We start from the raw sequence: 57,671 nt of genomic DNA, 5'->3' as shown, positions 1-57,671 counted from the left end.
AAAAATTACCGATATCAACGACAACGTTACAACTGCAGAAAAAGCGGTTCCTCAATTTGATCTTGGACAAGAAAAAGGTTTTATGGGACTCAATGTGCATGGCAATATGCATATGTCCGGAAACTTAAAAATCTTTAGCTATAACTGCTCAGGTGGGGCACAAAGCCGTTGCTAGAACCTTAAGTGAAGGATAAGGATATCAATATGAAAACAAAAAAAATGCAATTAAAACTCCTCACTGTATGTGTATTTTTGGCACAACAAACCTATGCTTTAGAGGTTATTCAAGATCAGGATCTAGGACAGGTTACAGGTCAAGACGGGCTGAGCCTTACTCACGAAGTTTCAAAAGTGTACATTGAACAAGCCAACTGGCTTGATCCTACCGGTGATCAGAATGTGCAAAGAGGTTTGGGGCTGCATCAAGTAAATGTATTAGGTGTTGATAACAATCCTATCGTGAGCCAATTACATCTTGATGTGGGTGCAACAGAGGTCGGCACAGGGATCAGGCTGGCATTTAGTGTGGATCCATTTAATGCTGAAGCCAACTTAAATATTGTTGAAAAAGCCTGTAGTGGACCAACATGTCATGCCATCAATCGGAATACGGCAAATATAAGTAGCCTGGGTAAGTTGGGTATACAAACTAACTCTCCAATAAAAATGCTCTTACAAACACAAGCAGGCTTATTTAACAGTAAAGAGCTCGCTTATCTAGATTTTCAATTGCAAAATGCAAATATAAGTCATGCCTTAGGAAATAATAAAACCCTATTAAAAGACTTTAATTTTAACTTCTCTGGTTTTGGCTATATGTCTGTTAACCAGCATGAAGGCATTGTCTTAAGTACATACAATACTGCAGAAAAACCAGGTATTGATAGTGAAACTAATATTGTGCATTTAGGACGTGTTGCTGATAGCACTGATGTCGCAGCAGGGCGTATTAATGCTACTAATCCTGGTATAAACCTGGATTTACGCTATGTGACACAACAAGATGCAACTTCCCCAGCAGTAGTCAAAAATATTATGCGTATGGGTGCATCAGGCGATATCACCAACGCAAAAATATTTATGAATGGCAATCAGTCGAATATTACTAAATTTGGAGTCAATACCAATGGTCAGGCATACAATGCTTTAACAGGTTATGAAAGTATCACCAATACTGGTGGCCTGCATTTGGGTATCTCCACTGATTTCACCAATGCGTCCAATAGCCAAAATGCACCAACCAAATTAGAAATAGGCCATACGGGGCAAGGAAGTTATGCAATTGAATTTTCTAATTTAAGGGCACTTACAAAGCAGCAAAATGCTTATATTGATTTTGGTGACATTTATGTCAACACAATTTCAGGTAAAAGCTTAGATTTTCTGATAAATGAAAATTTAAAAAATACCTTAATGCAAAATGATCATATTCGTAAGCAAAATCTAAATGCTACTGAAAATTATGCCTTTATTGCAGTGCGTGGCATGGACTTTCAGTCAATCGCCAGTAAAGCACGCTTTATTTCAGACAATTCGATTGCCGCCCTTACAGGCGATGGCGGTTCTTGGGGCATAGGTATTCCGATCTATAACCTGAATGCCAATGTAGCGTTGACCGGTACAACTTATGACGGTAAACAGGGGATAGCTTACAATGTCCTTGCATCAACCGAGGGTTATGGTATTGATGCCAAAACGGGTTTGCCAAGTACGACCTCTATTCTTTTAATTGATGGTCAGGATGGAGTGCATGGCGAGGCTGTGAACTACTATGCTGGTCTACGTAATATTGATGCACTGATTCAAGCTGAAGGTGTGATTGGCTATGAAGACAGTGGATTATATATTCGTGCAGATGATTTATTAATTGCAGCTCAAGCCGAATTAGCAATTGGCCAATTGCCTGGGTCAAAATATAACTGTACTTCAGGATCTGCACTATGTGGTGCTGTAGTTGCTAACGATAGCTTCTCAAAACCTGATGATGTTTTAACCACGATTGCTTTAAAATTAGACGGTTCAGGTGAACTACGCATTATTCCAGGGGTCGATCCGACTCCTGCTGATCCTGACAGTAACTACCTTGGACTGAAAGGTAATTTCAAATTTAAAGATTTAACTGCTGCACAACGTGACGATGAGAATTATGTAGGTAGTTATTTTAGCTTAATCAACAAGGATATTGGTGAAAATGGTCAGGTTGTACAAAGTTCAGCATTAACTTTGAATAGTCTGGAAGGAAATTTAGGTTTTGATACAAAAGTTAAACTAAGCGCAGATACGGTGACTTTGGATAGTCAGATTGACTTGAATCATACCAAGGATCTGGCAAACCCATTTAGAACCAATTTTGCAATGACTACGAATAATACGATGCAAAATATGGCATCAATTGCGTTAACAGGTGGAACGATGCGTAGCACTTTAGGAATAACGCCACGTTAAGGGATCTCTTCTTAAAGAAGTGTGCTGTGTCGCACGCTGATAAGTAAAATAGATAATAAAACTTTACTGAATTATTGTTCTAAATTAAGTAATACATATTTCATGGGATTATAAGATGAAAAAAATAATAATGAGTAGTCTTGCATTTGCAATGCTAGCAACATCACAGCAAGGGATTGCTCTAACTGCTTTGGCGGATCAGGAACTGGCAGCAGTAGAGGGCCAGGCTCTTTTAAATATGCAAACAAATTATGATTCAGGACAAGGCATTAGATTCCATAAATTAGGCCTAGAAGCATTAATGGAACTGAATGTGAATATTAAGAGTTTACAACTGGGCTGTGGTGGCAGTAATGGTACAGGTGCCTGCGATATCGATATTTCCAATATATCATTAAGTGGACCTGCAACAGGGGAAAATACCAATGGCTCTCCAAGTTTTACCGGTGAGCGTGCTGCAACCAGTGCTAAAATCACCAATCCATTTATTGAGTTTGCAATTAGTGGTAATCAGTCAGCTACGCGTGAAGTAGTCGGTTTTCGTTTAGGTGCGGAAGAAATTTTGGGTTTACTCACCTTAGGTACGGACAATATTCCAGATCCGCAAGACGGAATTAAAAGCTTTAGCGGTTATATGAAAATGGCTCAAACTGAAGGTCACTCATACACTAAGGCCGCAACTTTTGGTAATGCATCAGATCAGAAAATTAGTGGTACATTAACTGCCTTAGGACAAAACCGTACTTATACCAGTAAACCTGGTGCTGAAGGTCATACTGGCATTACGGTACCTTCGATGCGTGCAGAATTTGTAATGCCAGAAACAGTCGTTACAGGGAAACGCCTTGAATCCGCAGTCGTTTCTGGAATTCGTTCTACTTTAGATTCTATTCCACTTGCTACATCAGAAAGTGGTTCTTATGGGGCTGACGTAAATGGTACACCGGACTTTTCTAATGATCAGTTATATGTCACGTTCCCTGCTTTAATTTCATTAGGCAGTATTGAGGTCGGAGATCACTCATTCTTCAAAATGGCAAAAGGATCAACCTTAGAAAACTTGAATATGGATATTACCTTCGTTCAAGCGTTAAATATGATTCATAACATTCCATTATCCGGTACAGGTGGATATCTGTCTTTACAAAGCCGAGATGTGCACTGGTTGGGTGCTGACGATAAAGATATAGCAAAAGCAGGGTGGTGGATGTCGTTTAAAGATCCAATTGACTTAGGATATTTAGCAACAGAAGATCTGGTAGATGTGTCTGCTGTATTGCCACAGGTTGCTAAAGCACTGACTACTGAGCTGATGGCAAGTTATCATAATGTAGATGTATCTGTTGGTGAAGCTCTGGGTTCTTTAGCCGGTACCCCAATTGAACGAAAAATGAACATCAATGTTGGTGACTACACAGGATATTATACCGGACAGCCTGCGCGATTAACTCTGCAAAATCAAGTGTTGCAGAACCAGTCAGTTACACCTAACTGTTTTGGTGGGCACAAATTCTGTTAATTTGAGATATAAAAAATCCCGCATCAAGCGGGATTTTTTTATTTAAAAGAGATTATTTAGTAATTTTAGCCAATAATTCTTCTTTAGAAAGATTAACTGATTCTGCATCACGGCGACCTTTGTATTCAAAAGTGCCTGCATCCAGACCTTTTTCACCAATCACAATACGGTGCGGAATACCAGTAAGTTCAAGATCAGAGAATTTTACACCTGGACGTTCGTTACGGTCATCAAGTAAAACATCATAACCAGCGGCTTGTAATTCTGCATATAACGCTTCAGCAGCTTCTAGAGTACGTGGTGATTTATGTGCATTCATTGGCACAATTGCCACTTCAAAAGGTGCAATCGCAGATGGCCAGATGATACCTTTTTCATCATAGTTCTGCTCAATTGCAGAAGCAACCACACGTGTTACACCGATACCGTAACAACCCATGGTTACAGTGAATGGCTTACCATCTTCACCAAGAACTTTACAGCCGAGCGCTTCTGAGTATTTTTTGCCTAACTGGAAAATATGACCCACTTCAATACCGCGTTTGATTTGAAGTGTACCTTTACCATCTGGAGAAGGGTCACCTTCAACCACGTTACGTAGGTCATAAACTTCAGTAAACTTCGCATCACGGTCCCAGTTTACGCCAGTCGCATGCTTGTCAGCTTCATTTGCGCCTGCAACGAAGTCAGAAAGTACAGAAGCAGCACGGTCAACAATGACCGTAATCCCTTTTTCTACCAGACCTTGTGGACCTACAAAACCAGCAGTTAAACCAAGTTCAGCAAGTTGAGCTTCAGTCGCAAATGCTAAAGGAGCAGCAATTTGTGGATGCTTTTCAGCTTTAATTTCATTCAGTTCATGGTCACCGCGAAGGAACAAAGCAACGACTGGAGCAGGTTGACCAGCTTCTTTTGCGACGCCTTGAACAAGGAGAGCTTTCACTGAATGTGCAGGGTCAGTACCTAGGAAGTGAGATACATCAGCAATCGTTTTTTGATTTGGGGTATCAACAACTTTTAATTCTTGAGCAGGTGCAGTGCGTTCGCCAACCAGAACTGCTTCAGCCATTTCGATGTTGGCTGCGTAATCTGATTCAGTCGAGAATGCGATATCGTCTTCACCGCTTGAAGCCAAAACGTGGAATTCGTGAGAACCTGAACCACCGATTGAACCGGTATCAGCCTGTACTGGACGGAAATTTAAACCTAAACGGGTAAAGATTTTGCAGTACGCGTCATACATCTTGTCGTAGGTTTCTTGCAGTGATTCTTGATCCGCATGGAAAGAATATGCATCTTTCATGATGAATTCACGTGAACGCATTACGCCAAAACGTGGGCGAATTTCGTCACGGAATTTAGTCTGTACTTGATAGAAATTTGCAGGCAATTGCTTGTAGCTTTTTAATTCATTACGCGCAAGATCAGTAATAACTTCTTCGTGTGTAGGACCAAGCACGAAATCATTCGTATGACGGTCTTTGAAACGAAGCAGTTCAGGACCATATTGAACATAACGGCCAGATTCTTCCCAGAGTGAAGCAGGCTGAGTTACAGGCATTAACACCTGCAATGAACCAGCACGATCCATTTCTTCGCGAACGATCGCTTCAACTTTATTTAATACGCGCACGCCCATCGGCAGCCAGGTGTATAAACCTGAAGCCAACTTACGAATCATACCGGCACGAAGCATGAGCTGATGTGAGATAACTTCAGCATCGTTCGGGGTTTCTCTCAACGTTGCAAATAAAAAGCGACTCGCGCGCATGGAAACTGTCCTAAAAAATTAAGCGTTAAAGCAGAGATTATACAATAAAAAATGAGGTGAACATTTCAGAATGTCACCTCATTGTCATGCAATAAATTATGACATGATTTTACGCGCGTGGCGCAGCATAAAATTCTTAAAGTCATCCAGATAAGTAAAGATGACCGGAACAACGACTAAGGTGAGCAGGGTAGAGGTGATCACCCCACCAATCACGGCATGTGCCATGGGTGCACTTTGTTCACCGCCTTCACCGAGTCCAAGCGCCAGCGGAACCATACCCATCACCATGGCACTCGTCGTCATCAGGATTGGACGTAAACGGGTTTTCCCGGAAGCAATAATGGCTTCGTAACGATCTTCGCCACGGTCCATGGCTTTCTTGATGAAGTCAATCAGCAGAATTGCATTTTTGGTTACTAGACCCATCAACATGATGATCCCGATGATCGAGAACAGGTTCATGGTCGAATTAAACAAGAATAATGCTAAGAACACCCCAATGAGCGATAAGGGTAATGAAGCCATAATCGCCGCAGGGTGAATAAAACTGTTGAACTGCGAACCTAGTACGATATAAATAAATACAATCGACAAGGTAATCGCAGTCAGGGCATAACCTGCAGATTCGGCCATATCCGCATTTGCACCTTGGGTATCAAAGCTATAGCCCGGTGGCAGGTCAAAATCAGCTTGTACTTTGCTAATGTCTGTACCGATATCACCCGCAGGACGGCCCGCTGTATTGGCTTCTACTAGTACTTCACGTGCCAGATCACGACGGTTAATCTGGGATGCTCCAAGTTTTTCCTCAAATTTCGCCACACTTGAGAGAGGAATCATGATGGGTTGCCCATTGGCATCGGTCTTGTTTGAAGTCAGATACATATTCTGTAAGTCACTTGGTAGCGTGCGTTTATCTTCAGTCAGACGCAGATTAACGTCATAGCTTTCACCTTTTTCATCTTGCCAGGATGTGACATTATCGCCAGCAATCAGTGGACGGATGACATTGGCAATCTGATTGACTGAAAGACCAAGATCACTTGCCAGTACTCGATTGACCTGCACGGCCAGGGTAGGCTTCGGTTCTTTTAATGAACTCTCCAGATCGACCACGCCCTCTACTTTGCCAATCTCTGCCATAAAGCGGTCAGAAATCTTTTGTAATTCATCCAGATCTGGTCCCTTAATAGAGATCATGATTGGCTTTTGCCCACCAGAAACAGTTTCATCTGCAGAGGCAACTGAAGTAATGGTAATCCCACCTACAGACTGCAAGCGCTCACGGAATTCATTGTTAAGATCGTTCAGGGTTTTTTCACGTTCAGTCCGTGGTGTCACGGTGACGCGCAGACTGACATGGTTTTTACCCCGATCAGTAACACCATTGATGACGCCATAAGTCGCACGTACATCCGGATGTTTACGGATGATCTGATCAACCTGCTGCAGTTTGGCCTGAGAATACTCTAGGGATGAATCAACAGGAGTTTCAAATTTAATCCGGATCTCACCTTTGTCTGGCACGGGTACAAACTCGGTGCCAATCAATTTGGAAAGTCCAAGAGCGCCAAATAGAGAGGCAACCGCAATCAGAATCGTGATCAATCGAAAACGCAGTGCCAGTTTGAGTAATTTCTCGTAGACATCGCTTAAGCCATCGAGCTTATTGGAAATCCAGGTAAAAAAGCGTTTTACTGCATTGGGTTTTTTATTTGGGTCCTTTTTACGCTCTGCCCAATGCGCAGACAGCATTGGATCTAAGGTAAAGCTGACAAACATGGAAATCAGCACAGCGGTACTCACTGCAACGCCAAATTGGAAGAAGAAACGGCCAATAATACCGCCCATAAAAGCAACGGGTAAGAATACCGCGACAATGGTCAGTGTAGTGGCGAGAACAGCCAGACCAATTTCTTTGGTGCCATCCAGAGCTGCAGTGACATGGTCTTTGCCCATCGCACTATGCCGCACAATATTTTCCCGAACCACGATGGCATCATCAATCAACAGACCAATACTGAGCGAAAGTGCCAGCAGCGTCATCATGTTGATGGTGAAACCAAATGCCCAGATAAAGGTTAAGGTACCAAGCAGAGCAATCGGTAAGGTGAGGCCAGTAATGACGGTAGAACGGAAAGAACCTAAAAATAACAATACGATCAGTACTGCAAGCACAGCACCTTCAATGATGGTCCGTGCCACATCGCCAATAGTCCCACGAATGCTCTTGGAAGAATCAACCACGACTTGCAAGGTCGTACCTTGCGGGAGTTGGACTTTAATGCTTTCTAAAGTTTTATACGTTTCATCGACAACTTCAATGACATTAGAGTCAGAACTACGCAGAATGTCGACAGCCACTGCTGCCTTGCCATCCAGGAAAGCCCCTGTTTCCAGTTCGGCCTGACTGTCCTCAATTGTAGCAACCTGTTTCAGAAAAATAGGTGCGCCATTTTTATTGGCAATGACCAGATCCCCAAAGGCTTGTGGATGCAGCACTTTGGAATTGATTTCAATCACCAGCTCGGAGTTGCCAGATTTCAGTGTGCCGCCTGGAACTTCGACATTTTCAGATTTCAGTGTATTGATGACACTGTCTACCCCAATGCCAAAGGCTTGTAATTTTTGTGGTTCAATCTGAATACGGATCTGACGCTGGGCATCACCGAGAAGATTGACGGTACCCACACCAGCAACAGTCCGTAGCTGCGGTACAATGCGTTGATCCAGATAAGAGCTTAATGATTTGAGATCCATCTTGTCAGATTCAAATACGATCGACATGATGGCATTGGCAGACGGGTCATAACGCTCAACCACGGGTTCCTGAATTTCATCACGAAAATTAGCAGTAACAGACGCAATTTTATCTCGTACATCCTGTGCAGCAGTGGTTGACGGAATATCCAGATTAAATTCTGCAGTAATCATTGACAGGCCTTCACTGGATTGTGAAATCACCTGTTTAAGGCCAGAAATGGTATTGATCTGATCTTCCAGCTTTTTGGTGATCTCGGATTCAACCGTTTCAGGAGAAGCACCCGGATAGTTGGTGTAGATCACGACAAAGGGAAAATCGACATCAGGAAACTCTTCCACACCCATACGTTGCCAGGAAGCAAGACCTAGTACCATCAGGCAGAACATCATCATGATGGTAAATACAGGAAACTTCACACTAATACGCGTCAACCACATCTTGATAATCCTTTTATGATTTTAGTTTTGGCTAAGGGTGACGGTTTTATTTATATCGGTATCCGTAAAGTTGATCCGGCTGATCCGATCGCTACTTTCAAGTCCGCGAACGACGGCAAGATTATCGTTATAACGTTGTTCCAGTACTTCGATATTTACTTTGATAATTTTATTCTGGCGAACAACCCAAACATAAGGCTTGTTCTGTATATCCTGGATCGTATCCAAAGGAATCAGCTGTCCAGAAATCTGGCGCGCACTGAGAATTTCGCCATCCACAAAGGAACCAATACTTGAAGAGGTAATGGTTTCATTTGGACGAGCAAAGAATTCAATCTGACGACTGGCTTGATCTGCAATAGGCGAGATCCGGCTGATATTGGCAGTCAGCAGGTTTGGATTGCCCTGAATACGGTATTCAATTTTACTGCCAGTTTTCAGGTCAGTCTGCATATCGCTCGGTACTTTAGCCTGAATCTCCAGTTGATCTGGATCGACAATTTCAAAAATGGTTTGGCCTGGAGCGACAGTCTGACCCGGCTCAACCTGACGTTGGGTAATTACCCCACTAATCGGGCTAGTAATGATGCCATCGCGATCTGCCTTTTGTGCGATATCGACATTGGCCTGTTGTGCGCGAACATTTTCTAGTTGTGTTTGATAGTCGACACGGCTTTGTTCATATTCGGCTTTAGAAATAAAACCCTGATTGAGTAGACGCTGCTTACGTTCCATCATTAGGCGTGCCTGATTCGCCTGTGCTTGAGCGGAAGCACGATTGGCCTGAGCCTGTGCAAGACGTGCCGCATTGTCCTGATTATTCAGGCGAACCAGAACCTGACCTTTCTGAACTCGTTGCCCGACTTGGGCATTGACACTGGTCGCTGTAGCGGTCACCTGGGCTTGAATGCTGCTTTGATTTACCGCACGGATGGTGCCGGTAAATGCAGTTTTCTGTACAGCAGTGCCTGTCTTCACTGCAATCAGGTCTTGAGCAATCAGTTCTACAGTGTTTTGATTTTGTGGTGGCGCTGGATCAGCAGTTTCCTGTTTATTGCATGCGCTTAAGAGCAGGCTTATACAGAGCAGGCTCATGGCAAAAGTAGAACGATGGGTATTATTTTTCAAAAAATAAGTATGCTGTGCAGGGTGCATAGGAGTCCTTTTTGTAGCGCTGACCACAGAAGCAGCATCAGTAATACAAGATTATTCAAGCGCTTTTAAACGCTGGATAATTCTGTCGTATTCTGCTTCCTTATTTCGATAGCGACTTTGTAAAGATTGAATATTTTCTTTTTGTGCAGTCAGGTTTTTTTCATTGGTAAGTAAGGTGTTTTTGAGGTGCTCAGGTACATTTTTACCCTTACGCAGGAATTCACGCTCCTGACGCACGAACATAATCCGATCCTTTTGTAACTGCTTCAGTTGCTCTTGTTGAAAAGCCATTTGCTTTTTTAACTGAGAGAGTACTTCATTCTTTTTTTGTAATGCGACCTGGCTATTATTATAGGCGCGTTTTAACTTCTGGTCTTCTGCCTGCTGTCTGGCATGTGCTGCGCGTTGAGGTGCCTGACGAATATCAGTTTCAACATTATAAGGCTTGGCGCGCTGAATCACCTGCATATTCTGATCAAGAGCTTCATAGCCATAACGAATATGGTTAGGGGTCACGTTGCTGCTAATATTGGCTACACCTTTATGATCATAATAACGATACCATTTTGCCTTTTGGATCGCTGCATTTGTTACGGACGCATTGCTAATAGTCAACAGGGTTTGCAGCACGAGTGCCACTAAAACTGCAGTCTTCCCGATTATGGATTTTTTCTGACCCATATAATCAGGTTTTTCCCCAAGCTGACGCATGATCGGCTCCGCAAATAAAAGTTTACTAATAAAGTTATTTTAAAGTTGACTAAATTACTTATTTAAAAGTAATTATATTGCTATATTATTCCTAATTCTGACAATAAAAAACTATTACCACTCAAAAAAAAATCATTGAAACAGGGAAAGTGTGAAGTCGTTATTGAAATTATAGTTTTTTGACTACTTGTTTAGAAAATGCTCGTTGATAATCTCTGGACAGGTATGTTAAAAATAATCGGCACTTATATAATATTCCACTATAAGCCTGTGGTCGCTTATGGTTTTTAAATGGGAAGGGTTAAGAAATGGACGATAAATTCCAAAATCTAAAAGTGATGGTCATTGATGATTCAAAAACCATTCGTCGTACAGCGGAAACTCTTCTTCAGCGTGAAGGTTGTGAAGTCATTACTGCGGTAGACGGTTTTGAAGCATTATCAAAAATTGCAGAAGCGAATCCCGACATCGTTTTTGTGGACATCATGATGCCTCGTCTCGATGGTTATCAGACTTGTGCCTTAATTAAAAACTCGCAAAGTTATCAGAACATTCCTGTTATTATGCTATCGAGTAAAGATGGTTTGTTCGACCAGGCCAAAGGCCGTGTGGTAGGTTCAGATGAATATCTCACCAAGCCATTTAGCAAAGATGAGTTGCTTACCGCAATCCGCAACCATATCAGTGCTTAATTTATTTGATTTTTCTTGGGGAAATAGGCATGCCACGTATTCTAATCGTAGATGATTCACCGACAGAAACTTTTCGTTTCCGCGAAATTCTATCCAAGCATGGCTTTGAGGTAATTGAAGCAGCAAATGGGGCGGATGGAGTGACCATGGCGCAGGCAGAATTGCCTGATCTGGTGTTAATGGATGTCGTGATGCCAGGGGTAAACGGTTTTCAGGCGACACGTCAGATCGCTCGTGGGGCTACAACAAAACATATTCCAATTGTCATTGTAAGTACCAAGGATCAGGCAACTGACCGTGTATGGGGTAAGCGTCAGGGTGCAGTAGATTATCTGACCAAGCCTGTAGATGAAAATCAGTTAATTGATGTGATTAAGCAACACCTCAATGCAGGATAAGCGCTATGGCAGCGAATGGATTTATCGAACTGCTTCGGATTGCGAAACGAGGTAATAAAAACTACGTTTCCAGTGAGAAAGAAGTCAACCGATGGTCAGGCATTGCTTTTGAAATGATGGGGCAATATTTTGTTGCACCGCTTGGGGAAGTATCGGAAGTTATTTATCCGCCAAAATATACACCTGTCCCGAACACTCAGCCGTGGGTGGTGGGACTGGCCAATATTCGGGGCAGGCTGCTTTCAGTCTCAGATCTGGCTCAATACATGTCCGGACACAGAAGCCAGTATTCACCTACTCAAAAAGTATTATGCATTAACCATAATGATCAGTATGTCGGCCTGGTTGTAGATCAGGTTTTGGGGATTCAACACTTTAACAAGAAAAGTTTCTTTTCTAAAACAACTGAATTAGACAAAGATTTACAGGAATATTGTCAGGGGTATTTCCACCAGCATAATCAGCAGTGGCATGTCTTCTTATTCAGTCGTTTGTTGCAAAATCCAAAATACATGAATGCATCTATAAAATTTATAAATTAATTGTCGCACGAAAGTAAAAAGGGCGTAAATTCGGGGAGAAGCTTTATGGGCTTTAAGCTTAAGAAGAAAAAAACAGGCGAAAGTAGCAGCCGCACCGGTGGTAATGCTTTTTTTGCCAAGATTCAATCACAAGCAGATCAGTTATCACGTGTATTTGGTGATAGTGAAAAGTCTAAGCCACTCATTTACGGAGCAGTTGGCTGTCTCTTTGCTGCCACTATCACGTTGTTATACCTTTTCTATAGCGTTCCTCGTGCCAACGAACTTACACAAAGTTTGGGTGAATTACGTCTACTTTCGCAAACTATTTCACGTCAAGCGACCGAAGCGACAGCATCAGGCACACCTGAAGCGATGAAAAGCTTGACCGAATCACAGAAGTCATTTGCTGAAAACCTAGAAACAGTAAAAAGCATCCATTCGAATAATGAAGCCTTGCAAGCTGTAGACAAGCAATGGACAGAAGTATCTTCAAGTATTGACTTGATTTCTTCACAACAAAAAATCATTAACCAGCTTTACGATACTAACATTGCGATTGGTGAAGCGATTCCAGGCATTCAGGCAGAATATAACCTCATGGTTGACCAGATGGCACGTCAAGATATGCCATCTAACCAGGTGGTGATTGCGAAAAACCAGGTGTTCATTGCGGAACGTATCTTACGTTCGATCAGCTTGGTATTGACCGGTACAGATGGTTCTCGTGAATCAGCGGATGACTTTAGTGCCGATACTGAAACTTTCGGTTCTTATCTGAATGCCCAGCTCAACGGTTCAGCACAACTGGGTGTACAACGTATTGACGCACCAGATTTACGCGAATCTTTAGAAGGCATTAAAGCCGAGTATGAAGAGGTACTACTCGCTGCATCAGCAACAATCTTGCAAAACTCAGCACAAATTGTAAAAGTACGTCAAGCATCTGCTTCAATTTTCTCTCAATCTGACCAACTACTTGAAAACTTGAACAAGCTTTCAGGGAATACAGGGATTAAAACTGCAATTCCTGCGATCCTTTTACTTCTCTTGCTAACAGGTTTCTTGTTCTGTGTATTTAAATTGCTTGGCTTGCGTGGTGTTGCAGATAAACAGCGTGTATCTCGCTTGCAAGAAGAATATGACCGTAACCAGAATGCGATTCTTCGTTTACTTGACGAAATTGCCGACCTTGCAGATGGTGACTTACGTTCATATGCAACGGTATCTGAAGACTTTACAGGTGCGATTGCTGACTCGATTAACTTCGCGATCGATCAATTACGTGACCTGGTATCGCGTATTACAGAAACTTCTCAGGAAGTTGCACAATATACTGCAACAACTCAGAGCATTACCAACCAGTTAGCAGAAGCATCTGAACATCAGGCACAAGAGATTGCCGGGGCATCTGCAGCAATTAACGAAATGGCCCTGTCTATTGACCAGGTATCTGCCAACGCTGAAGAATCTGCTGTCGTTGCGGAACGTTCAGTACAGATCGCCGCAAATGGTGCAGACGTTGTACACCGTTCTATTGAGGGTATGGATACGATTCGTGAACAGATCCAGGAAACATCTAAACGTATTAAACGTCTGGGTGAGTCTTCACAAGAGATTGGTAACATTGTCGCACTGATTAACGATATTGCCGACCAAACGAACATCCTGGCATTAAACGCTGCAATTCAGGCGTCGATGGCAGGTGAAGCAGGTCGTGGTTTTGCCGTGGTTGCCGATGAAGTACAGCGTCTGGCAGAACGTTCTGCATCTGCGACCAAGCAGATTGAAGGCTTGGTAAAAACCATTCAAACGGATACCAACGAAGCTGTAATTTCGATGGAACAAACGACTGCCGAGGTTGTACGTGGTGCGAACCTGTCTAAAGATGCCGGTGTGGCACTAGATGAGATTCAAACAGTATCAAATAATCTTGCAAAACTGATTGCGAACATTTCCGATGCAGCAAAACTTCAGGCTGCATCTGCTGGTCATATTGCAACGACGATGAATGTTGTACAGGAAATTACTTCACAAACAACGACTGCAACCTTCGATACGGCACGTTCGGTATCTGAACTTGCCAACATGGCCGATGCATTACGTGAATCTGTATCTGACTTTAAACTTCCAGAATAAGTCAGACAAATTTGAGGGAAGGAGTGTGTCTTAATCCCGGTTAAGACACCTCCACATACAGATAAAGCCTCGACAAGATGTACTTAACTTCAAACGTTAGGTCTCGCGCGACGGTCACAATTAAGTTTGAGCGCCCTTCTTGGCGGCAGAACGTAAGAAGCCTTAGCTATGAAAGAAATATTAAAAGATCTAGTTGAAACGACAGCGCTTCCTGAAGATAGTTATCTTGATCAAGATGCTGAAATTTTAGAGATATTTGTCGAAGAGATTGAAGAAATCTTTGTCGAGTTGAATGCTTTATTGCCACAGTGGTTTGTCACACCGGATCATCAAGAAACATTAACTACTATTCGCCGTCATTTTCATACCCTGAAAGGTTCGGGGCGTATGGTCGGTGCGAAGCAGGCTGGTGAAATCGCCTGGGCGGTTGAGGATACTTTAAACCGTGTACTTTCCGGTTCAATCAAATTAACGCCAGTCATTCAGAAGTTCGCGCAGGCAACTCTAAATATTTATCAATATGTATTGTATCCATGCTTTAAGCAGGTACAGCCATTGACCGTTGATTTACGTCCTGTGGTACTTTTAGGACAACAATTACAACAGCAATTGAGTCCAGAACCAGCACTTGAAGAATTATTGCAACTTGCAGACAATCTGACTGCTGAAGATCAGCTAACAGGTCTAGAATTTGCTGATATTGCAGCAGAAGACTCATCAATTGCAGAAACTGCTACCACAGAACAAGTCAATGTAGTTGAAGAACGTACCGATCTTGAAGAAACAGTGGCAATCTTTGTTGAAGAAGCCGAAGAACATCTTGCGACGATCTATAATTTCCTGAAACACGAAAATAGTGCCAAGCAAGACTATAATGGCCTGATTCGTGCGCTGCATACTTTACGTGGCAGCTCATCTATGGCTCAGATTGATGATATTTGTGATGCCAGTGTCAAAGTAGAGAATTTATTTAAAACTCTGGTTCAGGATGAAATTGCTTCAACTTCAAGAGAAACAGCACTTTTACAGCAATATTCAGAATTTATCGGTGATTATTTACATCTATTGAAACAAGGTAAGGCTGAAAAGCTGGTAGGGATTACTACCACTTTTAAAGATGCCTGGGATGCCTATGGTTTTACTGCGACTGAGGAGCAGGATGCTGATCAATCTCAAGGTATGGTTACACGTCTGGTTGAACTGAATATTGATCAGTTACTGGATGCCGAATTTGAGTTTGATAAGCGGGTACTTGAAGAATATCCAGACTATATTGAAGCTTTAAGCCAGCAGGCCGCAGAGCTGATGGCACATACTGATAATCGTGCATCGATCGGTATTCATGAATTCGCATCCCAGTTAAAAGCAGCTTATGATGCTTTGCTGGCGAGACCAGTATTGCTTGAAAGCGATTATGCCTTTGAACTGTTTGCACAGGCACATCAGGAATTCATTCACCTGTTCGATACACTCGCTGCAGGACAGCGCGTGATTTTGAATGCCGAAGTTGAAAAACTCCTCGAAGATCTGTCTGCCTTTATACAGCAAGACATCGAAGTATTCGCTACAGACAAAGTCGCTGAAACTGCGGTATCTGCGCTAGTGGATTCACATGTATCTATAGCAGTTGATTTTACTGGACTCAGCCAGCGTATTGCAGCTGATCGTCAGCAGCAGGACGCTGATGATGCCAATCGTGATTTCGATGAAGACTTGCTGGATATCTTCCTGGAAGAAGCAGATGAGTTGCTGGTAGGTATTGATGATGACCTGAATACCTGGTCCAAAGAACCTGAAAATACCAATTCATTGAACAATCTGATGCGTTATCTGCATACCCTGAAGGGTGGTGCAAACATGATTGCTGCCACTCATATTGGTTCGATTGCGCATGAGTTGGAAAGTATTTATGAACGCGTGATCCGTCAGCAGATTAGCGTAACCCCAGCATTGATCCAGATTATCCGGTTGGTACAGGATAACGTATCAGACCGTATCCAAAGCATTCGTGATGACAAGATTGACTATCCGGCACCTGAAGCCATTCATATTCTGCAAAATATCCAGGCACTTATTGCTGGCACAGCTACTGCAACTCCGGTGGTTGCTGTTGAAACGGTAGCAGAAGCAGCGGCTTCTGTAGAACAAGACGTTGTTGAAGATGCCATAGAATCTGCTGAGATCGTTGCGGAATCGCAAGAGCTTGAGCTGGTAGACAGCTTTGAAACCGAATCTGTTCCTGCATCAGATGAGCAAAATCAAGAAGATCAAGCGGATGAAACACCTGCTGAGTCAGCAAAATCTGCGCTTTCTGAAGAAGATGATCTGCAATCGATTGTTGAAGAAACCTTCCTGGAAGAATCGCAAGAGATTCTGGAAAATGCAGAAAAATTACTGAACCAATGGTTTGACCAGCGTAGTGACCGTAGCTTATTGCTCCAACTTCAGCGTGCTGCCCACAGTATCAAGGGTGGTGCCCGCATGATCAGCAATGAAAGCATCGGAAGCATTGCATATGGTCTGGAAAGCGCATTTGAACAGTTTGCAGTTCATCACTTTAACTCCAATGCCTATGACAGCCTGTTGCAAAAGACACTGAAATGGCTGGCACAAGCCATATTTGATCGTGACTACAGCGGCTTTGAGCAAATCAAAGTAGCCCTAGATGCGATTGAATTTGTGGATGTCACGGCTCAGCTACCTGAACGTCTGACCAAAACTGAAAGTCTGGAAGTTAGCACTGGCTTCGAGTTTGTACAGGGTGATGGTACTGAACCACCGAATATGCTGGGTGAGTGGGCTGAGAACAGTTCAAGCGATAGCAGTAACGAGATGATCCGTATCTCAGCCGAACTGGTTGAGAAAATGATTGACCTGTCAGGCGAAAATGCGATTAACCGTTCACGTATCGAGATGGATCTGGGTCAGCTCGGCAATACCCTGAACGAGATGGAACTGGCAATCAAACGTCTAGCTGATCAGTTGCGCCGTATGGAAGGCGAGTTGGAATCCCAGATTATTGCCAAACATGGCTCTGAAAACTCACGTTATGCTGACTTTGATCCCTTGGAGATGGATCAATATTCATCTTTAAACCAGTTGTCTAAATCTCTTGCCGAATCCGCATCGGACTTGGTTGACTTTAAGACGACACTGGCGGAAAAAATCCGTGATACCGAAGGTTTGTTATTGCAACAGTCTCGTATTCAGGCAGAAATTCAGGAAAGCCTGATGCGTACCCGTCTGGTACCGTTTGACCGTATGTTGCCACGTTTACAACGTATTGTGCGTCAGACTTCGACTACGCTAAACCGTCCGGCAGAGCTGATTGTTCAGAATACCGAAGGTGAACTCGACCGTACCATTCTGGAACGCTTGGTCAATCCATTTGAGCATATGCTGCGTAACGCGATTGACCATGGTCTGGAAGATACTGCAGAACGACTTGCGTTAAATAAGCCAGAAGTAGGTTCGATTGTCCTCAATATTAGCCGTCAGGGTACTGATGTCATTATCTCCTTCAGTGATGACGGTAAAGGGATTGATGCGGAGAATATTCGTGCTAAGGCTATCAGTCTGGACCTGATCAAAGCGGAACAGCAGATGGATCAGGAGGAACTGCTTCAATTTATCTTCCATCCAGGTTTTAGTACGGCTAAAGCAGTCACCCAGATTTCTGGTCGTGGTGTCGGTCTGGATGTGGTACAAAGTGAAATCAAAACGCTGGGCGGTCACGTTTCGGTAAGTTCTGAACTTGGCAAAGGCACGACCTTTACTATTCGTGTGCCGACCACTGTGGCAGTCAGTGATGCCTTGATGGTGAAAGCGGGTGACCAGCAATTTGCGGTTTCCTTGGCGCAGATTGACCGTATTGTACGTATTGCACCAGCAACACTGGAAACTTACTTCAACAGTAAAGATGACTATTTCAAGATTGATGGTGTGAACTACAAGTTGCGTTATCTGTCTGAGTTCGTTTCGAATCAGCCAATTCCACGTTTGAACAACGTCGCGCATTCATTGCCAGTACTCCTCATCAAGGGAAATGGTGGCCAAAGTATTGCATTGCTGGTGGATCAATTAGTCGGTTCGCGTGCACAAATCGTAGTAAAACCAATTGGACAGCAGTTTGCCAATGTCGGTGTGATTGCAGGTGCAACCATCCTTGGTGATGGTCAGGTCTGTCTGATTCTGGACGGTCAGAATATTGCCCGTCAGGTTCAGGCGACTCAGCGTATCAAACAGTTATCGGATCAGCAGGATCTGTCGCGTCGTGGTAATGCACGTCGTCTGGTGATGATTGTGGATGACTCGGTAACTGTACGTAAGGTGACATCGCGTCTGTTAGAGCGTCAGGGCTATGATATTGTCACTGCCAAAGATGGTGTCGATGCGATTGAACAGCTGGAAAATGTCCGTCCAGACCTGATGTTGCTGGATATCGAAATGCCACGCATGGATGGTTTCGAAGTGACTAACCTGGTTCGTCACCATGATATCCACCGCAACTTGCCGATCATCATGATCACATCACGTACCGGTGAGAAGCATCGTGAACGTGCCTTCAGTCTTGGCGTAACGCACTATATGGGTAAACCGTTCCAGGAAGCGGAGCTGCTTGCTAATGTTCAAGAATTAATTGCTGCTCAACAGGGGTAATGAATGAATAGTCAGACTAATGTGAACGCAGTGTCGGCTGACAAGATCAGCCAGCAGGAGCTACAGCATCTCATTACCGTGTCTACGGGATTTATTGATGCGTATATCATCGACTGTTACGGCAAGGATCCGATGTTGCTGCCGCAGAACATCGTTCTGTCAGCACTGGATAGTGCTACACAGGTAAAAACCGTAGAGTGGCATGATGCACAGCTCCCGGTGTATGCAGTGAATGATCCAGATCGTAAGAATGGGGTGGCATTAGTCATTGAAGGGGATGAGGCGAATCAGCGTTTTGCCCTGATGTGCAACGAAATGCCAAAGACCATCCGTTTACGCATTTCGGAAATTGTCGATGATGAACGCGAAGTGAAAGATCCGACAATTTTCCAGTATGTGCGTATGGGCGAGGCGATGTACCATATTCCGCAGATGGCATATATTCAGTCCTTGGTCGGCCATTAAACTATATAAATAAAAAGGAACTCTACGGAGTTCCTTTTTATTTTGGGTCTTTTTAGTTTGGTTTAGTTTGCTAACAGATTGATCAGGATTTTTTCGTAAATTTCAGCCAGTGGTTCCAGATCTGCAATATCAACATGCTCATTGATCTGGTGGATCGTCGCATTCAATACGCCTAATTCAAGGACTTGAGCACCTGTAGGGGCAATGAAACGGCCATCTGAAGTACCACCAGAAGTTGAAAGTTCGGTTTCAGTACCCGTGACATCACGAATCGCATCTTTAGCTGCATTCACCAGTTCACCGACTGGTGTCAGGAATGGCAGCCCAGATAAAGTCCATTGAATGTCATATTCCACACCATGACGATCTAGGATTTCTAAGGTACGTGCTTTTAATTCCTCAGCAGTCACTTCAGTTGAATAACGCCAGTTGCACAGCAAATTCATTGTGCCTGGAACAACGTTGGTTGCACCTGTACCTGCATTGATATTCGAAATCTGGAAAGAAGTTGCCGGGAAGTATTCATTGCCATTATCCCAAACGGTTTCACAGAGTTCAGCGATGGCTTTAGATGCGGTATGAATCGGATTCACTGCAAGATGCGGATAGGCCACATGCCCTTGTTTACCTTTGACCGTCAGATTGGCATTTAGTGAGCCACGACGGCCATTTTTAACAATATCACCAAGTTTGCTGGTACTAGAGGGTTCACCTACCAGACACCAGGTAATTTTCTCATTACGCGCTTCAAGAGCCTCAATAACTTTTACCGTACCATTGATTGATGGACCTTCTTCATCAGAGGTGATCAGGTAAGCAATTGAACCTTTATGATCTGGATATTTTTCTACAAAGCGCTCAGTAGCAACGACCATGGCTGCCAAGGCAGTTTTCATGTCCGCACTACCACGACCATAAAGCTTGCCATCACGAATTTCTGGCAGGAATGGATCGGAATTCCAGGCATCCAGGTTGCCGGTTGGTACTACGTCAGTATGACCTGCGAAGCAGAATACCGGGCCTTCAGTACCTTTACGTGCCCAGATATTGTCGACATCTTCAAAACGCATGTTTTCGATGTTGAAGCCTACCTTTTTCAGGCGTTCTGCCATGATGTTCTGGCAATCATGATCGACTGGAGTAACGGAGGGCTGACGTAACAGTTGCAGGCTTAAATCGAGAGTTGCGGAAGATGTCATATGAGATTCATTCATAAAGCAAGAATATTGTGTGCATTATGATAGGCGAAGAAATAGTAATTTGGGAATCTCAGGCATAAAAAAACCCTGACAATGACAGGGTTTTCTTACTGAAGCAGTCGAATTAATTGCGACGGATTTCTTCAGAAGTTTTTTCTGCTGTACCTGTTACTGCATCACCAGCTTTAGATACATCTTTACCGAAACCTTTAAAGGTGTTACAGCCTGTTAATACAAATGCCATCACTAAAGTCGTAGCTAAAATTTTTTTCATCATCATCTCCGTATTATCAATAATAAAATTATTATGATGTGGAACTTAGATTAGAAAATATACGAAAGAAAAAATATGTGGTTTTCATAGTGCTTGAGTAAATTAATGTAATATTTATCAAATTTTCCAGTAATCAGTTAGAGCAAGGTAGGGATCCGAAACATATAAAATTCTTCGCTCAGTGCCGATTTATATAAACCATTGGTCCACCACTGTGGATAGTCACTACTCATATGCAGGTTCGGATAGATCCATTCATGTCGTTGCAGGCGATAAAAGTATTTTTCCTGGTCTGGAATCTGATAACCCCAGCAACCCAAACGCCGTCCGGTATTTACCCAATTGGGAATAGGAGCGCTATGGTGAATCGGTAAATACAGTTGACCTTTCAATACACAGAAGCGCTGATCAATCGGGTAATCCAGCGCATCCTGAAACTGGAACTGCTTTTGGGTGAAATGCTTCAGCTTACGATTCAAGGTATCGCTTCGGTTTAATCCATACCAATGCGGCAAACTAAAATCTGCTTCAGCCAGATAGTATTTTAAAGCAATTTCCCAGTGTTCGATTTTTCCGGTGATTTTATTGAGCAACAGAAAATCGAGTTCACCCAAGGTTCTGGGTCCATCAATCTTTTGAATACTATGTCCAAGCAAGGTGTAAGGATGATAGTCATCATCCAGCAGCCAGAACCAGATCAGCATTTCAAAACGCAGCCCAAGACGGGTGCTTTTCAGTTGTGCAATAAAGTCCTGCAAAGCCTGTGGATTTTGATCCAGTTCTAAAAGTCGTGGATGATAATTTTCCAGATGCTGCTGCCACATCTGATCTGGATGCAAGTCAAAGGCGTGCTCCAATTTAAGCTCTGCAGGAACTTGAGACAGGATATTCGGACTGCCAATAGCGAATGCCAGCTGACGTACCAGTGGATGCTGATACTGTTGCCAAGGTTCAATAAAATCCTGAGTCAGGCAGGGTACAAGCATGAAGAGTCCTAGCTAAATATGCAGAAATACAACGGATAACCATCAAAAACACCTTATACTACCCCAATTCCGTGGTTAGGGTTGCTGTATGAAAGTGTTGTTTTGGCGAAGTCTGGTGGTCATTTTTGTGACATTGGGCTTTATAGGTGCAGTTTTGCCTGGCATGCCAACAACGGTTTTCTTGATTCTGGCTGCATGGGCTGCCTCTAAAGGCTGGCCGCAGATGGATGAATGGCTACTGAATCACCCTAAATACGGATCAACTTTACGCGACTGGCGTGCGAATCGGACTGTACCACGTAAAGCGAAATGGTTTGCCACTATCATGATGCTGGTGAGCGGGATTATCATGTTATTTACCAATGCACCGCTGGCTGTCAAAATCTTTACTGATCTGACCATGCTGATTGTGGCAATCTGGTTATGGTGCCGCCCGGAACCCAAGCCAATATCTGGAAAGCATATACCGTCTGAAAGGGAATAAATGTATGCAGCAATGGAATATAGAACAAGCCGATATTCAGATAGATCTGGCTGCACAAAAACTTTATTTACCTCGCTTTGCCAAGAGTTATTCAATTTCAACCGGTAAAAATGGCATCGGGGAAATGGAGAATAGTGGCAAAACTCCCCGAGGCTGGCACAAAGTTGCAGAAAAAATCGGTGCTGATGCGCCACTGAATAGCGTATTCATTGCCCGTCAGGCAACAGGAGAGGTTTATTCTGAAGCGCTGGCAGCAGAATTTCCCAATCGGGACTGGATTCTGACCCGGATTTTATGGCTGAGTGGATTGGAAGAAGGCTTTAACTGTGGTGAAGGTTGTGATACTTACCGCCGTTATATCTATATTCATGGCACGCCGGATACTGAACCGATGGGAATGCCGATGTCACATGGCTGTATCCGTATGCGCAATAGCGACCTGATCGAGCTGTTTAATCTGGTGGATGAACAGGCTTTGGTTTATATCTCAGAACAGCCTTTAGAAAAATAGCCTCTCTGACGTTCTTATGGCTCCGCTATCTTTAATCTCTAAAAGAGAGTGAGAGAGGATAGGGGAGGTAAAGGAATTTTATCTCACTATTCACATTTAAATTATCAGTGACTAGGCAGCTCTAGACTATTATGAAAAATATCATTTGTCTCTGAGATCAGCTGAATTTCCTCCTGAATCGAAAAATATTGCATAAATCCCCCTTATTCTTGATGAAAAATAATTTGAAAATACATTTTTACATGATCACAACGTGTCCTTAGATAAAGCTTTGTATACTATTTCGGCGAAATAGCCGCTTTTGGACCGTAGGGTGTATAAAAGGAACGATCCAGCAAGCAATGAATACCGCTACATCTGAGTTCGAGATTCAATAAATTTCGGTATGGACTTAAAAAATAAACAAAAAGTGTTGTTTTTTTTGGCGATCAACCTATTTTTTAATCACTCGAACCTAAAAAGTGGAAAACATTCGGAAAAGCGTTTGACACGCTGTGAAGATTCTCTATAATGCACCTCATCAAGCGATGAAGTCGATTTGAAAGGGCGCTTAGCTCAGTTGGTAGAGCGTCTGCCTTACAAGCAGAATGTCGGCGGTTCGATCCCGTCAGCGCCCACCAAGCTTCTTTCTAAGTTGAGATCTTTTAGTGCAGCGGTAGTTCAGTTGGTTAGAATACCGGCCTGTCACGCCGGGGGTCGCGGGTTCGAGTCCCGTCCGCTGCGCCACTTTAAGTTCTTGATGAATCGTTTGCCACAATAGCGACATTGTGTAAGTGCAGCGGTAGTTCAGTTGGTTAGAATACCGGCCTGTCACGCCGGGGGTCGCGGGTTCGAGTCCCGTCCGCTGCGCCATTTACATGATAGACCTTTTGAGGGCGCTTAGCTCAGTTGGTAGAGCGTCTGCCTTACAAGCAGAATGTCGGCGGTTCGATCCCGTCAGCGCCCACCAGATTTTTTGTGATGCAGCGGTAGTTCAGTTGGTTAGAATATCGGCCTGTCACGCCGAGGGTCGCGGGTTCGAGTCCCGTCCGCTGCGCCATCCTTAGAATCGAAACAGTTTGACCCTTTAAGGGCGCTTAGCTCAGTTGGTAGAGCGTCTGCCTTACAAGCAGAATGTCGGCGGTTCGATCCCGTCAGCGCCCACCATATCTTTTATAGATATACGACACGCAGCGGTAGTTCAGTTGGTTAGAATACCGGCCTGTCACGCCGGGGGTCGCGGGTTCGAGTCCCGTCCGCTGCGCCATTTTTCATTTCCTGATGTGAAAAATGTCATCAAGCAAGATTTTTTTCTTGCATCATAAAATAGCAATTCTATTTTATTCTTCAGGGCGCTTAGCTCAGTTGGTAGAGCGTCTGCCTTACAAGCAGAATGTCGGCGGTTCGATCCCGTCAGCGCCCACCATATTCTCTCTTGCTTAAAATCTCAATTTTCCATAGAATCCTAAGTCTATAATAATTTATAAGATTTCATGGCTATGAGAAATCCATATCAGCGCAAGGCCGCGGCTAAAACTCAAAATACTTCTTACGATCCTTTACAAGTTTATAAACAGTTCATCGAAACCATTGTGGCACAAGGCTGCATTTTTGCATTGTACCAAGATGGCTGGGCACTCTGTGCAACGCCAACAGGGCAAAAGGCTTTTGCAACCTGGCAAAGTAAAGGCTTGGCAAAACTGCTGATCAAAGATAACTGGGAAAAATACGAGATTCAGGAAATCAGCTTTAAAGACTTCATTGAAAAAGTGATTCCTTTCCTGCGTGAAGAACATACCGCTTTATCTCTAAATCTGACACCTGAAGGGCAAAATATCCTGGTTGCACCAGAAAAAATGCTGCTGGATATCAAGAATTATCTGTATCAGATTTATGTGCAGAAGCCGGAGATCTTTAAAAGCGGCAATATTCCATTGCCACGTCAAATCCGATTGCATTAATTTGCATCTTTAAACTAACTCTGTTTTTAATATTCATTCAGCAACCAGCCGCTAAGAAAAGCAAAATACTCGCGTAGCCACGAGTTATAGCGGATATATAGCGGCGTTTCTGCACTAATACTGATGACCTGTGTATAGCCCTGATGCCTGGCTATAGCGCGAGCACGAATGCTATGGAAGTCACTGGTTACAATAGTGATCGGATCATTCAGCGTAATCTGATGGCGGTTTAAAATCTTTTTAGAGTTGATCAGATTGAGTTCGGTGCTGGTACTTTGATCTTCCATTGCAATTGGATTACCAACAGCAGGATATGACTGTTTAAGGTAAGCCTGCATCACTTCAGCTTCAGTATATTTCTCCTGAAAACTCAAGCCACCCGTCATAATGATCAAGGCATCTGGATGGAATTGTGCATATTCAGCTGCAGTGTCCAGACGCTTTTGCAAGGTCGGTGAGGGTTTGTTCTTTTCTATGCCACTACCTAAAACCAGGATTGCTTTGGTTGGCTGTTGGGTATTATCACTATTGATATTGCTTTGAATATAGCCAAAGAAGATCAGGACACTGGCGACCCAAGTAAAAAATCCGATCCATAGCGATTTCCATATACTGGAGTGAAATCTGGAGTGCTGCTGCCATTGCTGGAAATAGGAAAAGAACAGGGCGTAAATAATCAGTAAAACGCCAATCACCAGGGGCAGCAAGATTCCGAGATGAATCTTGTCTTGTGAGAGTAGCCAGAGACTGTCTGCGCTCAGTAAAAGCCCTGCAATACTACTGATCACGCGTTTATAAACATCTGACATGAATGATCCTGTAATTTTTATATTTTATTTTAGGTATTTCAGTCAAATAGACAAGAAAAAACCGGGCAACGCGGCCCGGTTTTTTAGTCTCTCAACTGATTAATATACATCACGGCGGTAACGACCTTCCTGACGTAACTGATCAACAGTTGATTCACCTAGAATATCAATCAGTGCCTGATCGACATCACTGGCCATGCCATCAATGCTACCGCAAACATAAATCACAGCGCCATTGTTCACCCAGGCTTTCAGTTCGTCCGCCTGTTCACGTAGCTTGTGATGTACATAAACTTTTTCAGCCTGATCACGTGAGAAAGCCAGATCCAGACGTTTTAGTGTGCCTACAGTCAGCCAGGCTTCCAGGGTTTCCTGATAGAAGAAATCATGCTCACGCTGACGTTCACCGAAGATCAACCAGTTTTCAGTATAGTCCTGACGGTTACGGGTATGCAGTAAACTCATCAGACCAGCGATCCCGGTACCATTACCAATACAGATGATTGGACGGTTGTCATCCACCAGATGGAAGGAATCATTGCTGCGAATACGCAATGCAATTGGTGCATTAAGTGCAGCATGTTGTGTTAACCAGCCTGAACCTAGACCAAGTTCACCGGAGGCATCCTGTTGCTGACGAACCACCAGACGTAAAATCTGCTGGCTTGGAATACTGGCAATAGAATATTCGCGTGTAGGTAACACGGGTAATTGATTCAGTAATTCTTCTGAAGAAATAAATGGGAAAATTGGCTGGGTCAGATCACGATTCCAAAGGATGTCTTCTATACGTTGCTGCATGGAGGCAACCACAGTACCTGTAGGAATTTGGTGGGCTGCCAGGAATTGCGCAATACGTTCAACACTGTTCCCTGGTTGAATTTCTGCGATATCACCCGCTTGCCATTGGGCTTCATGCTCTGGTTTAAATTCCAGGTTAAAGGCTGGAGCTCCCAGACTGCCTGGATTTAACACCTCACGTTTCACAAGGGTCCAGTGGTCAAAGGTTTTATCAATATCCATGGCCTGAAGTTCTAACTGAGTTGCCTGTGCGAGTGCGGCATTCCATTGCTGGATATGTTCGTTACTGGCATTGTCGACTTCAATGGTGGCAAATAATTGTTGAGCACCATTATTTTTCAACCATTGATCAATGCGGTGACCAAAACTACAGAAGGTATCCGGATATTCTTTAGAACCCAGTGCCAGTACAGCATAGTGAAGATGACTCAGGTCAACCTGACTGGACAGAGTTTTCTTCTCAAATGACGAAGCCAGGTCGGGTGCTTCACCGGTACCATAGGTACTGGCAATAAAGAGCACCTGTTGAGCCTGTTGCAGATCTGCCAGTGTCAGCTGTTGTACGGCTTTTACTGTTGCTGGTTGATGTGCCTGTTGCAAGGCAGTTGCGGTACGCCATGCCAGCTGTTCAGAAACACCGGTTTGTGTGGCATATGCAATCAGCCAAGACTTGGCATTTGGATCAATATCGACGGCTGCAGCGCCTTGACGTGCGGCAAGGGTTAATTTCTTCTGTTTACGACGTTTCAGGTACAGCATCCAGCCGGTCACAAAGAAAAGTGGCATCAGCAGGGAAGCGATCATGGCCAGGAACTGGTAAATCGGACCGAAGAAGCTGCCCCGGTGAACCGGGAGCATACTGCTCATGATCTTTTCATTTAGCTTCTTGTCTTCATACATTTCTACCGATGTAAATGCTGCATCTTGATAGTTATAAGTCGCATTGTTACGCGCACGCTCATGCTGAACTTCAACATCGGTAAAGCTGAGTTTCAGCTCACCATCAGCTTTTTTAGGGATATTAAAAGTAACTGCTGAATATTTGTCATTGAATTCGTTCTGGAAACCTGTCCAGCTCTTGTTCAATGCGGTGAGTAGAAGGGTATCATCAACACCTTTCTCACCGCCTTCACCACGTGCTTCGCTAGCACCACGACCTTGTCCTCCACCACTACGGCTGCCTTGACCTTGCTGCATTTCAGGTTGTGGACGCTCTACACCCAGCACCTTGAACATACCGTTGCGCCACCAGTCATAAGACCAGTACAGCCCGGTACATGCCAGGATCAGATAAAAAATCACCACCCAGGTGCCAACAACTGCGTGCAGATCCCAAATAAAGTTACGACCTTTCAGTTGTGGCTTCACAGCTAACCACTGCTTTACCGAATGGCGTTTTGGCCAGCGTAGGTAAAGCCCCGACAGAACAAAGAAAATCAGCATCAGGGCACAGGCACCTGTGATCTGCTTGCCAACAGGACCCATGGTTAGATAACGGTGTAGCTGCTGTACGAACTGGAAGAACTCACGGCCTTTGATTTCAGGCAGTACTTCAGCCGTATATGGGTTGACCATCATGTTATAGCCGCGACGAGCACCTTCTTTGGCAATATTAACCGTACTGGAGCCTGTGGGACTGGCATCCAGGCTCACACTGTTGATCTGCATTTCAGGATTTTGCTGCTTAAAATGCTGATACAGTTCAGCCGGGCTGAGCTTAGGCCCGGATTGTGCCTGTACGGTATAACTGTCCGTATTGATCCATTTCAGAATCTGCTGTTCATAGGAATAAATTGCACCGGTAACGCCCATAATAGACAAAACCAGACCGGCAGTAATTCCAAGAAACCAGTGGATCTGGAAGAAGGTTTTTTTAAACATGGTTGTTGGATGAAAATAGCAATATTAGAAAATGATCTGATTATAAAGGAATATCACAATAGAGTGATGGATTTTGCGGATAATATTTATTCTCATTATCGTTTACAGTTATGAATACAAAAAAACCTCCGTACCAAGGTAGGAGGTTTTTTAATGAAAGTCTGTTTTAGATTTCTTTCGGTTCGCCTACTTCTTCACGTAAATGCTTACGAATTGTTTCGAACGAGAAATTCTTGCTATCCAGGCGTTTAGGCAGGATATAAGCACCTTGCTGACCTTTAACTTTAAAATTTACCAGCATGAATTCAGGTGTGTTATACCATTCATAGATGTCCTTCCAGCCAATCGCACCTACACCTTCTTGCAGGCCCATTTTCTGACGCATCACGATCCCGTGAGGTTGTACACCCAGACGAATACCTTTAATTTCCTGAACTGGGAATTCGTTCATCTTGCGTTTTACATACCATTCCAAGCCAAAAGTACGGATCAGGTAGTACAGCACGACACAAACAATTGCCACCCAGCAAAAAATTGTCGAATAGTTCTTGAGCATAATGATGCCCAGAATAGAAAGTGCCACAACTGCACCCATGATCAGCCAAGCTTTCATGCCAATTTTATTGGTACTGCGCCAGATCATGAGCTGAGCATGACGTTGTTCCTGTTCTGTCACTTCATAGTTCACAGGCTGTAGGGTATAGGCGTATAAATTTTTCGCGGTCATAGTGAAATTTACAAATTTAAAACTGCAAAAAGTTTAGCATTATTTGTACCAATTCAGTGAGTATATTGTTCCAAAATCAGTCAAATTATAATGAGGCTAATTCAGATGCCTGTTCATCACGCTCATGACTTAAACTTTGCTTTAACTGACTGAGTTGATTCAAGATACTGAACATTAAGGACAGTTGCTGCAAAATGATCAGGGATTTCTGGTCTTCATCCTGCTGGTGTGACAGACGTTGACGGATATTCTGGATCATATTCTGTGCACTGAGATCGGGCACTTCATCTGCCAGCAATGCACCACGAATGTCCTCAAGCGCTTGATCCAGCAGATTTAAAATTTCCTGATCTTCGATTTTTTCACGATGTGCACCCAGCGCGGCAATATAGCTGATCAGGGTATGATTCAGACACAGAAATTCAAAGGCCTGGCTCTTTTGCAAAGGGTCGAAATCGGGTTCAGTGGCCAGGGTCGAAATCAGGGAAGCAACTTCAGCATCGGTATTATGTGCAGCGCGACGCACGATTCGGTAACGCAGACCATTGTTACGCCCAGTTTTATACTGTTCAATCACTTCGCTGAGATAATCGACTTCAGCGCTTAAAGAACGTTTGATTGAGCGCGGCAGACGACGGAATTTCCAGTCCGGGAAGATAAAACTTACACCAAACCAGGCAATCGCACAGCCAATGAGGGTATCAATCATCCGTGGCAATGTTGCAGAAAAGCCCATACCATCCAGATTGAAGTTGATCAAAGCCAAAATGGTGATGAAGGCTGTGGCTTGCGCATACTGCTTACTGCGTAATTCAAAGAACAGCACGCCACTCAGGATCAGAAGCAGTAATTGACCTTCGATTGAAGGGACGAAATACAGAATGGCAAAGCCCAGGGTAATCCCAATCAGTGTGCCGACGATCCGCAAGCGTAAGCGGCGCTTGGTGGCGTTAAAGTTGGGCTGACTCACGAACAGGGCAGTCAGCAGAATCCAGTAACCATATTCGATCTGGGTCAGCTGTACAAAGATATAGGAAATCAGCAGTACAATTGACAAGCGCACTGCATGACGGAACAGCACGGATTCTGGAGTCAGATGCTGCTTGATTCGAATCCGGATATCTTCCCAGCCTTTTAAGTCGTCGTCTTTGAGCTGGTTTTCAATATTTTTTGCACGTTCGAACTTAATATTGCGTTCGGTTTCCAGGTTGCGTAACTGTGCATCGATCGACTTTAAGTTCTGATACAGTGAGAACAGTGCATTGATCCAGACTTCATCATACTGCTGTTCCTGACGTAACTTATCCAGCGAATAGCGCAAGTTTTTAAAGGCATGCTTAAAACGCGAATTATGCTGATAGGTTTTGCGCTGAATAATACTTTCACTGAGATCTTTACAGGCTTTGCCCTGAATCGACAAAATTCGCTGAAAGCGGAATAAAATATCGCTATGCTCAAAAATCTTTGCCAGTTTCTGATAATCAATATGCGCCGAGTCAGCCCGTTCATGAATGTCTTGGGCAATAAAATAATATTGCAGGCTGCGACGGGTATCTTTCTGACCCCGATCCCCCTTGAGGCGGGTCAGCAAAGCTGTTTTCATATCATTAAAAATCGCAATTAATTTGCCATTTTCAAGTGAAAGTTCAATCATGCTGTGCTGATAGCTAGTCGATGTCATATCGACATCAAACAGATTCGATTTGGCATAAAGAAAGTTACCGAGCGACGAATAGCACTTGGCCAGATTATCTTGGGCCAGACGGGCAGGGAACAGCAGGAAGCTGATTGTCGATAACAGGCCATACCACACGGCACCAATCACCAGTAGACCTGCCTGGGTGTACCAGTTATCAAACAGTTCCACCCCGAGCATGGAATAGACCGAGATCACCAGGCAGCCATAGGAAATCGTGGCATAACGCCGTCCCAGCGAGCCGAGCAGAATTAAGCCAATACAGGACACGATGAGTGCCAAGGCAAACAGGATCGGGTAAGGGAAGAGTAGATAAACGGCAGAAGCGGTAATAAAGAAGCCGATATAGGTATAGAGGAGATTCAGAATCCGGACCGAGAAGCGGTCATCAATATCGCTTAAACCTGCTGCCACCACGCCCAAAGTCAGTGGAATAGTCATCAACTGCTGGCCCATCAGATAAGGCACAAAGGCAGTTCCTGTAAAGGCAATGATCATCCGCAGATTATACATAAAGGTCGTATTGCCGGTGGTTTGCTTGAAACGAGTGAGCCAGGATTTCAAGGTTCGTCCTTCTATACCACTGTCTTTAGATAAAGACTTAATAAGTTTGTGAAAATTTAGCAATAAAAATAAGTAAATTTGCTTCACAAATCATACTATGCCCTGTGTAAACTTGTCTGCACAGCGCTCATTTAAATTCTAAATATCATTATGTCGACAACAACGACCAATAAAAACTATGCCATGTCCTGGATCGTATTACTGGCATCCCTCACTGCACTTGGCCCACTTTCTATTGATATGTATCTGTCGGCATTGCCGCAAATGGCTGATGATTTTGGCGTCAGTACCCAGCAGGTGGCGAACAGTCTGCCTGCCTATTTTCTGGGACTGGCTATTGGGCAGCTGGTCTATGGCCCGGTCAGTGACCGTATTGGACGTAAACCGCCATTGTACTTTGGTTTAGCCTTATACGTATTGGCAAGTCTGCTCTGTGTATTTGCCCAGAATGAATGGAGTCTGATTGCCGCACGGGTGCTGCAAGCCTTGGGTGGTTGTGTCGGTGTAGTGATTGCCCGTGCTGCGATCCGTGATCGTCTGGATATGCATTCAGCAGCTCAGGCTTTTGCCAGCATGATGATTGTCAGTACGATTGCTCCAATTCTAGCGCCGAGCATGGGTGCCTGGGTATTGCTGGTGTTTGAATGGAATATGATTTTTGTATTACTGATGCTGTTCGGCCTGGTGATTCTGGCTTGTGTACATTTCTTCTTTAAAGAAACCTTGGAGCCAGAGCGCCGTTTGCAACTAAATTTTACCCAGGTCATGAGTCTGTATCAGGCAATTTTTCAGGATGAAAGTTTCCGAAAGCCGATGTTCGCTGGCTGTTTTTCCAGTGCCGTCCTGTTTTGTTATATCACGTCATCTTCAGCGATTCTGATGGATCATTTTCATTTAAGCGAGCAGCAGTTTGCCTATGTCTTTGGTGGCAATGCGGTCGGGATTATGCTGTTTTCCACCCTGAATAAAAAGCTGGCGCATCGGTTTGGGATTTTAAGTCGTTTAAGAATTGGAACGACCTTACAACTGAGTGGTGTAATTGCTTTGTTGGTGCTGGGAATGATTGAAACTGAGTCTCTAATTCTGGTCATTATTGCCATGTTTATGGTGGTGGCCTCCATTGGTTTTACCGGGCCAAATGCCATGGCGATTGCGATGTCTGAGCAAGGTGCACGTGCCGGAACTGCCAGTGCCGTTATGGGCAGTATGCAATTTGCCTGTGGTCTGCTGGGTGGGATTCTGCTGAACTTTATGTGGTGGAATGCTTTATTCAATATGGCGTTGGTCATGGCGATCTTTGTTGGAATTGCGGCAGCGACCATTTACCGTCTGCAGCTGCCGTCACCTAAAGGGGATTAAGCTTCGGGACGGCATCGCTGCACAAGATCAGCTTAGCAGTTAAGGCTATTAGTCATTTAAAAAGACAGCAAAGTCCTCAACTGGTACACGTGGGGTAATGAAAGTATTTACAACATCATCCGTGTCGGCATAGCCGAGAGCCATGCCGCAAACCAGTTCTTCATCTTCAGGTGCGCCAACTACGTCTAGTACAATACGATGAAAATGGTTCCATGCCGCCTGTGGGCAAGTGTCTAGTCCGCGTGCTTTGGCTGCCAGCATGACATTCTGGATCATCATGGAAATATCCATTTTCGAACCAATGCCTAGTGATTTGTGTACAGTAAAAAATAACCCGACTGGGGCATCAAAGAGCTGAAAATTACGCAACTGCTGGCGTGCCATTTTCTCTTTCTCGCCTTTTTGAATATTCAGCAAGCCATACAGTCCCCAGCCATTTTCACGGCGACGGTCAATAAAAGGAGAGAGCCATTGTTCAGGATAATAGGAGAAAGTTTCTTGATATTGTTCAGCCAGTGCTGGATTTTGATAAATCTCCATTTGTGCCTGACATACCCGTTCGACCAGTTCATCGCGTTTTTGACCCGTGAGCACATAGATTTTCCAAGGCTGGGTATTGGTACCGGAAGGTGCGCGGCTGGCAACCGTTAAAATATCTTTCAAGGTATTTTGATCTACAGGCGTATTCAGAAAAGCACGAACTGAATGACGGGAAGTGATGGTTTGATCCACAGCATTGACGATTGTTTGATCCATATGAATTGTTATTTCCTTGATGGTAAGTTCTGACTATAAACTAAACAAATGATAGTAGCTGATGCGATAAAGTAAGTTCATCCATAAGCAAAGGCTAAACTAAAAATATTAGTTTTTAGGAATTGATCAATACTTCATATCTCTAAAACATGCAGCTGCACCTCTTATTCTTGGCTAAATCCAATATTAGCTATCTATAAATTAATTTTTTCTTAAATATTCTATGATTAAGATAAATAAAACTTTCATAAAAATGTTGTATAAGCAATATAGACTACAATAATCCTAATAAAATAGATCGAAGATTCAATGAATCTCCATTAAATATGCGGTATTTATAATGAATTGTTAAAACTTTAAAATAAGGAAAGATAGATCAAAAAATTATCTATTTATGAATTATTTTTATGAAAAGTCAAACTATTGTTAATAAAAAACAATAATACAGTGCATTAAGACACCGCATAATGTCCGACTTTTCATCTGAAGGTTCATTCTAAACATTCTGAACAGATCGTAAATATAAAAACTGTGCTTATCGCGGTATTTCTGTAGCGTATCTGTAGGTTTGGAATGAATTTAAAAATATTGTGCTTCGAGATCCTGCAGGATGATGAAGCTTTTATCTCATCTTTCGATGCAGCACAGACTGTTTAACAGCCTCAAGATTTCGCACATTGTATTTTTAAGATGGTCTTAGGGTTATATGCAATCTGCCAGATTGCATTAACGAATTTGAATCAGGTGCTGAATTGTTTTGTTTTTCTAAAAGAGATTACTGTCCGTGTTGACTGATATAGGGTAGGAAGGTGGACATCATCCACTAAACTTAGGTCAAAAGATTACTTTTAGAACAACAAAAATTCAGAATCATCTTGGGCAAATAATTATGGATTTTACTTTTAACGCATTTTATACCCTGATTGCCGCGGTGATTGTCTTATTACTCGGTCGTTTCCTGGTCAATAAAATCGATTTTTTAAAGCGCTATAACATTCCAGAACCTGTTGCAGGTGGTCTGGTTGCAGCGATTATCTCCCTGATCATCCATAGCTTGTGGGGCTACAGTATTACCACAAGTGCAGAATTGCAGACCAGTTTTATGCTGATCTTCTTCGCATCGATTGGTTTGAGTGCAAACTTTGCCAAGCTGCGTGAAGGTGGTATTGGTCTGGTGATCTTCCTGATCGCAGTTTCAGTGTTCATCATAGTACAGAACACTGTTGGTATGACGTTGGCTAGCCTGTTGGGTATTGATCCGCTGATTGGCCTGATTGCAGGTTCAATTACCTTGACTGGTGGTCATGGGACGGCGGGTGCCTGGGGTGAGATCTTCGAAGTTGAACATGGCATTCAGGGCGCGCTTGCATTGGGTATGGCCAGTGCGACTTTCGGTCTGATCATTGGCGGTATCATCGGTGGTCCTTTGGCGAAAATGCTGATTAACCGCTATGAATTAGCCACGCCTCGTACTGCGGCTCAGGTTGAAAAACGTGATAATACTCCGCTAGATGTGAATTCAACTGAATACATTCCATTTGAATATCCACACCGCGTACGCTTGATTACCGCAGATAATGCGATTACTACACTTGGTCTGTTTGCAGGCTGTCTGGCATTTGCAGAATTTATGACCGGTTTCAGTAAAGGTACTGCATTTGAACTGCCAACCTTCGTTTGGGCGCTGGCAGGTGGTGTGATCCTGCGTAACGTGCTTGAAGGTGTGTTTAAGGTTAAGGTCTTTGACCGCGCGATTGATGTATTTGGTAATGCTTCATTATCACTTTACCTGGCAATGGCATTGTTATCTCTGAAATTATGGCAACTGGCCGACCTTGCAGGTCCACTGATGGTGATCCTCGGTGCACAGACTATTACCATGGCACTGTACGCAGCATTCATAACCTTCCGTGTGATGGGCAAAAACTATGATGCGGCAGTCCTGGCTGCGGGTCATTGCGGTTTTGGTATGGGTGCAACACCGACGGCAGTTGCAAATATGCAGGCGATTACCAACATGTACGGTGCATCGCATAAAGCCTTCCTGATTGTACCGCTGTGTGGTGCCTTCTTCGTAGACTTGATTAATGCTACTGTGATTCAGGTCATCCTGAAATTCTTTGTATAAGAATAGATATGCGAAGTCATAACAATAACTCTAAGGTGGATAGAAAGGATTGAATATGAATGAACAGCTCAATGAAACCCTACTGGGTTGGGTCAATGCCCTAAATGGTCCACTTTGGGATTTTCTGGTCGTCTTTCTGGTAGCAGTCGGTATTCTGTATACCATCATGACTGGGGCCGTACAGATTCGTCTGTTCTGGCACAGTATGAAAGTCATGAAACGCAGCCGGAATGAAACCAAGGATGAGCATGGGATCACACCATTTCAGGCTTTTGTAACAGGTTTGGCTAGCCGTGTAGGTGTGGGTAACGTTGCTGGTGTTGCGATTGCCATTGCCATTGGTGGCCCAGGTGCCGTGTTCTGGATGTGGTTTACTGCTTTCCTGGGGATGAGTTCGGCATTTGTTGAATCTTCATTGGCGCAGCTGTTCAAGATTCGTGATACCCAGAACAAGCAGTTCCGTGGTGGACCAGCGTATTACATTACGCAAGGTTTGAAACAGAAATGGCTGGGTATCCTCTTTGCTATCGCGCTGATTTTGACGTACGGCTTTGTCTTTAATGCGGTGCAGGCCAATGCGATTATTGGGGCAACTTCACATGCCTGGGGCTGGGATCAGGCGAATCTGAACTTACCATTGGGTGGTTTTGAGCTTGAGGTTTCATGGTTAGGTCTATTTCTGGTCTTGATTACTGCGGTGATCATTTTCGGTGGCATCAAGCGGATTGCAAAAGTTGCTGAAAAATTTGTGCCATTTATGGCACTTCTCTATCTGATTGTGGCGCTTTATATCGCGGTGATCAATTACGATATGCTGCCCTCTATCTTCCAGCTGATCTTCACTAAAGCGTTTGAGTTTGAAGCTGCTGCAGGAGGTTTCTTCGGTGCCATGATTTCTATGGCGATGATGATGGGTATCAAGCGTGGCCTGTTTTCCAATGAAGCAGGTATGGGTTCTGCGCCGAATGCTGCGGCTACGTCGGATGTAAAACATCCGGTGAATCAGGGACTGGTACAAATGCTTGGGGTATTTGTGGATACCTTTGTGGTGTGTTCATGTACCGCGATCATTATTCTGGTGTCTGGACTGTATGAAAATGCCGGATTTGAAGGTGTGACCCTGACCCAGATGGCTTTAGAAAGCCAGATTGGTGCCTGGGGGGATGACTTCCTGGCATTGATTCTATTCCTGTTTGCATACTCCTCCATTATCGGGAACTATGCCTATGCAGAAGGGAATGTCCAGTTCATCAATAACAATCCACGTGTGATGATGATCTTCCGTATTCTGGTGCTGTTCATGGTGTATTTCGGTTCGATTGCCAGCGTACCGCTGATCTGGAACATGGCGGATCTGTTCATGGGTATCATGGCAAGTATTAACCTGATTGCAATTCTGTTATTGATGCCATTTATCCTGATGCTTCTGAAAGACTATACCGGTCAGTTGAAGCGTGGGGTGAAAGAGCCCGTGTTTAAACTGGATCAACATCCGAAGTTTAAAGACAAGGTCAAATCCGATATCTGGTAAAACCTTATTGAAAAAGCCCCCGAATCCTTCGGGGCTTTTTTATTGATTCAGTTTATAAAAAACTGAGATAGCTAAAATAGACTGTAAAGCCTGCAATCAGACTACACCAGAGTGGAAGTTTTGACCGTAGCAGATAAATCATCACAACTACAAATACAACATCTTCCCAGCGTTTCAGATAACTTTGTCCAAGTTGCAGGACCAGATAAAGTAAAAGGCCGACAACTGCCGCATTAATCCCTGCCACAGCATGACGGATCACGGCTTGCTGCATCAGCCAGGACCAGTAAGGTAAGCTTGCAAAAATCAGCAAGAATGATGGCAGGAAGATAGCAATAGTCGCCAGTAGGGCGTTGAGCCAGAGCTGATCCGTCCAGTCCAATAAAGCACCCAGATAAGTCGCAAAACTAAACAGGGGACCAGGCATCAATTGGGCAAAGGCATAACCCAAATCAAAAGCTTGCGCACTGACCAGCGAGGTACTAACAAAGTCCTGATAGAACAACGGTAAAATTACATGCCCTCCACCAAAGACCAGTGAACCTGTGCGATAAAAATCGGCAAAGAAACCGAGTTCAGACCAGTGTAAATACTGGATCAAAATGGGAATACTGATGAAGGGCAGCAAAAAGGCAATAAACCAGTAAACTGCATGTTTTTTATGAATATAGGGAGTTTCCAGAGTGGCATTTTCCACTTGAGTCGATTGTAACAGTACTTGACCTTGAAACTTGCTCATCACAATACTGATCAAGCCGGCCAGCAGAATCACCAGGATCTGGTTAAAACTGAGTGGAACCACAGTCAGAAAAAATGTGGCAGCGATCATCAGGCCATATTGCCACCAGGATTTGCAGAAGCTACGCAACATTTGCCAGAAGGCCCAGCTGACCACGGCAAATACAATAAGCTGGATCACATGAAAGCTATGTGAGTTTAAAATATGAAAGTAGCGTTGTCCGAGCAGAGCAACCAAAGTCATTAACAGTGCAGAGGGTAAAGTAAAACCTAGCCAGGCCATCAATGCCCCGCTATAACCTCGTTGCATATAGCCGATGCCAATGCCTACCTGGCTGCTACTGGGTCCTGGCAGTAGTTGGGCCAATGCCACAAGTTGCTGATATTGAGCATCATTCAGCCAGTTTAATTGACCGACCAGCTTACGGTGAAAAAATACCAGATGTGCAGCAGGGCCGCCGAATGCAATACATCCAAGCTTGAGGAAAGTCAGAAAAATCTGATAAAGGGTAGGTGACGGCATGGCAATATAGGTTTAAATAGCTATAAGTTATTCAAACTGTATGACAAATTTACGAAATTCAACAGTTAATTTAATATGTTGTTTATACACTATGCAGCTATTGAAATGAGGATAAGTGCTGTATGCGGAACAATGGGTTAAGCTTCACCCTGCTGGGACTGTTTGGTTTGGCCGGCTGTCAGAGTATGCCTGATCAGCGAGTGATGGCAGTGAATGCAGGTATTCAATCCAAGCAAATGCAGCACAGCACAGCACAGGCACGTCCGAATCAAATCGATTTTCTGAAGATTAAAACCACCGAGCAGCGTCCTGTGGTTGCGCTGGTTTTAGGGAGTGGTGGTGCCCGTGGTTATGCGCATATTGGCGCGATTGAAGTACTGGAACAGGCAGGCATTCAGCCTGACATGATTGTCGGAACCAGTGCTGGTAGTATCGTCGGTTCTATTTATGCCAGTGGCACACCTGCAATTGAACTGCGCAATATCGCGCTGAGTATGAAAGCCAATGATGTTCGGGATTTCAGAATCGATCTAAAAGGCTTCTTTGATGGTAAAAAGGTCGAAGACTATGTCAATTTGCAGGTAGATAATGTTCCTTTACAAGATCTGAAGATCCCGATGTTTGTGGTGGCAACAGACCTGAAAGAAGGCAAGAAAGTCGTATTTAATTATGGCAATACCGGTCAGGCTGTACGTGCATCGGTCGCGATTCCAAGTATGTTCATTCCCACGATGATTGAAGACAAGGAATATGTTGATGGTGGTCTGGTGAGTCCGGTACCGGTTGATGTTGCTCGTGAGCTAGGCGCGGATATTGTCATCGCCATCGATATTCTGGCGCAGCCGATTCATACCGAAACGACCAATGTCTGGGGCTTGTTTAATCAGAACATCAATATCATGCAGAAGCGGCTTGCCTTTGAAGAATTAAAGCATGCTGATGTCGTGATCCAGCCGGACCTGCGTGAGAAAGGGCATATTTTTGATGTGCGTGGCAGAACCATGACCATGGAAGCGGGTATTGAGGCGACACGGGCAAAATTGCTTGAAATTGAACAGGTATATCAGAAACATAATTATGCAAAGGGACATCAGATTCCACAGTTTCTAGCCCGTGAAAAATAATCTCTAAAGTATTCATTAAAAAAAACCTCATTTGTCATAAATGAGGTTTTTTTAATAAATATATTCAGAAAATAATAGGGTTCTTGCATAAATCATTTTTTAATCACTACAAAGGGAATCCCCTCTCCTTGTAGGAGACTTGCGGAGCATGCTCCTCAGGGAGAGGTTTTTTTAGAAGAAATCCCCTCATCCTAACCTTCTCCCAGAAGGAGAAGGAACTTTCAATATCCATTTAAACATGAATATAACGATCATTTTTTGATTTATGAAAGAGATCTAATAAAAATTACTTATAAGAAAATGTCGATCTATGGAAAATATTAAGTAAGTGTTATTAAGTATATATTAATAAAAAATAACCAGTTCTGAAAATATAAACTACTGAAATTTCTATAATTAATAGAATTAATAGATTGTAAAATTGTATATTTTTAAAATTTTATATGGTTATTTATATACTTAAGTTTATCAATTGTTTGAAAATTCAATGAGTCATGTCAGAATGCAGTTGATGAAAACAAACAAGATCTAGGGTGACATATGAATAATCTTGAAGTTGGGCAGCAGGTCAAACTGGCTCAGTTTGAACAATACATCTTTAAAGTGACTGCTACACATCAGGATGGCACCTATACTGTGGAAACCCAGCTTGATGGTCAGCAGGTATTGAGTTATCAAAATGTCGCTCAGGAAATGTTAAGACTGAGTGCCGATTAACAGACCATGAAGAATTTATCCATGTTGAGTGATGAAAACAGCATGGATAAATTTTCAATTTAATCTATATGCTGATTATTCATCATGAAAATAATTAATGATAAGTGATCTTCTGGAATGCAGATTTATCAGAATATAATTTGATCTTCCTCTATTATATTTATTTCTGTATGAAATCATTTTTCATATAAATAATAATGATGGATTTTTTGCCGAATAGAACATTTAATTAGCATTAAAAACGATATAATAATGTGTTTATATCATTGTCATTCAAAGAGTTCAAAGAAAGCGATGGCCCCATTAGATCAAATTGCAGCAGCTTCAGACGATCAGTCAGAATTAACAATGACCGTTCTCATGACGCCAGACATGGCGAATTTTTCAGGAAATGTCCATGGTGGTACCATTCTGAAATTGCTGGATCAGGTTGCTTATGCCTGTGCGAGCCGCTATTCAGGCAGTTATGTGGTGACGCTGTCCGTGGATAAAGTGAATTTTAAAGAACCAATTCACGTGGGTGAACTGGTGACTTTCCTGGCGAGTGTGAACCATGTAGGCCGTACTTCAATGGAAATCGGGATTCGTGTAGAAGCACAGAATATCCAGAAACGTACAGTGCGTCATACCAATAGCTGCTACTTCACTATGGTCGCGGTCGATGAAAATGGTAAACCACAGCATATTCCGCCACTGAATCTTGATAATGACTGGAAACGTTGCCGTTTTGAAGCAGCTGAACAGCGCAAGATTGCTCGACTGCAAGAAAATCATCATCCTTCTTGCAGTATTTATAAGAAAACAGCACACAGCTAATTGCTATAAAGTGAAAAAAAGACCTCCAAAAATGGAGGTCTTTTTTTTGCCTATGTTTTTCATACAGGCTGGTCATAACGATATAAATCATCTAATATGAAACGATACGTTTCGTTTCGATTTTAAAAGATTATATGATATTGGAAGAAAAAAGCTCACGTCGACAGGAATGTATTCTGCAAGCCGTGGCAGAAGCACTGACTGAACATGAATATCATCAGCTCACCATTGAGGATGTCGCTGCACGGGCAGGGGTGGGTAAATCCACTATTTACCGTTGGTGGAAGCATAAGTCTGAACTGGTTCTGGATACCTTCAGAGCACATACCGCGTCTATTTTTGATCTAGACTTTTCCAACTCTTTGGAAGATAACCTGGTACAGCAATTAATACGGCTATCTCAGGCACTGAATCATCCGGTTGGACGTGCCTTGCTGGTGGTGATGGCCAATCATCGTGAACTTGCAGGGGAGTTTTTCACCCAATATCTGCTACCGCGTCGAAAACAAATGCGAAGCTTGATCCAGCAAGCGATTGAGCGTGGAGAAATCCGTGCGGACTATAATTTTGAATTGATGCTGGACGGTCTGTACGGACCGATTCATTACCAGATTATCTTTTTTAACAAGATGCCGGATGAGAGTTATATCCGCGCACTCGTTGCACTGATACTCCAGCCTGCAAGACCTCAGGCCTGATTTTAGAATTTTCTGTATATAGTTGGTTTTTATGTCTAGCACGACAGCTCCCTTATGGAATCGCTCATTTATTCTATGTGTACTGAATAATTTATTTCTGTTTACCTATTATTTTGCCCTGATCGCGATTTTGCCAATCTACATCACCACAGATCTGGGTGGAACGGTGAAAGAAGCGGGCTTGGCGCTGACCTTATTTTTGGTGTCTTCTATTGCCATTCGCCCTTTTTCAGGTTTGATTATTGAGAAATTGGGTAAGAAACTGGCGATGCGTGGGGCAGGACTCTTATTTGCGCTGTTTGCCTTTAGTTATCTGCTGATTGATAGCATGAGCTCACTACTGATCGTGCGTTTTCTGCATGGCATCTGGTTCAGTATTTTGACTACGGTGACCGTACCGGTGGCCAATGACTTTATTCCGGATCAGCGTAAAGGGGAAGGTATGGGTTATTTCGTCATGTCGACCAATCTGGGCGTAGTATTTGGTCCGCTGATTGCCTTAACTACGATTCAGTTCACCAGCTTTCAGATGTTGTTTGGTATTCTCGCCGTCCTGATCAGTTTGGGTTTGATCTTCAGTTTAATCTTGAATATTAGAGAGCTGCCTCAGCCTAAAATAAAAACTACAGAAAAATCACGATTAAGCTTGCAGGATATCATCGAAACCAAAGTCCTGGCTGTGAGCTTTGTGGCATTACTTACTGCATTTGCTTATTCCAGCGTTACCAGCTTTATCACGGTCTTCGCAGAAACCAAGCAGCTGTTGGCCTATGTCAGCCTGTTCTTTATTGTTTTTGCCTTCTCCATGTTGTTGGTGCGTCCCTGGGTAGGTAAGTTCTATGACAGTAAAGGTCCAGACGCCGTAATCTATCCCTCATTGATCTTTTTTGCCTTAGGTCTGGTGCTGGTTACTTTAGTCCATAATCAATGGATGTTGTGGCTCTCAGCTGTATTCATTGGGATTGGTTATGGATCACTTTTTCCCTGCCTGCAAACTCTGGCGATTCAAGCGGTGGAGAAACAGCGTATGGGACATGCCATCTCCACTTTCTTTACCTTGTTTGATCTTGGATTAGCAGTTGGATCTGTAATGATGGGGATCTTTATAGCGCAGTGGGGCTATGAAACCACGTATATGCTGTGTGCAATGATCGTGATATTGACCCTGCTGGTCTATCGATACACCGTATCCAAGAAACGGACCAAAGCAGCGGTATAACAGGGATAAGAACATGGAACTTAGACATTTACGTTATTTTTGTATGGTCGCACGCGAGCTGAACTTTACCCGTGCAGCGGAAAAGTTAAATACAGTGCAGCCTTCTCTCAGCCAGCAGATCAAAGATCTGGAACATGAAGTTGGGGTCAAGCTACTAGAGCGTTCTAACCGTAAAGTCGAGCTGACCGAAGCAGGGGCGGTATTTCTCAAAGAAGCCTTACTGAGTCTGGCACATGCTGAACGGGCGATCCAGCTGGCTCGCCAGGTTGCAGAAGTTGAAAAAGAGCATCTGGATATTGGCTTTGTGCCCGTAGCGGAAATGAAGATTTTCCCTTACATCATGCCGAATATCCGCGCGCATTTTCCGAATTTAAAGGCCCAGTTTCATAGCCTCACCGATGCAGAACAATTTTCCTGGTTGCGTCAGGGCATGATTGATATCGCTTTTACCCGTTATCCAGATCCTTCAGCAGAATTTGAATCGATCAAGATTTTTGATGAACCATTAACCTTGATCGTGCCGCGCGACGCTGATGTAGTCGATATGCCAGCCTTAAGCATCAAGAATTTTGCAGGGCGTAATTTCGTGATCAGTGATGAACAGGCTTCACCTCAGCTGTTTAATATCATCCACGAATTCCTGAATAAAGCCGGTATTAAGGTCAATGTGGTACAGCATTCCACCAATATTTTGCTGAATGTGAATCTGGTCGGTATGGGAGTAGGCTGGAGTTTGGTGCCGGCTTATGTCATTCCTTTACTGGGTGAAAATATCGTGGTGAAAAAGACCATTGAACCGCTCCCGATGATTGGCTTGTATGCGACTTATCGCAAGGATCAGAAACATGAGGTGATTAACCTGATCCTGAAAGTGCTAAAAGAAAAATTCTGCCTGGATTTATTTTAATTTAAGAGAAGGAATATAGAGGGGAGACACATTGGCCTGGATGAAATGATTGGTAGCACATCCTTACAAGTCTTGCTCTAAAAGAGCGCTATAGTCAGGGAATAATATAAACAATAGGTTCACGATTATGATGACCTTATATAATAATCCGCAGTCTCGCGGCCTGACTTTGTTGCCCTTGCTGAAAGAGCTGGGGATTGAAAATCAGCTTGAGCAGGTTGAAATTCCTTATACTGAGATGCATCAGCCAGCTTATGAGCAGATTAATCCCATGGGCAAGGTTCCTTGTCTGGTTGATGACGATATTGTCATTTCAGAAATGGCAGCAATTTATGTCTATCTGGCAGATAAATATCGGGAGAAAGGTCTGGCACCTGCACTAGATGATCCTAAACGCGGGGCTTATCTGAAATGGATTTTCTTCTGCCATGGTCCTTTGACTGAATATATTGATATTAAAAACCTCAAGGTGCCTCAGACAGAGATTGAAAAGAATTGCAGAAGTCTGAGCTTTGGTCATGAAGCCTCTGTCTTTAGTTTCCTTAAGCAGGGGATACAGAAAGCCAAGCCGTATTTACTCGGTGAGCAATGTTCGGCAGCAGATTTATATGTGGCGTATTGTTTGATCTTTGCCATTTCCTCCAAAATATTACCGTCATTTGAAGAGTTCACGCCTTTTTTACAACAGATGGCGCGCCGTGATTCACTTAAAGATATTCCATGGTTTCAGCAATACCGTACTTAGCTGAAACCTTTACTGATTGTCATGCATAAATAAAAAACCACGCCGTAGCGTGGTTTTTTTTGAATCAGGTCAATTATTTAACATGCAGCTTGTTAAATAGTGCTTTGCTTGTGCTTTCAATAGATTGTGGAATCGCCAAGGCTGCAACGAAACGGTCTGGACGCAGGATGACGATAGAATCCTGGGTCTTGCCGAACCAGGTGCGGATATCAGTACCGATGTCACCAATGGTGATCACATCTTCATATTGCTTGCGCTGTTGGTTAGACAGCTGAACCGCAGGAATGACCTGAATAAATTTCACGCCAAGTTTTTTCCATTGCTGCATCGATTCCTTGCTTAAGCCCCATTTCGGATCTACACCCCAGGCAATGATGGCAAAGTCATTGCCAATCACTTCATCCAGTAACACCGTTTCACCAGATTCCAGTTGGACCTGTGGCTGAATGAACATTTTGCCGACTGGAGAATCTTTCTGGGCATTTGCCAATAGTGCACCATCATGATATTTCGGCATTGGCTTAAAACGCATTTCTAGCAGGTACTGCTTGATTGGCTTGATATAGTTCAATGCATAAGCAATACCATCACGCACAAAACCTTGCCATTTTTTCGGTGGTGCAAGAACGTGGCCTGCCATGACTGAAAGATCGATCATTGCTTTGGCATGATCCTTACGTTCTACCTGGTAAGAATCCAGCAATTCATGGCTCGCTTTACCTTGGATGACCAGTGCAACTTTCCAGGCCAGGTTAAAGGCATCCCGCATACCGCTGTTATAGCCTTGACCTTGCCATACTGGCATGATGTGCGCAGCATCGCCTGCAAGCAGAATACGGTCAGCACGGAATTTGTCCGCTATACGCGCATTATGGGTATAAACACGCTGACGGATAACTTCAATACCATCAGTATTTGGCAGGACTTTAGACAGCAGTTTGGCAATATTTTCTGGTTTGCTGAGTTCTTCCTGAGTTTCACCTGGCATGACCATGAATTCGAAACGACGGATACCGTGAGGTAGGGCAGCCGATACATACGGACGTACCGGGTCGCAGCACAGGTAAATATGCGGGGTTGCCAATGGGTCATTGTCGATATCAATCACGATCCACTGGTTTGGCGCAGTTTCACCCTCAAATGGAATGTTTAAAGTACGACGCACATAGGAGTTACCGCCATCACATGCAATGAGGTATTGTGCGCGTACAACTTCCGAGCCACCATCTTTGCTCTGAACATTCAACGTCACACCGTCAGCATCCTGGCTAAAATGAGTCAGGTGACGAGAGAACAGCACTTCAGTTTTCTTATATTTTTTTAAACCTTGTAGCAGGACATTGTCTACCTGTGGCTGAATAAATGCATTACGACGAGAGAAGCCAAATTCACGGGTCAGTGGCTGAATATCCGCAAAACAACGACCTTTTGGAGTCAGAAAACGCATCGCATGGTTGGGTGTGGTATGCGGAAGAACCTGATCTACCAGACCCAAAGATTGAATCGTACGCAATGATTCATCATCAATACCAATTGCACGAGGGTAGTCAATCAGGCTGTCAAGCTGTTCAACTACAGTGACCTGTACACCCTGTTTGCTCAGGTAGTTGGCAATCGTCAGACCTACCGGACCTGCACCCAAAATGGCTACTTCAGTTGTGTAATTTGCATTGCTCATCGCAAGGTTCCTTGAATCCGTCCAGAATTAAGTTGATTAAGGGCTAAACCCAAGGTCTAAACAAGCTATGCCATAGTCGGTGTTGCATAGTTATAATGCATGATTAAAAAAAGATATAAATTTTTATATATTTGAAAAATAATAACTTTATAAAATAATTCCCATAGTCAGGAATGATTTAATCATCATTATTTATTATAGTGAAATTCAGAAATAAAATAGAAAAATGGCTGAATGCAGAGATCTGCAATCAGCCATTTGAGGTTCCTGTAGAGTATGGATCATCAATCCACTGGAGAGTTACCCAACAGGAGTTATGAGTACCCGGATGAATGGGGACTCATTATTGATAAAAGCAGAACTGCATTATTGTGCAGTTGAAGCTTTTGGTGTTTTGGTTGCAGGTTCTGCAGCTGCTTCAGAAGCTGGTTGTTCTGCAGTCGCCGGAGCAGTTGCAGCTTGAGTTTCAGGAAGCTCCTGAGTACTCACGACAACTTTTTCTTCTTCAGTTGTGGTTTTGCTATCTGTAGTTTTAGTTGCTGCGAAGCTAGTTGCCGCTGCTGCGCTTAGTGTAGTTGCAAGTAGAATTTGAGCATAGTTCATGTTTGGCATCCTTATAGGTTTTATTCACAAGTAATTTATTGCGTTGACCATCACATCAAGGCAACAGGGGCTTATGCTAGGTGCTGAAAATTTGTGACGCAATTGATTTAACAGAAGCTATAGAACAACGTATACGCGCAATATACAAAACTCTGATTTATGTTTTATTTTGGTTAAATTGAGCGCTTGGACATCAATTAAAATGTATTAAAAAATTTCATAAATGATCAAATTTTAAGCTGGTGTAAGTCTTTACTTTCGTTAAAAAGTAGCAAAAACTGATAGAGCTGAAGTTTTGAAAAACTTACTCATCAAGCCGATAAATTAACTCCCTGAAAGCCAAATGGCATTGTTATAATGTATCAATTCTTTGATTTTCATTTCTATGTGAGCCCGCCTTGAAACTCCTTTCGCCTTCATCTGCAGTACCCGTGCATATTATTTCCGGTTTTTTAGGTGCAGGAAAAACCACATTGCTCAAGCATTTGCTCAGTCAAAAGCCGGAGAATGAAGTCTGGGCAGTATTGATGAACGAGTTCGGTCAGATTGGCGTGGATCAAGCGCTATTACCACAAGATGAAGGCTACGCAGTCAAAGAGCTATTGGGTGGCTGTTTATGCTGTAGCAGTCAGTTGCCGATGCAGATCGCCTTGTCGCGATTATTGTCCGAATCCAAGCCAGATCGACTGTTTATTGAGCCGACCGGGTTGGGACATCCAGCGCAACTGTTAGAGCAACTCACAGAACCGCACTGGCAGACCCATCTGAAGATGCAGGCCTTGATTACTGTCGTCGATGGTTCGCGTTTGCATGATCAGGCCTGGATGACCCAGAACCTGTATGCTGATCAGCTTAAAGCTGCACATATTGTCATTGTCTCGCATACAGATTCGATGACGACAGAAGATCAGGAGAGTTTGAAACAGCTACAGCAGGAATATCAGGCTTATGGCCAAACCTGGCTGCTTGGTGCAAATGGTCAGATCGATATTGAACAGCTCAAGCAGGACTACGTGGGTGCTGTTCGTCAGATTCAGCCTTTGTTAAAACAGCAGCGTTCTCTTCGAGCAGATGAGATTGCAGTGAAAGTTCAGCAGCTGCCTTACCATTATGTGGAATCTGCACAAGGTTATGCAGTGGCGGGCTGGAAGTTGCCAAAACGCTGGCAGTTTGATTTTTATGATCTGCTGGATTTGCTCTGTGAACAGCAGGACTGGCTACGCATCAAAGGGATTTTCAACACCAATCAGGGCTGGAAAAGTTTTAACTTTAATCCGGATCAGTTTAATTATCAGTCTGCAGAAGAAGGTATTGATAACCGGATCGAGATTATCTATCAGAGTGAACGCGATTGGCTGAATTTTGAAACTGTGCTGATGCAATGCCGTATTGATACTGAAGCAGGAGATTCTGCTGGCTAAATTTTCTGGCATTGCTGTAAATCTGTTCAGCAAAATCAATGCAAATCTTATATGCTAGGCGCCAAATTTGAGGATTGTGTTATGGCGCTTAAAGCAACGATTTACAAGGCTGACCTGAATATTGCCGATATGGATACCCATCGTTATGAAGACTATCAGTTGACGATGGCATTGCATCCTTCGGAAACCATTGAACGTCTGATGGTGCGTGTTTTGGCTTATGCACGTTTTGCTGGTGAAGCGCTTGAATTTACCAAAGACCTGTTTGAGACTGATGAGCCGGCCCTCTGGGAGAAAGATCTGACCGGTCAACTGATACAGTGGATCGAAGTTGGTTTACCTGATGAAGACAAGGTCAAAAAGGCAAGTGCACGTTGCAAAAAAGTTGCAGTAGTAGCGTATGGTACTTCTGTCGATGAATGGTACAAACGCAATTCCAAACTGAAAACCCTATCCAATGTAGAAGTCTGGAAGCTATCTCCGACCAGTACTGAAGCCGTACAACAACTGTGTGAACGTACTATGCAGCTGCAGCTAAACATCATGGACGGTGAATGGACGCTGATTGGCGATCAGGCACAGGCTGTGATTGAGTGGGAACAGTTACAATAAGAACTCACAAGGATGCAAGTCTCGACTTGTATCCTCATCCCAAAATTTCGTATACCTGGAGAGTCAAATAAGTTCCAGGGACGAAGCATGGATCATGAACTTTATGATTTGCTATTAGCAGTCGTGATTGGTGCAATTATTGGGGCAGAACGGGAATATCACAGTAAATCTGCCGGACTGCGGACTATGATCATGGTCAGTCTGAGTTCCTGTCTATTTACCATTATTTCCTTAAAAATCGGCGTAGCCAATCCAGACCGCCTGGCGGCCAATGTCTTAACCGGCCTGGGTTTTCTGGGAGCCGGAGTAATTTTAAAAGATGATAACCGGATTTCTGGTATTACCACTGCAACCACGATCTGGATGACAGCTGCACTGGGCATGGCAGTCGGTGCGGGCTATGAGCTGTTAAGTGTCTGGGCAACGGTGATCGTGCTGATGGTACTGGTACTATTGGTTTATGTACAACGTGCCATCGAACATCTGAATCAAGAACGCAACTATGAGATAGTCTGTCCTTTTGAGCAGCATGAGCCGGATCATTATGAAAAACTGTTTAAACAATACAAATTAAAAGTGATTCATTCCAGCCAGCAAAAAATCGACCAGCGAATAACAGGTCGCTGGATCCTGATGGGATCTGCTAAAAATCACCAGAAATTAACCCATTATTTATTACAGGATAACAAGATTCAGGAACTCAGCTTTTGACCCATTAAATCTAAAGCCTGAGGAATTTGGCTTAATCCTGTTTATACTACTGCTATTTGCAAGAAAGGATATTGGCGATGACCAAAGAACTAGAAATCATTGACCTGGTGGTTGGTGAAGGTAAAGAAGCAGTAAAAGGTGCCTTGATTACCACCCATTACACAGGCTGGCTGGAAGATGGAACCAAGTTTGATTCATCACTGGATCGTGGCAAGTATTTTGAAACGGTGATCGGTACTGGTCGTGTGATTAAAGGCTGGGACCAAGGCATCATCGGCATGAAAGTGGGCGGCAAGCGTAAACTGATCGTACCTGCTCACCTGGCTTATGGTGAACGTAAAATGGGCAATATTATCCCGGCGAATTCAAACCTGATTTTTGAAATCGAACTGTATGACGTTAAAACACGTGACTGATATTGTATGATTTTCTGAACAGTACCATATTTCACGAATTTAGAAGCAGGATAGCTCGTCGGTTATCCTGCTTTTTTATATGAAAAATTATTGGCAATATCCAACATTCCACGTACATTAGAACCGAGAACAATATCTACAGGATGACCTTCTTGCACAGGTTTAAGGGGATTATGCTGATATTGGCATCATGGTTGATGCTGATATGTTTGAGTGGGGCTACACAGATCGTGTGGGCCCAATATGATGCTGCCCCAGAATCTTATTTCCTTGCCCATCAGGATGAGGTCACCGAACTAAAATTTAATGAAGATAGTACTACCTCGCTGCAAGGCAAATGGCTGTTCTATCCACGTCAGTTCATTGAGCAGCCAGATCCTGAACTTGAATCACAAGTAGTTGAGCTTCCCGCTTCATTCAAGAGCTTCACCGGAACCAATGCCACCTATGGCACTTTTATTAGTCATTTTAAAATTCCACAAAAATTTATTGGACACCGTCTAGCGCTTCAGATTCCGAGTCAGTATGGTGCTTATAGCATATATCTGAATGGGGATATCTTGCTGCGGCTTGGTGAAATCAGTAAAACCCCGGCCGGACAGGTGACTGAAAAGGCGCCTAAGATCGCATCTTTTGTGCCGCAGAGTGAGTACTTCACCTTAAGTATTCAGGTTTCCAACTATACTCATTTGCATGGTGGACTGGAAAAGCCTCTGAAAATTGGCCCTTCTACGACCATTAACCGACAGTTTATGCTGCACATGCTGAGTATTGCTTTGGTCTGTGGCACCGTGCTGGGGGTAGGGCTATTTACCATTTTATTTTCCATGTTTCGCGGATCTGTGGAGCGCAATAGCCGCAGTATATTTATTTTTGGCTTATTTATTATTTTTTTGGCCCTGCATAATCTGTTTTCTCCGCCGCATCCATATGCCATTGTAAGTAAAATCAGTTGGCTATGGGGGGCGCGTCTAGAATATCTGTTCACTTTTCTGGCGATCTTATTCTTCCTGAGCTACATGCACCTGTTTAAGTCACGTTATATCCAACGTTCAGTTTATTACGTAGCTGCGGGATTACTGATTTTTAATATCGCAGTAACATTGTTCAGCACACCGGAAGTTTTTGAGCGTCTAGCTTTGTATAGTGCTATCTATGGTCTGGTGATACTGGGTAATTTCATTTATGGGTTTTATGTGACACTTTCTCAAGGAGATGAATATTCGTCCACTAACCTGTTTGCCATCATTTTTCTGTGCCTGACCTTTCTCAATGATTATCTGGTATTACTGAATGTGATTGAGAGCGTGCATCTGTCATTTATTTCGACCAGTCTGTATGCCTTGATCATTATGTTTCAGCAATCTCGTAATTATGCTCATCAAACCTACTATACCGAGCGACTGAATAATAAGTTAATGGCCTTGAACAGTTCGCTGGATCAGAAAGTTCGGGAAAGAACAGAACAGTTACATGAGCTGAATACCAAACTGCAATATCAGATTAAGGTCGATGCATTGACTGGCGCATATAACCGGCGTGCCTTAAATGAAGAAATCCAGCACCTGTTTAATGAAAGCATTCAACACCCTGAACAGACCTTATCCTTTGCAATGATCGATGTGGACTATTTTAAAAAATATAATGACTACTATGGTCACTTAAAAGGCGATGAAGTACTGCAACGGCTGGTTCAGGTGATTCAGCAGGTTCTGCCTGAACAGGGATATCTGGCGCGTTATGGAGGGGAAGAATTCGCAATTCTGTTACATGATATACCGATTGCTGAAGCCGAGGAAATTTTTGAAATCGTATTAATTGCAGTGCGTGCAGAACAGCTAGAACATGATAACCGCGAGGATGATAAAGATTATGTCACTGTGAGTATAGGGGTTGCCTATATGGATGCCCATCATCCTTATGCAGATATTCATGCACTGATGAAAACAGCAGACCAGCATCTGTATGCAGCCAAGCTGGCAGGTAGAGATCAAATCAAATGCAGTGCTGTTGCAGCCTGATCAGAACTGAGAATATGTGCTGGAAGATAACGCTTTGAACAGGTGTAATGCAGGTTCATCCTGCATCTGTAGAGAAGTATTCTGAAAACCAAGTTTAGTATAATAGGGTAACGCAGTTCGTGTGGTTTCAATTTCAAGGCGGTCAATTTTTTTAGGCGTCATAAAATCCAGCATGTAATAAAATAACTGCGTTCCATATCCCATGCGCTGCATACCGCTACTAACATAATGCATGCGGATTTCTCCCTGATCGCTCACCATCAGAAAACCGACCACTCTGTCATGTACGGTATAAACCCAGCAATCGTTATACAGCATTTCCACAATCAGGGTGGAATGGGTAAATGCTTCCAGCCAGGTTTGTATACGGGGTTCCTCACGTTTATGATCCATGACACAGGAGCGAATGCTGTCATGAACTACATGTACAATTTGAGGAATATCCTGAACCTTTCCTTCACGAATCATAAGGCAAATTTAACTAAACTAAATAATAACGAGTGTTTCATTTAGCAGCATCTACAGTATGAATGAAAGTCTGAGATTGTTATATTTTTTGGGAATTTTCCGGCAAAAAAATGCTTTATACAGCGTTTCTGTGGCGCATTTGTGTGGCTTGTTTAAATTGTTAGACAGCGTGTATTGCTTTTTATTTGTATTTTATACCGATACATCTTTGGTCAGGATAAAAAATATCTTATATGTAATTAAGAAAATCCTACTCTAGGAGAAATATAAAGTTTTTGAAATATCTTGAAATGACTAAAGTTGGGTATTTTTCAATCAATATGTTATGGTTTGTAAATGAACTGTAATTGAATAGATCTGTAAGTACAGATTGAAGATAAGAAAAATGAATAAGAGGCTGAGTCTATGTTCAAAGTATTGCTCATTATCTGTAGTTTGTTGGTGGTATATGTTGCCTGGATGATCGCTTTCAAAATCTATAAAGCCCGCTATCATGGTCAGCGCTTAAAGCCTGAAGCAGTGCCGTCTTCCCAAGATCAAACGCCTATTTCTTCCGCACAAAAACCGCATGAACTGACTATGACAGTGGATGCTTATGAGCTAGAACTCTTTGATGATATCGCTAAAATGTTATTCAAACAGCCGGCAATCATTACCGAGCGTGCTCAGGCTGAAAGTTTACAGCAGAAATGGTTGAATCGTATGCCGCTGCAGACCAATAGTGTGATTCGAAAAATGGACTTGGGAGAGTGGTCAATTTACTGGAATTTTTACGGTCAATCTATTGAGTATTATGTGGGACGTTATGGGGTTTTTTATACGCATGTGGACCGGCATGGGGAGGAACATCGATCTGAGCACCGTTTCGAGTCCGATCATGCACATTGTGCCTAATTAAGCCTTGAAATGCGGATGACTGTTCAAGTTTATGTAATTCATTTGCTCTATAACCTTCTTAAAATTTTAATATTCCTCATTCCTAGTTTTTCCTCTCCTGCTGAAGTCAGTGCATATGTTGCATAGAATTGAGGTCTTCAGCCGTATTCCACTGTCCAAATATCCCTATCTGTTATTTACGGGTAGTGAGCATGCTAAAATCTGCTTTTGTCAGGAGCACGACGATGTTGATTGACTTCCGGCAGGCCCAACTGGATCGTTTTGTAGAATTGGCACAGAAAATTCAGGCACAGCCGCAGCAGTATCTCCAGTTTGATTCGGTATCAGATTTTTATAAGGCCAGCTGGCTGGATGATTTTCCTAAAGGTACGATCTGGTATACCTCCGGACTGGATGATGGTGCTGATGAATTTGAAGCTGTCATTTGCTATGCCGAAGCCAGGTTGATCATCAGTAGCGGTGCAGTAATACAAACATGGTTAAAGATGGATAATTGACTTATGTGCCTCAATTTATCTCAACACTGAATAATGACATTGGATCAGAAAGTCAGTTTAATACTGTCGATGTACAGCAAATTTATCTGATCCTGAATTTGGCTTTATAATGAGTTTCTCCAATACCAGCCAAATCCACAATTTAAAAAATAAAAAGGAAAACCACATGGCACATCAATTTACTGTAAAGGCAAACATCAATGGTGTTTCTATTGATGAATTTAAGCGTCTGGTCAGTGATATCAGCATGCACGAAGCGGTCTGTCGTCGTATTCCGGCGCAGAATATGGAGATTTTGGTCTCTGAAAAACAGGGCGAGATTTATACCCTGAAACGTGCATATAACCTGGACGTGAATATTCCAGATATTGCAAAAAAACTGTTACGTGATGCTTTTCGTCTGCAACGTACCGACATCAGTAATCTGGAACATTTAACTTCTACAGTAGAGCTTGGCGCGAACCTGCCAATTGAAGCCACTTGCCAACGTGCAGTAAAAGGCGATGACCGCCAGATTGAGTTTCAACTGGACTGGACCGTAAAAGTAAAAGTACCATTAGTTGGTGGCATGCTAGAAAAACATGCGGAAGGTGAAATTCGTAAATTTAGCCAGATTGAAATTAGCATCATTGAAGATGAAATCCGTAAAAGTCTGACTGCTTAAATAACAAAAAGATTGTAAAAAAAGAGCCCATATTCAGGCTCTTTTTTATAACAAATTTTTATTGATCAGATTGCCGATTTTTCAAATTTACTTCTATACATTAGGGCTGTGAGCAGGGTCACCAGACATACAGTCCAGACATAGTACATTGCACCAATATTACTATACAGGCTGAGCCATTGCACCAGTGGCAAGGTAATCCCGCCGGCAATTGCATACGCCAGATTGTAAGAGAAAGAAATACCGGTAAAGCGAATCTGTGCCGGGAACATTTTCACCATGCTGTAAGATACCATCCCGACTGTACCAGAGCTTAGGCCCAACAGCATATACAGCATGAATACAGTTGATGGTGCGACATGGCCCAGGCTGTTATAAAAGATACCCGCCATAGCCGCAACTAGAAGAGAACCAAATAGAATGACACGGCCAGCACCAAAACGATCGGCCAGTACACCTGCTAGTACACAGCCCACCATCTGCATTACAATCGCAGCGCTTTGCATTTTAAAAGCATCGGCACGTTCAAAGCCAAAGGCACCGACCAGCAGGTTTGGCATCGCTAGAATCAGCACCACTACGCAGCCTGTCAAGAACCAGGTAAATAGCATTCCAATGGTGACAGCGGTTTTATGCTTTGCTAAAACCTGTTTTACCGGTAATTCTTTTGCCAGTTCTTTTTTCGCCTGCATGGCTTTAAATACTGGCGTTTCTTTCAGGTAACTCCGCAGGTACAACGCTACAAAACCAAAGATACCCCCGAGGATAAATGGAATACGCCATGCCCAGTCTTTAATTTCAGCTTCAGAAAACTGTAATGAAATGAAGAGTGACATCAAGGCACCCAGCAGAATCCCAAGAGACAGGCCTGCGGTAAGCACCCCGTTGGCAATCCCGATACGGCGTTCAGGAACATGTTCAGAGACAAAAGTCCAGGCAGCTGGAATTTCACCACCAATAGCAATTCCTTGTAACACACGCATTAACAGCAACATAATTGGCGCTGCATAACCAATGCTTTCAAAGGTCGGTATCACACCGATCATCAGGGTAGGTAGTGCCATTAACAGAATGGATAGGCTAAACAGACGTTTACGTCCAATCAGGTCGCCAAAGTGTGCCATCACTACACCGCCCAATGGACGGAAGAAATAACCCGCAGCAAAAATGCCGTAGGTATTCAACATGGCCCAGAAAGGACTGAGTGTGCTGGGGAAGAACAGCTCTGAAATGAGCTTTGCATAAAATACATAGATGACAAAATCATAAAATTCGAGCGCACCGCCCAGTGATGAAAGTCCAAGCGTACGTTTATCTGCTCGTGTCAGGCGCGGATGTGCATCCATGCTGGAATCCTTAATCCATTGATGGGTATTTGATTGATTTTAAAAGAAGCATTTTTTGTTGAATAATCAATCTTTCTTTTAACAAGATAAACTAAAAGTTATAAAAAAATCTATTTATAAAATGCTTTGGAATAATAAAAGCTGAAATTGAGCACACAAATGAACTATAAGAAATGACTTACTTTTCGTATTTTTTGATATTCTCTGCTGTTAAAGCGCTTAGTTTAAAGATTTTTCAGTGATATAAACTATAAAAATTCTGCTTTAGAACACATTAAAATTGGATTATAAAGAGTAGAGGCATTGTCTTAACTAAAGAGAGATTTGACATGACCGTGTTAACAGTTGCCAAGCAAGGTGAGGCGATTCTAGAACTCATTGCAACTGCTGTGGCAGACTCGGAATTTGGCAGTGAGTGGCTGTATCAGCTCAATAAAGCCATGATGGATACCATGCTTGACCGTCAGGGTGTAGGCATTGCTGCACCGCAAGTGTATATTTCCAAGCGAGTAATCATTGTCGCTTCACGTCCAAACCTGCGTTATCCCGATGCACCGTATATGGAAGCAGTGACGATGATCAATCCAGAAATTCTACATGCTTCTGAAGCACAAGTTCTGGGTGAAGAGGGCTGCTTAAGTGTGCCGGATCAAAGAGGCAAAGTTGCCCGGGCGCAAGATATCTGGGTACGTTATTACACGATGGAAGGTGCGCAGGTTGATGCCGAATTTAGCGGCTTTGCTGCACGGATTGTGCAGCATGAAATTGATCATCTGAATGGAATATTATTTACTGAAAGACGGTAAAGTTTTATGACTTAAGGCTTCTTTATGGCTGTGCCATAGGCAAAGACTTCGACCATTCCACCTTGCATGCCAAGCTCCGTAGTACTCAAGCGTAATCCCATAATCTGAGTGGCACCGATTTTCTCGGCTTCACGCTTCAGGCGAACAACGGCTTCCCGGCGTGCGCGTTCCACAATACTTTCATAACTGACCAGACGTCCACCCAAAATGTTCTGAATATTGGCAATCACATATTTAAAATAATCATGGGAAATAACCACATTTGAGCTAATTAATTCTCCTTCAAATTCTGAAGTGGCAAAACGATGAGTCTCCAGCACAATATGCGCAAATCGTGCTTCCTGTTCTGCCAGTTCTTTCAAATGTTTCTGTTCATAATAACGGCCAAAGCCAAAACCTACCGAAAACAGAAGGGCGAAAACGACAAACTGAAAAATCAGGTTATCCATAATTTAACCTGCTGAAGGGAAGGGATCAGGAAGCTTTGGAACATTCGGCTCCACTACCACGGCTGTGCCATATACAAACAGTTCAGATGCACCTTGGGCGATGTTAGACGTTGAGAAACGAATACCGACAATTGCATTCGCACCCATCTCACGAGCTTTTCCAATCATCCGGTTCATGGCTTCTTGACGCGATTCTTCCAGGAGTTCGGTATAGGCGGTCAGCTCACCACCGACAATATTTTTCAAACCTGCGAGCAAATCACGGCCAAC

General features: G+C 43.3%; 50 protein-coding genes and 8 tRNA genes (2 of these 58 cut by a window edge). 39 read left to right on the top strand and 19 right to left on the bottom strand.

Annotated features, from left to right (window positions below; translation table 11 throughout):
- From IHE35_RS10990 to IHE35_RS10980, 3 genes are all read left to right on the top strand, one after another.
- On the top strand, positions 1 to 175 hold the end of the coding sequence (locus IHE35_RS10990) for a hypothetical protein (protein WP_242787441.1). The gene continues 551 nt to the left of window position 1, outside the view; 175 of the gene's 726 nt are visible here — the last part of the coding sequence; its start codon lies beyond the left edge, outside the window; it ends in the stop codon at positions 173 to 175.
- A 29-nt stretch (positions 176 to 204) separates the two neighbouring features.
- Positions 205 to 2,445 (top strand): DUF6160 family protein, encoded by a 2,241-nt coding sequence (locus IHE35_RS10985; RefSeq protein WP_242789998.1) that lies wholly within the window; start codon positions 205 to 207, stop codon positions 2,443 to 2,445.
- A gap of 115 nt (positions 2,446 to 2,560) precedes the next feature.
- Positions 2,561 to 3,964, top strand: coding sequence for a hypothetical protein (locus tag IHE35_RS10980; RefSeq protein WP_242787439.1), 1,404 nt, complete (start codon positions 2,561 to 2,563; stop codon positions 3,962 to 3,964).
- A gap of 52 nt (positions 3,965 to 4,016) precedes the next feature.
- On the opposite strand, the gene IHE35_RS10975 is transcribed toward IHE35_RS10980, so the two are convergent.
- The 4 genes from IHE35_RS10975 to IHE35_RS10960 form a co-directional block, all read right to left on the bottom strand.
- Positions 4,017 to 5,735 (bottom strand): proline--tRNA ligase, encoded by a 1,719-nt coding sequence (locus IHE35_RS10975; protein ID WP_242787437.1) that lies wholly within the window; start codon positions 5,733 to 5,735, stop codon positions 4,017 to 4,019.
- Positions 5,736 to 5,831: 96 nt separating this feature from the next.
- The gene (locus IHE35_RS10970; RefSeq protein WP_242787435.1) at positions 5,832 to 8,939 is read right to left on the bottom strand and encodes an efflux RND transporter permease subunit; all 3,108 of its coding nucleotides are present in this window, start codon (positions 8,937 to 8,939) and stop codon (positions 5,832 to 5,834) included.
- A gap of 21 nt (positions 8,940 to 8,960) precedes the next feature.
- A complete protein-coding gene (locus IHE35_RS10965; RefSeq protein WP_242787432.1) occupies positions 8,961 to 10,094 on the bottom strand; it encodes an efflux RND transporter periplasmic adaptor subunit in 1,134 nt (377 codons plus the stop codon).
- A gap of 51 nt (positions 10,095 to 10,145) precedes the next feature.
- Positions 10,146 to 10,805, bottom strand: coding sequence for a hypothetical protein (locus IHE35_RS10960; RefSeq protein WP_242787430.1), 660 nt, complete (start codon positions 10,803 to 10,805; stop codon positions 10,146 to 10,148).
- Positions 10,806 to 11,113: 308 nt separating this feature from the next.
- Here IHE35_RS10960 and pilG point away from each other — a divergent pair, with 308 nt between their 5' ends.
- The 6 genes from pilG (at position 11,114) to IHE35_RS10930 (ending at position 19,679) form a co-directional block, all read left to right on the top strand.
- A complete protein-coding gene (gene pilG / locus IHE35_RS10955) occupies positions 11,114 to 11,497 on the top strand; it encodes a twitching motility response regulator PilG (protein WP_004814763.1) in 384 nt (127 codons plus the stop codon).
- A gap of 29 nt (positions 11,498 to 11,526) precedes the next feature.
- A complete protein-coding gene (locus IHE35_RS10950; protein ID WP_242787427.1) occupies positions 11,527 to 11,895 on the top strand; it encodes a response regulator in 369 nt (122 codons plus the stop codon).
- Between the two features lie 5 nt (positions 11,896 to 11,900).
- Entirely contained in the window at positions 11,901 to 12,437 is a 537-nt protein-coding gene (locus IHE35_RS10945; RefSeq protein WP_242787425.1) for a chemotaxis protein CheW, read from the top strand.
- Between the two features lie 45 nt (positions 12,438 to 12,482).
- Positions 12,483 to 14,555 carry a methyl-accepting chemotaxis protein gene (locus IHE35_RS10940; protein ID WP_242787423.1) on the top strand — a complete coding sequence of 691 codons (2,073 nt, stop codon included), beginning with the start codon at positions 12,483 to 12,485 and terminating at the stop codon, positions 14,553 to 14,555.
- Between the two features lie 168 nt (positions 14,556 to 14,723).
- A complete protein-coding gene (locus IHE35_RS10935; protein ID WP_242787421.1) occupies positions 14,724 to 19,214 on the top strand; it encodes an Hpt domain-containing protein in 4,491 nt (1,496 codons plus the stop codon).
- 3 nt (positions 19,215 to 19,217) lie between these two features.
- Positions 19,218 to 19,679, top strand: coding sequence for a hypothetical protein (locus IHE35_RS10930; protein ID WP_242787419.1), 462 nt, complete (start codon positions 19,218 to 19,220; stop codon positions 19,677 to 19,679).
- 62 nt (positions 19,680 to 19,741) lie between these two features.
- Here the strand turns inward: IHE35_RS10930 and dapE are convergent, their stop codons facing one another.
- From dapE to IHE35_RS10915, 3 genes are all read right to left on the bottom strand, one after another.
- Positions 19,742 to 20,878, bottom strand: a complete 1,137-nt coding sequence (gene dapE / locus IHE35_RS10925; RefSeq protein WP_242787417.1) for a succinyl-diaminopimelate desuccinylase — start codon at positions 20,876 to 20,878, stop codon at positions 19,742 to 19,744.
- A gap of 124 nt (positions 20,879 to 21,002) precedes the next feature.
- Positions 21,003 to 21,152, bottom strand: a complete 150-nt coding sequence (locus IHE35_RS10920) for an entericidin A/B family lipoprotein (protein ID WP_004891790.1) — start codon at positions 21,150 to 21,152, stop codon at positions 21,003 to 21,005.
- A 137-nt stretch (positions 21,153 to 21,289) separates the two neighbouring features.
- Positions 21,290 to 22,138, bottom strand: coding sequence for a DUF1853 family protein (locus tag IHE35_RS10915; RefSeq protein WP_242787415.1), 849 nt, complete (start codon positions 22,136 to 22,138; stop codon positions 21,290 to 21,292).
- An 88-nt stretch (positions 22,139 to 22,226) separates the two neighbouring features.
- Here IHE35_RS10915 and IHE35_RS10910 point away from each other — a divergent pair, with 88 nt between their 5' ends.
- The 11 genes from IHE35_RS10910 to IHE35_RS10860 all read left to right on the top strand — a co-directional run bounded on the left by IHE35_RS10910 (position 22,227) and on the right by IHE35_RS10860 (position 25,073).
- Entirely contained in the window at positions 22,227 to 22,622 is a 396-nt protein-coding gene (locus tag IHE35_RS10910) for a YbaN family protein (protein ID WP_242787413.1), read from the top strand.
- A 4-nt stretch (positions 22,623 to 22,626) separates the two neighbouring features.
- The gene (elsL, locus tag IHE35_RS10905; protein ID WP_242787410.1) at positions 22,627 to 23,133 is read left to right on the top strand and encodes a cell wall-recycling L,D-carboxypeptidase ElsL; all 507 of its coding nucleotides are present in this window, start codon (positions 22,627 to 22,629) and stop codon (positions 23,131 to 23,133) included.
- Positions 23,134 to 23,677: 544 nt separating this feature from the next.
- Positions 23,678 to 23,753 (top strand) — tRNA-Val (locus tag IHE35_RS10900).
- A 29-nt stretch (positions 23,754 to 23,782) separates the two neighbouring features.
- Positions 23,783 to 23,859: transfer RNA gene (locus IHE35_RS10895), tRNA-Asp, on the top strand.
- A gap of 49 nt (positions 23,860 to 23,908) precedes the next feature.
- Positions 23,909 to 23,985, top strand: a tRNA-Asp gene (locus IHE35_RS10890).
- Between the two features lie 21 nt (positions 23,986 to 24,006).
- Positions 24,007 to 24,082 (top strand) — tRNA-Val (locus IHE35_RS10885).
- Between the two features lie 13 nt (positions 24,083 to 24,095).
- Positions 24,096 to 24,172: transfer RNA gene (locus IHE35_RS10880), tRNA-Asp, on the top strand.
- Between the two features lie 31 nt (positions 24,173 to 24,203).
- A tRNA-Val gene (locus IHE35_RS10875) sits at positions 24,204 to 24,279 on the top strand.
- 23 nt (positions 24,280 to 24,302) lie between these two features.
- Positions 24,303 to 24,379, top strand: a tRNA-Asp gene (locus IHE35_RS10870).
- A gap of 83 nt (positions 24,380 to 24,462) precedes the next feature.
- Positions 24,463 to 24,538, top strand: a tRNA-Val gene (locus IHE35_RS10865).
- A 73-nt stretch (positions 24,539 to 24,611) separates the two neighbouring features.
- Positions 24,612 to 25,073 carry a DUF2750 domain-containing protein gene (locus IHE35_RS10860; protein WP_242787408.1) on the top strand — a complete coding sequence of 154 codons (462 nt, stop codon included), beginning with the start codon at positions 24,612 to 24,614 and terminating at the stop codon, positions 25,071 to 25,073.
- Positions 25,074 to 25,099: 26 nt separating this feature from the next.
- Here the strand turns inward: IHE35_RS10860 and IHE35_RS10855 are convergent, their stop codons facing one another.
- The 4 genes from IHE35_RS10855 to yccS form a co-directional block, all read right to left on the bottom strand.
- The gene (locus IHE35_RS10855; protein ID WP_242787406.1) at positions 25,100 to 25,882 is read right to left on the bottom strand and encodes a YdcF family protein; all 783 of its coding nucleotides are present in this window, start codon (positions 25,880 to 25,882) and stop codon (positions 25,100 to 25,102) included.
- 99 nt (positions 25,883 to 25,981) lie between these two features.
- A complete protein-coding gene (locus tag IHE35_RS10850) occupies positions 25,982 to 28,564 on the bottom strand; it encodes a sulfite reductase flavoprotein subunit alpha (RefSeq protein WP_242787404.1) in 2,583 nt (860 codons plus the stop codon).
- Positions 28,565 to 28,730: 166 nt separating this feature from the next.
- Positions 28,731 to 29,291, bottom strand: a complete 561-nt coding sequence (locus IHE35_RS10845; protein ID WP_242787403.1) for a hypothetical protein — start codon at positions 29,289 to 29,291, stop codon at positions 28,731 to 28,733.
- Positions 29,292 to 29,376: 85 nt separating this feature from the next.
- Positions 29,377 to 31,551, bottom strand: a complete 2,175-nt coding sequence (gene yccS, locus IHE35_RS10840) for a YccS family putative transporter (RefSeq protein WP_242787401.1) — start codon at positions 31,549 to 31,551, stop codon at positions 29,377 to 29,379.
- A gap of 150 nt (positions 31,552 to 31,701) precedes the next feature.
- On the opposite strand from yccS, the gene IHE35_RS10835 reads away from it, so the two are divergent.
- On the top strand, positions 31,702 to 32,910 hold the full coding sequence (locus IHE35_RS10835; protein WP_242787399.1) for a multidrug effflux MFS transporter: 1,209 nt from the start codon (positions 31,702 to 31,704) through the stop codon (positions 32,908 to 32,910).
- A gap of 48 nt (positions 32,911 to 32,958) precedes the next feature.
- Here the strand turns inward: IHE35_RS10835 and IHE35_RS10830 are convergent, their stop codons facing one another.
- Positions 32,959 to 33,666, bottom strand: coding sequence for a nitroreductase (locus IHE35_RS10830; RefSeq protein WP_242787396.1), 708 nt, complete (start codon positions 33,664 to 33,666; stop codon positions 32,959 to 32,961).
- Positions 33,667 to 34,555: 889 nt separating this feature from the next.
- Between IHE35_RS10830 and gltS the strand changes: the two genes are divergently transcribed.
- Both gltS and IHE35_RS10820 read left to right on the top strand, forming a co-directional pair.
- The gene (gene gltS, locus IHE35_RS10825) at positions 34,556 to 35,794 is read left to right on the top strand and encodes a sodium/glutamate symporter (protein WP_242787394.1); all 1,239 of its coding nucleotides are present in this window, start codon (positions 34,556 to 34,558) and stop codon (positions 35,792 to 35,794) included.
- 55 nt (positions 35,795 to 35,849) lie between these two features.
- Positions 35,850 to 37,325 carry an alanine/glycine:cation symporter family protein gene (locus IHE35_RS10820; protein ID WP_242787393.1) on the top strand — a complete coding sequence of 492 codons (1,476 nt, stop codon included), beginning with the start codon at positions 35,850 to 35,852 and terminating at the stop codon, positions 37,323 to 37,325.
- Positions 37,326 to 37,377: 52 nt separating this feature from the next.
- On the opposite strand, the gene chrA is transcribed toward IHE35_RS10820, so the two are convergent.
- Complete coding sequence (gene chrA / locus IHE35_RS10815) at positions 37,378 to 38,586, bottom strand: chromate efflux transporter (RefSeq protein ID WP_242787391.1); 1,209 nt, start codon at positions 38,584 to 38,586, stop codon at positions 37,378 to 37,380.
- A gap of 122 nt (positions 38,587 to 38,708) precedes the next feature.
- On the opposite strand from chrA, the gene IHE35_RS10810 reads away from it, so the two are divergent.
- From IHE35_RS10810 to IHE35_RS10780, 7 genes are all read left to right on the top strand, one after another.
- The gene (locus IHE35_RS10810; protein ID WP_242787389.1) at positions 38,709 to 39,710 is read left to right on the top strand and encodes a patatin-like phospholipase family protein; all 1,002 of its coding nucleotides are present in this window, start codon (positions 38,709 to 38,711) and stop codon (positions 39,708 to 39,710) included.
- Between the two features lie 540 nt (positions 39,711 to 40,250).
- Positions 40,251 to 40,427: a hypothetical protein gene (locus tag IHE35_RS10805; protein ID WP_004814805.1), complete on the top strand. Its 177-nt coding sequence runs from the start codon at positions 40,251 to 40,253 to the stop codon at positions 40,425 to 40,427.
- Positions 40,428 to 40,721: 294 nt separating this feature from the next.
- On the top strand, positions 40,722 to 41,243 hold the full coding sequence (locus IHE35_RS10800; RefSeq protein ID WP_242787387.1) for an acyl-CoA thioesterase: 522 nt from the start codon (positions 40,722 to 40,724) through the stop codon (positions 41,241 to 41,243).
- 134 nt (positions 41,244 to 41,377) lie between these two features.
- Positions 41,378 to 41,941 carry a TetR/AcrR family transcriptional regulator gene (locus tag IHE35_RS10795; RefSeq protein WP_242787385.1) on the top strand — a complete coding sequence of 188 codons (564 nt, stop codon included), beginning with the start codon at positions 41,378 to 41,380 and terminating at the stop codon, positions 41,939 to 41,941.
- A gap of 31 nt (positions 41,942 to 41,972) precedes the next feature.
- Positions 41,973 to 43,160 carry an MFS transporter gene (locus IHE35_RS10790; protein WP_242787383.1) on the top strand — a complete coding sequence of 396 codons (1,188 nt, stop codon included), beginning with the start codon at positions 41,973 to 41,975 and terminating at the stop codon, positions 43,158 to 43,160.
- Between the two features lie 13 nt (positions 43,161 to 43,173).
- Complete coding sequence (locus tag IHE35_RS10785) at positions 43,174 to 44,067, top strand: LysR substrate-binding domain-containing protein (RefSeq protein WP_242787381.1); 894 nt, start codon at positions 43,174 to 43,176, stop codon at positions 44,065 to 44,067.
- A gap of 127 nt (positions 44,068 to 44,194) precedes the next feature.
- Positions 44,195 to 44,812: a glutathione S-transferase family protein gene (locus IHE35_RS10780; RefSeq protein ID WP_242787379.1), complete on the top strand. Its 618-nt coding sequence runs from the start codon at positions 44,195 to 44,197 to the stop codon at positions 44,810 to 44,812.
- A gap of 73 nt (positions 44,813 to 44,885) precedes the next feature.
- Here IHE35_RS10780 and IHE35_RS10775 read toward each other — a convergent pair whose 3' ends face one another.
- Both IHE35_RS10775 and IHE35_RS10770 read right to left on the bottom strand, forming a co-directional pair.
- Positions 44,886 to 46,490 (bottom strand): bifunctional 3-(3-hydroxy-phenyl)propionate/3-hydroxycinnamic acid hydroxylase, encoded by a 1,605-nt coding sequence (locus IHE35_RS10775; RefSeq protein WP_242787377.1) that lies wholly within the window; start codon positions 46,488 to 46,490, stop codon positions 44,886 to 44,888.
- A 366-nt stretch (positions 46,491 to 46,856) separates the two neighbouring features.
- Positions 46,857 to 47,093: a hypothetical protein gene (locus tag IHE35_RS10770; RefSeq protein WP_242787374.1), complete on the bottom strand. Its 237-nt coding sequence runs from the start codon at positions 47,091 to 47,093 to the stop codon at positions 46,857 to 46,859.
- Between the two features lie 398 nt (positions 47,094 to 47,491).
- Here IHE35_RS10770 and IHE35_RS10765 point away from each other — a divergent pair, with 398 nt between their 5' ends.
- The 5 genes from IHE35_RS10765 (at position 47,492) to IHE35_RS10745 (ending at position 52,274) form a co-directional block, all read left to right on the top strand.
- Entirely contained in the window at positions 47,492 to 48,514 is a 1,023-nt protein-coding gene (locus IHE35_RS10765) for a GTP-binding protein (RefSeq protein WP_242787372.1), read from the top strand.
- An 81-nt stretch (positions 48,515 to 48,595) separates the two neighbouring features.
- Positions 48,596 to 49,126, top strand: coding sequence for a YaeQ family protein (locus tag IHE35_RS10760; protein WP_242787370.1), 531 nt, complete (start codon positions 48,596 to 48,598; stop codon positions 49,124 to 49,126).
- Between the two features lie 87 nt (positions 49,127 to 49,213).
- Positions 49,214 to 49,837 carry an MgtC/SapB family protein gene (locus IHE35_RS10755; protein WP_242787368.1) on the top strand — a complete coding sequence of 208 codons (624 nt, stop codon included), beginning with the start codon at positions 49,214 to 49,216 and terminating at the stop codon, positions 49,835 to 49,837.
- 77 nt (positions 49,838 to 49,914) lie between these two features.
- A complete protein-coding gene (locus tag IHE35_RS10750) occupies positions 49,915 to 50,253 on the top strand; it encodes an FKBP-type peptidyl-prolyl cis-trans isomerase (RefSeq protein WP_242787367.1) in 339 nt (112 codons plus the stop codon).
- Between the two features lie 173 nt (positions 50,254 to 50,426).
- Positions 50,427 to 52,274: a GGDEF domain-containing protein gene (locus IHE35_RS10745; RefSeq protein ID WP_242787366.1), complete on the top strand. Its 1,848-nt coding sequence runs from the start codon at positions 50,427 to 50,429 to the stop codon at positions 52,272 to 52,274.
- Here the strand turns inward: IHE35_RS10745 and IHE35_RS10740 are convergent, their stop codons facing one another.
- On the bottom strand, positions 52,275 to 52,742 hold the full coding sequence (locus IHE35_RS10740; RefSeq protein WP_242787365.1) for a GNAT family N-acetyltransferase: 468 nt from the start codon (positions 52,740 to 52,742) through the stop codon (positions 52,275 to 52,277).
- A 405-nt stretch (positions 52,743 to 53,147) separates the two neighbouring features.
- Here IHE35_RS10740 and IHE35_RS10735 point away from each other — a divergent pair, with 405 nt between their 5' ends.
- The 3 genes from IHE35_RS10735 to IHE35_RS10725 all read left to right on the top strand — a co-directional run bounded on the left by IHE35_RS10735 (position 53,148) and on the right by IHE35_RS10725 (position 54,800).
- The gene (locus IHE35_RS10735; protein ID WP_242787364.1) at positions 53,148 to 53,636 is read left to right on the top strand and encodes a hypothetical protein; all 489 of its coding nucleotides are present in this window, start codon (positions 53,148 to 53,150) and stop codon (positions 53,634 to 53,636) included.
- A gap of 227 nt (positions 53,637 to 53,863) precedes the next feature.
- On the top strand, positions 53,864 to 54,136 hold the full coding sequence (locus tag IHE35_RS10730; RefSeq protein WP_242787363.1) for a hypothetical protein: 273 nt from the start codon (positions 53,864 to 53,866) through the stop codon (positions 54,134 to 54,136).
- A gap of 166 nt (positions 54,137 to 54,302) precedes the next feature.
- Entirely contained in the window at positions 54,303 to 54,800 is a 498-nt protein-coding gene (locus IHE35_RS10725; RefSeq protein WP_242787361.1) for a DUF2505 family protein, read from the top strand.
- A gap of 65 nt (positions 54,801 to 54,865) precedes the next feature.
- On the opposite strand, the gene IHE35_RS10720 is transcribed toward IHE35_RS10725, so the two are convergent.
- A complete protein-coding gene (locus tag IHE35_RS10720; protein ID WP_242787359.1) occupies positions 54,866 to 56,146 on the bottom strand; it encodes an MFS transporter in 1,281 nt (426 codons plus the stop codon).
- 329 nt (positions 56,147 to 56,475) lie between these two features.
- On the opposite strand from IHE35_RS10720, the gene def reads away from it, so the two are divergent.
- Positions 56,476 to 56,952, top strand: a complete 477-nt coding sequence (def, locus tag IHE35_RS10715; protein ID WP_242787358.1) for a peptide deformylase — start codon at positions 56,476 to 56,478, stop codon at positions 56,950 to 56,952.
- Between the two features lie 11 nt (positions 56,953 to 56,963).
- Here the strand turns inward: def and IHE35_RS10710 are convergent, their stop codons facing one another.
- On the bottom strand, positions 56,964 to 57,401 hold the full coding sequence (locus IHE35_RS10710; RefSeq protein WP_242787357.1) for a heavy metal-binding domain-containing protein: 438 nt from the start codon (positions 57,399 to 57,401) through the stop codon (positions 56,964 to 56,966).
- A gap of 3 nt (positions 57,402 to 57,404) precedes the next feature.
- Positions 57,405 to 57,671 carry the 3' portion of a YbjQ family protein gene (locus IHE35_RS10705; protein WP_242787356.1) on the bottom strand. Its footprint extends 90 nt past the window's final position, so the window shows 267 of its 357 coding nt (coding positions 91-357); its start codon lies off the right edge, out of view — the gene reads right to left on this strand; its stop codon occupies positions 57,405 to 57,407.

The sequence above is a fragment of the Acinetobacter sp. ASP199 genome (genome assembly GCF_022700675.1).
Lineage (GTDB): Bacteria > Pseudomonadota > Gammaproteobacteria > Pseudomonadales > Moraxellaceae > Acinetobacter.
The sequence above is the reverse complement of the archived record's forward strand: the minus strand, read 5'-3'. Positions and strand labels throughout refer to the sequence as shown.

Excerpts from the sequence above, each read along its gene's own strand:
- IHE35_RS10985 (WP_242789998.1), top strand. The coding sequence starts at position 205 with ATGAAAACAAAAAAAATGCAATTAAAACTCCTCACTGTATGTGTATTT.
- IHE35_RS10980 (WP_242787439.1), top strand. The coding sequence starts at position 2,561 with ATGAAAAAAATAATAATGAGTAGTCTTGCATTTGCAATGCTAGCAACA.
- IHE35_RS10975 (WP_242787437.1), bottom strand. The coding sequence starts at position 5,735 with ATGCGCGCGAGTCGCTTTTTATTTGCAACGTTGAGAGAAACCCCGAAC.
- IHE35_RS10970 (WP_242787435.1), bottom strand. The coding sequence starts at position 8,939 with ATGTGGTTGACGCGTATTAGTGTGAAGTTTCCTGTATTTACCATCATG.
- IHE35_RS10965 (WP_242787432.1), bottom strand. The coding sequence starts at position 10,094 with ATGCACCCTGCACAGCATACTTATTTTTTGAAAAATAATACCCATCGT.
- IHE35_RS10960 (WP_242787430.1), bottom strand. The coding sequence starts at position 10,805 with ATGCGTCAGCTTGGGGAAAAACCTGATTATATGGGTCAGAAAAAATCC.
- pilG (WP_004814763.1), top strand. The coding sequence starts at position 11,114 with ATGGACGATAAATTCCAAAATCTAAAAGTGATGGTCATTGATGATTCA.
- IHE35_RS10950 (WP_242787427.1), top strand. The coding sequence starts at position 11,527 with ATGCCACGTATTCTAATCGTAGATGATTCACCGACAGAAACTTTTCGT.
- IHE35_RS10945 (WP_242787425.1), top strand. The coding sequence starts at position 11,901 with ATGGCAGCGAATGGATTTATCGAACTGCTTCGGATTGCGAAACGAGGT.
- IHE35_RS10940 (WP_242787423.1), top strand. The coding sequence starts at position 12,483 with ATGGGCTTTAAGCTTAAGAAGAAAAAAACAGGCGAAAGTAGCAGCCGC.
- IHE35_RS10935 (WP_242787421.1), top strand. The coding sequence starts at position 14,724 with ATGAAAGAAATATTAAAAGATCTAGTTGAAACGACAGCGCTTCCTGAA.
- IHE35_RS10930 (WP_242787419.1), top strand. The coding sequence starts at position 19,218 with ATGAATAGTCAGACTAATGTGAACGCAGTGTCGGCTGACAAGATCAGC.
- dapE (WP_242787417.1), bottom strand. The coding sequence starts at position 20,878 with ATGACATCTTCCGCAACTCTCGATTTAAGCCTGCAACTGTTACGTCAG.
- IHE35_RS10920 (WP_004891790.1), bottom strand. The coding sequence starts at position 21,152 with ATGAAAAAAATTTTAGCTACGACTTTAGTGATGGCATTTGTATTAACA.
- IHE35_RS10915 (WP_242787415.1), bottom strand. The coding sequence starts at position 22,138 with ATGCTTGTACCCTGCCTGACTCAGGATTTTATTGAACCTTGGCAACAG.
- IHE35_RS10910 (WP_242787413.1), top strand. The coding sequence starts at position 22,227 with ATGAAAGTGTTGTTTTGGCGAAGTCTGGTGGTCATTTTTGTGACATTG.
- elsL (WP_242787410.1), top strand. The coding sequence starts at position 22,627 with ATGCAGCAATGGAATATAGAACAAGCCGATATTCAGATAGATCTGGCT.
- IHE35_RS10860 (WP_242787408.1), top strand. The coding sequence starts at position 24,612 with ATGAGAAATCCATATCAGCGCAAGGCCGCGGCTAAAACTCAAAATACT.
- IHE35_RS10855 (WP_242787406.1), bottom strand. The coding sequence starts at position 25,882 with ATGTCAGATGTTTATAAACGCGTGATCAGTAGTATTGCAGGGCTTTTA.
- IHE35_RS10850 (WP_242787404.1), bottom strand. The coding sequence starts at position 28,564 with ATGTTTAAAAAAACCTTCTTCCAGATCCACTGGTTTCTTGGAATTACT.
- IHE35_RS10845 (WP_242787403.1), bottom strand. The coding sequence starts at position 29,291 with ATGACCGCGAAAAATTTATACGCCTATACCCTACAGCCTGTGAACTAT.
- IHE35_RS10835 (WP_242787399.1), top strand. The coding sequence starts at position 31,702 with ATGTCGACAACAACGACCAATAAAAACTATGCCATGTCCTGGATCGTA.
- IHE35_RS10830 (WP_242787396.1), bottom strand. The coding sequence starts at position 33,666 with ATGGATCAAACAATCGTCAATGCTGTGGATCAAACCATCACTTCCCGT.
- gltS (WP_242787394.1), top strand. The coding sequence starts at position 34,556 with ATGGATTTTACTTTTAACGCATTTTATACCCTGATTGCCGCGGTGATT.
- IHE35_RS10820 (WP_242787393.1), top strand. The coding sequence starts at position 35,850 with ATGAATGAACAGCTCAATGAAACCCTACTGGGTTGGGTCAATGCCCTA.
- chrA (WP_242787391.1), bottom strand. The coding sequence starts at position 38,586 with ATGCCGTCACCTACCCTTTATCAGATTTTTCTGACTTTCCTCAAGCTT.
- IHE35_RS10810 (WP_242787389.1), top strand. The coding sequence starts at position 38,709 with ATGCGGAACAATGGGTTAAGCTTCACCCTGCTGGGACTGTTTGGTTTG.
- IHE35_RS10805 (WP_004814805.1), top strand. The coding sequence starts at position 40,251 with ATGAATAATCTTGAAGTTGGGCAGCAGGTCAAACTGGCTCAGTTTGAA.
- IHE35_RS10800 (WP_242787387.1), top strand. The coding sequence starts at position 40,722 with ATGGCCCCATTAGATCAAATTGCAGCAGCTTCAGACGATCAGTCAGAA.
- IHE35_RS10795 (WP_242787385.1), top strand. The coding sequence starts at position 41,378 with ATGATATTGGAAGAAAAAAGCTCACGTCGACAGGAATGTATTCTGCAA.
- IHE35_RS10790 (WP_242787383.1), top strand. The coding sequence starts at position 41,973 with ATGTCTAGCACGACAGCTCCCTTATGGAATCGCTCATTTATTCTATGT.
- IHE35_RS10785 (WP_242787381.1), top strand. The coding sequence starts at position 43,174 with ATGGAACTTAGACATTTACGTTATTTTTGTATGGTCGCACGCGAGCTG.
- IHE35_RS10780 (WP_242787379.1), top strand. The coding sequence starts at position 44,195 with ATGATGACCTTATATAATAATCCGCAGTCTCGCGGCCTGACTTTGTTG.
- IHE35_RS10775 (WP_242787377.1), bottom strand. The coding sequence starts at position 46,490 with ATGAGCAATGCAAATTACACAACTGAAGTAGCCATTTTGGGTGCAGGT.
- IHE35_RS10770 (WP_242787374.1), bottom strand. The coding sequence starts at position 47,093 with ATGAACTATGCTCAAATTCTACTTGCAACTACACTAAGCGCAGCAGCG.
- IHE35_RS10760 (WP_242787370.1), top strand. The coding sequence starts at position 48,596 with ATGGCGCTTAAAGCAACGATTTACAAGGCTGACCTGAATATTGCCGAT.
- IHE35_RS10755 (WP_242787368.1), top strand. The coding sequence starts at position 49,214 with ATGGATCATGAACTTTATGATTTGCTATTAGCAGTCGTGATTGGTGCA.
- IHE35_RS10750 (WP_242787367.1), top strand. The coding sequence starts at position 49,915 with ATGACCAAAGAACTAGAAATCATTGACCTGGTGGTTGGTGAAGGTAAA.
- IHE35_RS10745 (WP_242787366.1), top strand. The coding sequence starts at position 50,427 with ATGCTGATATTGGCATCATGGTTGATGCTGATATGTTTGAGTGGGGCT.
- IHE35_RS10740 (WP_242787365.1), bottom strand. The coding sequence starts at position 52,742 with ATGATTCGTGAAGGAAAGGTTCAGGATATTCCTCAAATTGTACATGTA.
- IHE35_RS10735 (WP_242787364.1), top strand. The coding sequence starts at position 53,148 with ATGTTCAAAGTATTGCTCATTATCTGTAGTTTGTTGGTGGTATATGTT.
- IHE35_RS10730 (WP_242787363.1), top strand. The coding sequence starts at position 53,864 with ATGTTGATTGACTTCCGGCAGGCCCAACTGGATCGTTTTGTAGAATTG.
- IHE35_RS10725 (WP_242787361.1), top strand. The coding sequence starts at position 54,303 with ATGGCACATCAATTTACTGTAAAGGCAAACATCAATGGTGTTTCTATT.
- IHE35_RS10720 (WP_242787359.1), bottom strand. The coding sequence starts at position 56,146 with ATGGATGCACATCCGCGCCTGACACGAGCAGATAAACGTACGCTTGGA.
- def (WP_242787358.1), top strand. The coding sequence starts at position 56,476 with ATGACCGTGTTAACAGTTGCCAAGCAAGGTGAGGCGATTCTAGAACTC.
- IHE35_RS10710 (WP_242787357.1), bottom strand. The coding sequence starts at position 57,401 with ATGGATAACCTGATTTTTCAGTTTGTCGTTTTCGCCCTTCTGTTTTCG.